The organism is Kribbella monticola, assembly GCF_003261635.1.
Classification (GTDB): Bacteria; Actinomycetota; Actinomycetes; order Propionibacteriales; family Kribbellaceae; genus Kribbella; species Kribbella monticola.
Genome location: NZ_QFXK01000036.1, coordinates 110,999 through 162,451, shown reverse-complemented (window position 1 = coordinate 162,451; position 51,453 = coordinate 110,999). Strand labels below are relative to the sequence as shown.

At 68.5% G+C, this 51,453-nt stretch carries 48 protein-coding genes (1 of these 48 running past the window's edge); 26 read left to right on the top strand and 22 right to left on the bottom strand.

What is annotated here, in order from left to right:
• Window positions 1-223 precede the first annotated feature (223 nt).
• From DIZ26_RS29645 to DIZ26_RS29620, 6 genes are all read left to right on the top strand, one after another.
• Window positions 224-1,702 carry a glutamate--cysteine ligase gene (locus DIZ26_RS29645; protein ID WP_112247500.1) on the top strand — a complete coding sequence of 493 codons (1,479 nt, stop codon included), beginning with the start codon at window positions 224-226 and terminating at the stop codon, window positions 1,700-1,702.
• Between the two features lie 261 nt (window positions 1,703-1,963).
• A complete protein-coding gene (locus DIZ26_RS29640; protein WP_112247498.1) occupies window positions 1,964-2,392 on the top strand; it encodes a universal stress protein in 429 nt (142 codons plus the stop codon).
• Between the two features lies 1 nt (window position 2,393).
• The gene (locus DIZ26_RS29635) at window positions 2,394-3,011 is read left to right on the top strand and encodes an HhH-GPD-type base excision DNA repair protein (RefSeq protein WP_198676345.1); all 618 of its coding nucleotides are present in this window, start codon (window positions 2,394-2,396) and stop codon (window positions 3,009-3,011) included.
• A gap of 257 nt (window positions 3,012-3,268) precedes the next feature.
• On the top strand, window positions 3,269-4,600 hold the full coding sequence (locus DIZ26_RS29630) for an RNA polymerase sigma factor (RefSeq protein WP_112247494.1): 1,332 nt from the start codon (window positions 3,269-3,271) through the stop codon (window positions 4,598-4,600).
• Between the two features lie 10 nt (window positions 4,601-4,610).
• A complete protein-coding gene (locus DIZ26_RS29625) occupies window positions 4,611-4,877 on the top strand; it encodes a DUF6412 domain-containing protein (protein ID WP_112247492.1) in 267 nt (88 codons plus the stop codon).
• Window positions 4,878-4,926: 49 nt separating this feature from the next.
• Window positions 4,927-5,601: a YidC/Oxa1 family membrane protein insertase gene (locus DIZ26_RS29620; protein ID WP_112247490.1), complete on the top strand. Its 675-nt coding sequence runs from the start codon at window positions 4,927-4,929 to the stop codon at window positions 5,599-5,601.
• Here DIZ26_RS29620 and DIZ26_RS29615 read toward each other — a convergent pair.
• The 4 genes from DIZ26_RS29615 to DIZ26_RS29600 form a co-directional block, all read right to left on the bottom strand.
• Window positions 5,598-7,121, bottom strand: a complete 1,524-nt coding sequence (locus DIZ26_RS29615; protein ID WP_112247488.1) for a sensor histidine kinase — start codon at window positions 7,119-7,121, stop codon at window positions 5,598-5,600. The two genes, DIZ26_RS29620 and DIZ26_RS29615, sit on opposite strands and share 4 nt — an antisense overlap.
• Entirely contained in the window at window positions 7,121-7,822 is a 702-nt protein-coding gene (locus DIZ26_RS29610; protein ID WP_112247486.1) for a response regulator transcription factor, read from the bottom strand. Before DIZ26_RS29610 ends, DIZ26_RS29615 begins: the two co-directional genes overlap by 1 nt.
• Window positions 7,823-7,897: 75 nt before the next feature.
• Window positions 7,898-8,431 (bottom strand): hypothetical protein, encoded by a 534-nt coding sequence (locus DIZ26_RS29605; RefSeq protein WP_232828683.1) that lies wholly within the window; start codon window positions 8,429-8,431, stop codon window positions 7,898-7,900.
• A gap of 132 nt (window positions 8,432-8,563) precedes the next feature.
• Complete coding sequence (locus tag DIZ26_RS29600) at window positions 8,564-9,049, bottom strand: DUF456 domain-containing protein (protein WP_112247524.1); 486 nt, start codon at window positions 9,047-9,049, stop codon at window positions 8,564-8,566.
• 41 nt (window positions 9,050-9,090) lie between these two features.
• Here DIZ26_RS29600 and DIZ26_RS29595 point away from each other — a divergent pair, with 41 nt between their 5' ends.
• Window positions 9,091-11,115, top strand: coding sequence for an amylo-alpha-1,6-glucosidase (locus DIZ26_RS29595; protein ID WP_112247482.1), 2,025 nt, complete (start codon window positions 9,091-9,093; stop codon window positions 11,113-11,115).
• On the opposite strand, the gene DIZ26_RS29590 is transcribed toward DIZ26_RS29595, so the two are convergent.
• Complete coding sequence (locus DIZ26_RS29590) at window positions 11,058-11,699, bottom strand: LysE family translocator (RefSeq protein WP_112247480.1); 642 nt, start codon at window positions 11,697-11,699, stop codon at window positions 11,058-11,060. The two genes, DIZ26_RS29595 and DIZ26_RS29590, sit on opposite strands and share 58 nt — an antisense overlap.
• 89 nt (window positions 11,700-11,788) lie before the next feature.
• Between DIZ26_RS29590 and DIZ26_RS29585 the strand changes: the two genes are divergently transcribed.
• On the top strand, window positions 11,789-13,261 hold the full coding sequence (locus DIZ26_RS29585) for an aminotransferase-like domain-containing protein (RefSeq protein ID WP_198676344.1): 1,473 nt from the start codon (window positions 11,789-11,791) through the stop codon (window positions 13,259-13,261).
• A 110-nt stretch (window positions 13,262-13,371) separates the two neighbouring features.
• Here the strand turns inward: DIZ26_RS29585 and DIZ26_RS29580 are convergent, their stop codons facing one another.
• The gene (locus tag DIZ26_RS29580) at window positions 13,372-13,620 is read right to left on the bottom strand and encodes a DUF7455 domain-containing protein (RefSeq protein ID WP_232828682.1); all 249 of its coding nucleotides are present in this window, start codon (window positions 13,618-13,620) and stop codon (window positions 13,372-13,374) included.
• Between the two features lie 444 nt (window positions 13,621-14,064).
• Here DIZ26_RS29580 and DIZ26_RS29575 point away from each other — a divergent pair, with 444 nt between their 5' ends.
• The 3 genes from DIZ26_RS29575 to DIZ26_RS38435 all read left to right on the top strand — a co-directional run bounded on the left by DIZ26_RS29575 (window position 14,065) and on the right by DIZ26_RS38435 (window position 17,416).
• Window positions 14,065-16,149, top strand: a complete 2,085-nt coding sequence (locus DIZ26_RS29575; RefSeq protein WP_112247475.1) for a DNA gyrase/topoisomerase IV subunit B — start codon at window positions 14,065-14,067, stop codon at window positions 16,147-16,149.
• A gap of 183 nt (window positions 16,150-16,332) precedes the next feature.
• Entirely contained in the window at window positions 16,333-16,755 is a 423-nt protein-coding gene (locus DIZ26_RS29570) for a VOC family protein (protein WP_112247473.1), read from the top strand.
• Between the two features lie 406 nt (window positions 16,756-17,161).
• A complete protein-coding gene (locus DIZ26_RS38435) occupies window positions 17,162-17,416 on the top strand; it encodes an HAD family hydrolase (protein ID WP_232828681.1) in 255 nt (84 codons plus the stop codon).
• A gap of 30 nt (window positions 17,417-17,446) precedes the next feature.
• Here the strand turns inward: DIZ26_RS38435 and DIZ26_RS29560 are convergent, their stop codons facing one another.
• On the bottom strand, window positions 17,447-18,670 hold the full coding sequence (locus tag DIZ26_RS29560) for an MFS transporter (protein WP_112247471.1): 1,224 nt from the start codon (window positions 18,668-18,670) through the stop codon (window positions 17,447-17,449).
• A gap of 107 nt (window positions 18,671-18,777) precedes the next feature.
• On the opposite strand from DIZ26_RS29560, the gene DIZ26_RS29555 reads away from it, so the two are divergent.
• Together DIZ26_RS29555 and DIZ26_RS29550 are read left to right on the top strand one after the other, a co-directional pair.
• Complete coding sequence (locus tag DIZ26_RS29555; RefSeq protein WP_112247469.1) at window positions 18,778-19,248, top strand: winged helix-turn-helix transcriptional regulator; 471 nt, start codon at window positions 18,778-18,780, stop codon at window positions 19,246-19,248.
• An 85-nt stretch (window positions 19,249-19,333) separates the two neighbouring features.
• The gene (locus DIZ26_RS29550) at window positions 19,334-19,801 is read left to right on the top strand and encodes a VOC family protein (RefSeq protein ID WP_157979844.1); all 468 of its coding nucleotides are present in this window, start codon (window positions 19,334-19,336) and stop codon (window positions 19,799-19,801) included.
• Between the two features lie 43 nt (window positions 19,802-19,844).
• Here DIZ26_RS29550 and DIZ26_RS29545 read toward each other — a convergent pair whose 3' ends face one another.
• From DIZ26_RS29545 to DIZ26_RS29510, 8 genes are all read right to left on the bottom strand, one after another.
• Window positions 19,845-21,140: a hypothetical protein gene (locus tag DIZ26_RS29545; RefSeq protein ID WP_112247465.1), complete on the bottom strand. Its 1,296-nt coding sequence runs from the start codon at window positions 21,138-21,140 to the stop codon at window positions 19,845-19,847.
• A 46-nt stretch (window positions 21,141-21,186) separates the two neighbouring features.
• The gene (locus DIZ26_RS29540; protein ID WP_112247463.1) at window positions 21,187-21,699 is read right to left on the bottom strand and encodes a beta-class carbonic anhydrase; all 513 of its coding nucleotides are present in this window, start codon (window positions 21,697-21,699) and stop codon (window positions 21,187-21,189) included.
• On the bottom strand, window positions 21,696-22,637 hold the full coding sequence (locus tag DIZ26_RS29535) for a sucrase ferredoxin (RefSeq protein WP_232828680.1): 942 nt from the start codon (window positions 22,635-22,637) through the stop codon (window positions 21,696-21,698). The genes DIZ26_RS29540 and DIZ26_RS29535 overlap by 4 nt, the downstream gene beginning before the upstream one ends.
• Before the next feature lie 68 nt (window positions 22,638-22,705).
• Complete coding sequence (locus DIZ26_RS29530; RefSeq protein ID WP_112247459.1) at window positions 22,706-24,379, bottom strand: MFS transporter; 1,674 nt, start codon at window positions 24,377-24,379, stop codon at window positions 22,706-22,708.
• On the bottom strand, window positions 24,376-25,077 hold the full coding sequence (locus DIZ26_RS29525; RefSeq protein WP_112247457.1) for an LppX_LprAFG lipoprotein: 702 nt from the start codon (window positions 25,075-25,077) through the stop codon (window positions 24,376-24,378). Before DIZ26_RS29525 ends, DIZ26_RS29530 begins: the two co-directional genes overlap by 4 nt.
• A gap of 5 nt (window positions 25,078-25,082) precedes the next feature.
• The gene (locus DIZ26_RS29520) at window positions 25,083-27,533 is read right to left on the bottom strand and encodes a DNA gyrase/topoisomerase IV subunit A (RefSeq protein ID WP_112247455.1); all 2,451 of its coding nucleotides are present in this window, start codon (window positions 27,531-27,533) and stop codon (window positions 25,083-25,085) included.
• Window positions 27,534-27,644: 111 nt separating this feature from the next.
• A complete protein-coding gene (locus DIZ26_RS29515) occupies window positions 27,645-29,651 on the bottom strand; it encodes an FtsX-like permease family protein (protein WP_112247453.1) in 2,007 nt (668 codons plus the stop codon).
• Entirely contained in the window at window positions 29,651-30,418 is a 768-nt protein-coding gene (locus DIZ26_RS29510) for an ABC transporter ATP-binding protein (RefSeq protein WP_112247451.1), read from the bottom strand. The genes DIZ26_RS29515 and DIZ26_RS29510 overlap by 1 nt, the downstream gene beginning before the upstream one ends.
• A 109-nt stretch (window positions 30,419-30,527) precedes the next feature.
• On the opposite strand from DIZ26_RS29510, the gene DIZ26_RS29505 reads away from it, so the two are divergent.
• Genes DIZ26_RS29505 through DIZ26_RS29490 form a run of 4 tightly spaced genes read left to right on the top strand, consistent with a single transcriptional unit; the run spans window position 30,528 to window position 33,315 of the window.
• Window positions 30,528-31,793 carry a sensor histidine kinase gene (locus tag DIZ26_RS29505; RefSeq protein WP_112247449.1) on the top strand — a complete coding sequence of 422 codons (1,266 nt, stop codon included), beginning with the start codon at window positions 30,528-30,530 and terminating at the stop codon, window positions 31,791-31,793.
• Window positions 31,775-32,428 carry a response regulator transcription factor gene (locus DIZ26_RS29500; protein WP_112247447.1) on the top strand — a complete coding sequence of 218 codons (654 nt, stop codon included), beginning with the start codon at window positions 31,775-31,777 and terminating at the stop codon, window positions 32,426-32,428. The genes DIZ26_RS29505 and DIZ26_RS29500 overlap by 19 nt, the downstream gene beginning before the upstream one ends.
• A gap of 26 nt (window positions 32,429-32,454) precedes the next feature.
• Window positions 32,455-32,868, top strand: a complete 414-nt coding sequence (locus DIZ26_RS29495; protein ID WP_112247445.1) for a CoA-binding protein — start codon at window positions 32,455-32,457, stop codon at window positions 32,866-32,868.
• A 24-nt stretch (window positions 32,869-32,892) separates the two neighbouring features.
• Window positions 32,893-33,315: a TIGR03667 family PPOX class F420-dependent oxidoreductase gene (locus DIZ26_RS29490; protein ID WP_112247443.1), complete on the top strand. Its 423-nt coding sequence runs from the start codon at window positions 32,893-32,895 to the stop codon at window positions 33,313-33,315.
• A gap of 3 nt (window positions 33,316-33,318) precedes the next feature.
• Here DIZ26_RS29490 and DIZ26_RS29485 read toward each other — a convergent pair whose 3' ends face one another.
• The 5 genes from DIZ26_RS29485 to DIZ26_RS29465 form a co-directional block, all read right to left on the bottom strand.
• Window positions 33,319-33,774, bottom strand: coding sequence for a VOC family protein (locus DIZ26_RS29485; protein ID WP_112247441.1), 456 nt, complete (start codon window positions 33,772-33,774; stop codon window positions 33,319-33,321).
• A 131-nt stretch (window positions 33,775-33,905) separates the two neighbouring features.
• Window positions 33,906-34,154 carry a DUF2630 family protein gene (locus DIZ26_RS29480; RefSeq protein ID WP_112247439.1) on the bottom strand — a complete coding sequence of 83 codons (249 nt, stop codon included), beginning with the start codon at window positions 34,152-34,154 and terminating at the stop codon, window positions 33,906-33,908.
• A complete protein-coding gene (locus DIZ26_RS29475; protein ID WP_112247437.1) occupies window positions 34,151-34,918 on the bottom strand; it encodes an ABC transporter permease in 768 nt (255 codons plus the stop codon). The genes DIZ26_RS29480 and DIZ26_RS29475 overlap by 4 nt, the downstream gene beginning before the upstream one ends.
• 43 nt (window positions 34,919-34,961) lie before the next feature.
• Window positions 34,962-36,671: an AMP-binding protein gene (locus DIZ26_RS29470; RefSeq protein ID WP_112247522.1), complete on the bottom strand. Its 1,710-nt coding sequence runs from the start codon at window positions 36,669-36,671 to the stop codon at window positions 34,962-34,964.
• A 174-nt stretch (window positions 36,672-36,845) separates the two neighbouring features.
• A complete protein-coding gene (locus DIZ26_RS29465) occupies window positions 36,846-37,994 on the bottom strand; it encodes an ArsB/NhaD family transporter (protein WP_112247435.1) in 1,149 nt (382 codons plus the stop codon).
• A 43-nt stretch (window positions 37,995-38,037) separates the two neighbouring features.
• On the opposite strand from DIZ26_RS29465, the gene DIZ26_RS29460 reads away from it, so the two are divergent.
• Window positions 38,038-40,773, top strand: a complete 2,736-nt coding sequence (locus tag DIZ26_RS29460) for a bifunctional acetate--CoA ligase family protein/GNAT family N-acetyltransferase (RefSeq protein ID WP_112247433.1) — start codon at window positions 38,038-38,040, stop codon at window positions 40,771-40,773.
• Here the strand turns inward: DIZ26_RS29460 and DIZ26_RS39245 are convergent.
• On the bottom strand, window positions 40,681-41,379 hold the full coding sequence (locus DIZ26_RS39245) for a DUF2087 domain-containing protein (protein ID WP_456298637.1): 699 nt from the start codon (window positions 41,377-41,379) through the stop codon (window positions 40,681-40,683). The genes DIZ26_RS29460 and DIZ26_RS39245 overlap by 93 nt on opposite strands.
• 50 nt (window positions 41,380-41,429) lie before the next feature.
• Between DIZ26_RS39245 and DIZ26_RS29450 the strand changes: the two genes are divergently transcribed.
• The 5 genes from DIZ26_RS29450 to DIZ26_RS29430 all read left to right on the top strand — a co-directional run bounded on the left by DIZ26_RS29450 (window position 41,430) and on the right by DIZ26_RS29430 (window position 47,065).
• Entirely contained in the window at window positions 41,430-42,476 is a 1,047-nt protein-coding gene (locus DIZ26_RS29450) for a P1 family peptidase (protein WP_112247431.1), read from the top strand.
• Between the two features lie 96 nt (window positions 42,477-42,572).
• A complete protein-coding gene (locus DIZ26_RS29445) occupies window positions 42,573-43,331 on the top strand; it encodes an ABC transporter ATP-binding protein (protein ID WP_232828679.1) in 759 nt (252 codons plus the stop codon).
• A complete protein-coding gene (locus tag DIZ26_RS29440) occupies window positions 43,328-45,250 on the top strand; it encodes an FtsX-like permease family protein (protein WP_112247429.1) in 1,923 nt (640 codons plus the stop codon). Before DIZ26_RS29445 ends, DIZ26_RS29440 begins: the two co-directional genes overlap by 4 nt.
• Window positions 45,251-45,322: 72 nt before the next feature.
• Window positions 45,323-45,937 (top strand): DUF5998 family protein, encoded by a 615-nt coding sequence (locus DIZ26_RS29435; protein WP_112247427.1) that lies wholly within the window; start codon window positions 45,323-45,325, stop codon window positions 45,935-45,937.
• A 3-nt stretch (window positions 45,938-45,940) separates the two neighbouring features.
• Window positions 45,941-47,065: an alkaline phosphatase family protein gene (locus DIZ26_RS29430; RefSeq protein WP_112247425.1), complete on the top strand. Its 1,125-nt coding sequence runs from the start codon at window positions 45,941-45,943 to the stop codon at window positions 47,063-47,065.
• On the opposite strand, the gene DIZ26_RS29425 is transcribed toward DIZ26_RS29430, so the two are convergent.
• Window positions 47,062-48,651 (bottom strand): S8 family peptidase, encoded by a 1,590-nt coding sequence (locus DIZ26_RS29425; RefSeq protein WP_232828678.1) that lies wholly within the window; start codon window positions 48,649-48,651, stop codon window positions 47,062-47,064. The genes DIZ26_RS29430 and DIZ26_RS29425 overlap by 4 nt on opposite strands.
• A gap of 146 nt (window positions 48,652-48,797) precedes the next feature.
• Here DIZ26_RS29425 and DIZ26_RS29420 point away from each other — a divergent pair, with 146 nt between their 5' ends.
• From DIZ26_RS29420 to DIZ26_RS29410, 3 genes are all read left to right on the top strand, one after another.
• Entirely contained in the window at window positions 48,798-49,454 is a 657-nt protein-coding gene (locus tag DIZ26_RS29420) for a thymidine kinase (protein ID WP_112247421.1), read from the top strand.
• On the top strand, window positions 49,451-50,284 hold the full coding sequence (locus tag DIZ26_RS29415; RefSeq protein ID WP_112247419.1) for a sulfurtransferase: 834 nt from the start codon (window positions 49,451-49,453) through the stop codon (window positions 50,282-50,284). Before DIZ26_RS29420 ends, DIZ26_RS29415 begins: the two co-directional genes overlap by 4 nt.
• Before the next feature lie 302 nt (window positions 50,285-50,586).
• A protein-coding gene (locus tag DIZ26_RS29410; RefSeq protein WP_112247417.1) for a DUF4185 domain-containing protein crosses the window boundary here: on the top strand, window positions 50,587-51,453 show its 5' portion. The gene runs 216 nt beyond the window's last position; the window shows 867 of its 1,083 coding nt (coding positions 1-867); the start codon lies at window positions 50,587-50,589; the stop codon falls past the right edge of the window.

Sequence of the window (51,453 nt, the reverse complement as noted above, 5' to 3'; positions counted from 1 at the left end):
GTGAAGACGGCTATCTCCACCGCACTCCGGAGGTCTTCCCTACGTCAACCCACCAACCCCAACGTCACCAACGTCTCGGCCGGGTACATCTAGAACGCCCGCCCGCCGGCGGCCGGCGTACCACCTGGTGAACGGCGACGCGATCCAGGTCACACGAAAGGCACGGTTCAGGCAGACTGAGGCCAGGTACCGGGAGGCGCAGTAACCGACAGCGGAGGCGCAGATGGGCGAGGAAGTCGACCGGGTCGAATTCACCCGGGCGGATCGGACCGCGTTCCGCGACCAGGTCCATCGCAATCTGGACGCGTTCGCCCGGATGTTGCGGGAGGCGCGGTTCGACGCCGAGCGGCCGATGACCGGCATCGAGATCGAGCTGAACCTGATCGACGAGAACTGCGACCCGGCGTTCAAGAACGCGGAGGTGCTGAACGCGATCGAGGACGACGCGTTCCAGACCGAGCTCGGCCAGTTCAACGTCGAGATCAACGTCCCGCCGGGCCAGATCGACGGTACCGGCCTGGACGTGATGGAGAAGTCGATCCGCGACAGCCTCAATGCCGCCGAGGAGAAGGCCGCCCGCACCGGGTCGAAGATGGTGGTCGTCGGGATCCTGCCGACGCTGATGCTGCAGCACATCTCGCGCGAGGCGATCAGCGCCAACCCGCGGTACACGCTGCTCAACGACCAGGTCTTCCAGGCCCGCGGCGAGGACGTGCAGATCGCGATCGACGGGATCGAGCGGCTGCAGGTGACCGCGGACAGCATCCTGCCCGAAGCCGCGTGTACGTCGACGCAGTTCCACCTCCAGGTGACGCCCGAGGCCTTCCCGCGGTACTGGAACGCCGCTCAGGCGATCTCCGGCGTGCAACTCGCGGTCGGCGCGAACTCGCCGTTCCTGTTCGGCAAGGAACTGATGCGGGAGACCCGGATCGCCTTGTTCGAGCAGGCTGCCGACACCCGGACGCACGAGCTGAAGACGCAGGGGGTCCGGCCGCGGGTGTGGTTCGGCGAACGCTGGATCACCTCGATCTTCGACCTGTTCGAGGAGAACTCGCGGTACTACCCGGCACTGTTGCCGGTGACCTCGGACGAGGACCCGATCGCCGTGCTGGATCGCGGCGACACCCCGGCTCTTTCGGAGCTTCGCCTGCACAACGGGACGATCTACCGCTGGAACCGCCCGGTGTACGACGTTGTCCGGGAGAAGCCGCATCTGCGAGTGGAGAACCGCGTGCTGCCGGCTGGGCCGACCGTGGTCGACACGATGGCCAACGGCGCCTTCTACTTCGGCCTGGTTCGCGCGCTCGCCGACGACGAACGCCCGATCTGGTCGCAGATGTCTTTCAGCGCCGCGGAGGAGAACTTCCACGAGGCGGCCCGGCAAGGCATCGACGCCGAGGTCTTCTGGCCGGGCGTCGGTACGGCGCGCGCGACCGAACTCGTACTGCGGCGCCTGCTGCCGTTGGCTTCCCAGGGTCTCGACTCCTGGGGCGTCGACGCGGCCGTCCGGGATCGCCTGCTCGGCATCATCGAACAGCGCTGCCTGACCAACCGGAACGGGGCTTCCTGGCAGGCCGATGAGTTCCACCGCTTGTACACCAAGGGATCCCACGGCCGGCGCGACGCTTTGCGCGGGATGCTCAGCCGCTATCGCGAGCACATGCACGAGAACACGCCTGTGCACGAATGGCCGATCGACTGAACCGGTTAGCCCGGCAGACAACGTAGGACAGCGCGCAGCCGAAGCAATTTGCCTTCGGCAACGGGGTTAGATCCCGGCGACGGGGGTAAGCAGGGGTGAACCAGACGGCGTGCTGCGCCGGGTGTTTCGGGCACAACTGCCGGAGGGTCACGGATGCGACACAGGTGGTGCATTTCCACAGATGCCGACGCGGGTTCAGGGCAGTATCGTTCGGAACGGGTCGACCGTGTGGTGGAAGACACCCGGAGGTGAGGCAAGTCGATGACGACCATCGTCGTGGGGTATGTCCCGAAGTCCGAGGGGCGCGCCGCGCTCAGACGGGCGGCGGAGGAGGCGAAGCTACGCGACGCCAAGCTGGTGGTGGTGAACTCGCACCGGGGCGGACGCAGCTTCGACAGCGACGAGGCCGCGGCGAGTGACGCCGCGTTGACGGAGGTAAGGGAGCAGCTCGACTCGACCGGTGTGCCCTACGAGGTACGGCAACTGGTGCGTGGACTCGACCCGGCGGAGGACCTGGTGGCCGTCGCCGAGCAGGTGCACGCGGAGTTCATCGTGATCGGCCTTCGGCGCCGGTCCCCGGTCGGCAAGCTCATCCTCGGCAGCAACGCCCAACGGGTGCTGCTCGACGCTCCGTGTCCGGTGCTGGCCGTCAAGGCCGAGCCTGAGTTGTCTGATGGGGAGGAGGACTGAGGTGACTTCGACACGGAGCAAGAAGCTGTGCCTCGCGCAGCAGCCGGACGCCGACGAGATGTTGAGCAGAGACCCTTTCGCGCTGCTGGTTGGGATGCTGCTGGACCAGCAGATCCCGATGGAGCGTGCGTTCGCCGGCCCGGTCGCGATCGCCCAGCGGATGGAGGGCCCGTTCGACCCGTCCACGGTCGCCGCCTACGACCCGGACGGTTTCGTCGAGGTGGTGGCCGGTCCGCCGGCCGTGCACCGGTTCCCGACCGCGATGGCGGCTCGGATCCAGACGCTGGCCAAGCACCTGGACGAGGAGTACGGCGGTAACGCGTCGGCCGTCTGGGCCGATGTGAAGTCCGGCGACGACCTGCTCGCCCGGCTGTCCGCGCTGCCCGGCTTCGGCGCGCAGAAGGCGAAGATCTTCGTCGCGCTGCTCGGCAAACAACTGAAGGTGCGGCCGCGGGGCTGGCGGGAGGCGTCCGAACCGTACGGCGAGGACGGCGCCTACAAGTCCGTCGCGGACGTCATCGACGTGGCCTCCCTGGTGAAGGTGCGTCAGTTCAAGATGGAGCAGAAGGTCGAGAAGCGGGTGGTGGCGCGACCGATGCGGCAGACCCGGAACAGTTGAACGCTGGATTATGACGGGCTGGGGCCGGCGCCGCAAGGCGTCGGTTCTATAACGGATCTCGTGGCCGGAGGCGGTTTCGCAGCGTGATGACGCGCCAGCACGGGGGGTCGCGGAACGGTTGGGCTTGGCTCGCGGATTACAATGGAGTGTTGCTGCCGCCTGACCAGCGAGCCGCCACCAAAATCATGGCATGACAACGCTGTATGAGTAGTACCAGTAACCCTGCAGACTGCACATCGTCAGACGAGAGGTAATTCGTGTCGTCCAGCTCGTCCGAGAACCTTCCCGCCGAGTCCGGCCGGGCCGTGGCCGCCACCGCCCGCAGCACGGCTCCGAGGACCAGCGCCAGAGTAACCGAACCTGCCGCCAAGAAGGCCCCCGTGAAGAAGGCCGCTGCCGCGGCCACCAAGGCTGCTGTGTCCACCAAGGAGGACGGTATTCCCGCCGCGAAGAAGGCCGCCGCCAAGAAGGCGCCGGCGAAGAAGGCCGTGTCCGAGGCGGGTCTGGCTGTCGACCCGAAGACCGGTAAGCCGCGTGCGCTCGACGAGGTCGACGAGTCGGACTTCTCCCCGGAGGCTGTGAAGCCGCTGGAGAAGGAGCTCAGCGAGAGCGAGGGCTTCGTCGTCTCCGAGGCCGACGAGACCGACGAGCCCGAGCAGCAGGTGATGGTCGCCGGTGCGACCGCCGACCCGGTCAAGGACTACCTGAAGCAGATCGGCAAGGTCCCGCTGCTGAACGCCGAGCAGGAGGTCGAGCTCGCCAAGCGGATCGAGGCCGGCCTGTTCGCCGAGGAGCAGATCAGCGACGAGGCCACCAAGCTCAAGGACAAGGTCAAGGACGAGTACGAGTGGATCTCGGAGGACGGCCGCCGGGCGAAGAACCACCTGCTCGAGGCCAACCTGCGACTGGTCGTCTCGCTGGCCAAGCGCTACACCGGCCGCGGCATGCTGTTCCTGGACCTGATCCAGGAGGGCAACCTCGGTCTGATCCGCGCGGTCGAGAAGTTCGACTACACCAAGGGCTACAAGTTCTCCACCTACGCGACCTGGTGGATCCGGCAGGCGATCACCCGCGCGATGGCCGACCAGGCCCGCACCATCCGGATCCCGGTGCACATGGTCGAGGTCATCAACAAGCTGGCCCGGGTGCAGCGCCAGATGCTGCAGGACCTCGGTCGCGAACCCACTCCGGAAGAGCTCGCCAAGGAGCTCGACATGACCCCGGAGAAGGTCATCGAGGTGCAGAAGTACGGTCGCGAGCCGATCTCGCTGCACACCCCGCTCGGCGAGGACGGCGACTCCGAGTTCGGTGACCTGATCGAGGACTCCGAGGCGATCGTGCCGGCCGAGGCCGTCTCGTTCACCTTGCTCCAGGAGCAGCTGCACGCCGTACTGGACACGCTGTCCGAGCGTGAGGCCGGCGTCGTCTCGATGCGCTTCGGTCTGACCGACGGCCAGCCGAAGACGCTGGACGAGATCGGCAAGGTGTACGGCGTGACGCGCGAGCGGATCCGCCAGATCGAGTCCAAGACGATGTCGAAGCTGCGGCACCCGTCGCGCTCGCAGGTGCTGCGGGACTACCTCGACTGATGAAGCTCTGATGGGCAGGGCACTCGCCGGCATCTGGACGCTGGCGATCCCTGCCCTCGGCCCGGACTCGGGTCTGCTGGCCGCCGCCGTGCTCACGGCGGCGGCCGCTTTGTTCGCCGTACTGTTGGTCTCCCGCGCCGCCGCGAGCCGCCCGACCGCCGCACCGCTGCTTGCCCGCGCCACCGCTTTGCGTGAATCCACCCGCAAGGCCGCGTACCTCCCGCTCCGCGACCCCGGCGCCGCCGGCCGCCCACGCCCACGAGCACCGGGACAGTAGCGAGTTTCCTCGCTACCTCATCCCTTTCTCACTCTCGTGGAGCTTTGTCATGCCTGCTTTCCTCGACGTGCCGGTCAGCGGCGCGTACCACCTGGTCCTCTGGATCGCCCAGACCTTCGAACCCGTCACCGGCCCGTACGCCGCCGCGCTGGCGATCGTGGTCTGCACAGTGGCCGTCCGACTCGCCCTCCTCCCACTCAGCATCCGCGCTGCCCGCGGAACGAAGTCCCGCACTGCGCTCCTTCCGCAACTGAAGGAACTCTCCGAGCGGCACAAGGGCGATCCCGAACGGCTGAACCGGGAGATCGCCGCACTGCAGGCGGAGTCCGGCTCGTTGTTCGCGGGGTGCCTGCCGCTGCTTGCCCAACTGCCGTTCTTCTGGCTGATGTACCGCTTGTTCTCCACTGCGGTAGTTGCTGGGCAGTCGAACCAGTTGCTCACCGGCACCTTGTTCGGCGCACCGCTAGGCCTGCACTGGCCGCTGCTCACGTCGACGCCGGTCTACCTCGGCCTCGCAGTACTGCTTGCGGTAGTCGCCTACTTCTCGTCGCGCTGGCAGCGTCGTACTGCCGACACTCAGCCGGCCGGCCTCGCAGGTCACCTGACTCGCGTCCTGCCTTACGGCACGCTCGCCACCGCGGCCTTCATCCCCCTCGCCGCAGGCCTCTACCTACTCACAACAACCACCTGGACCGTGGCAGAACGCATGTTGCTGCAGCGCTAGGTGTTCTGCAGCGATACGGGTAGGTGGACGGTGAAGGTGGCGCCGCCGCCAGGGGTGTCGGTGACGGTCACGTGGCCGTTGTGGGCGGCGACGAGGGCGGCCACGATCGAAAGGCCGAGGCCTGAGCCACCGGTGGCTCGGGTGCGCGCTGAGTCGGCGCGGTAGAAGCGCTCGAAGACCTTCGCCTTCTGTTGCTCGTCGAGGCCCGGGCCGGTGTCCGCGACTTCGAGGATGGCCTCGTTGTCGCGGGTACCGACCGAGACCGTGATCGGTGCCTCGACCGGGGTGTGGTGGAGTGCGTTGCTGACCAGGTTTCCGAGCACCTGCCGCAACCGCGCCTCGTCACCATCCACCACGGGCGCGTCCGAACCAGGCAGGATCTGGAACTTGACCGATCGCTCCGGCTGCAGAGCCTGTACGTCGTGCACCGAGTCGCCGGCCAGCGTGAGCAGATCCACCGGCTGGTGCTGGAGCGGCCGCTGCTGATCGAGTCGTGCCAGCAGCAACAAGTCGTCGACGAGCAGACCCATCCGCTTCGCCTCGTCCTCGATCCGCTTCATCGTGGCCGGATCGATGCTGCCGCGCTGCCTGGTCAGCTCGGCGAATCCGCGGATCGAGGTCAGCGGCGTCCGCAACTCGTGCGAGGCGTCGGCGATGAACCGCCGCATCCGTTCCTCCGACTGCCGCGCGTTGTCCTCGGACTCCCGCGCCACCTCGGCCGAGCGGCGAGCGGCGTCCTCGGATCTGCGGGCCGCGAACTCCGAGGCGGTCCGCTGGGCGAACGCGGTCTCGATCTGCCCGAGCATCTGATTCAGCGCGAGCGACAACCGCCCGACCTCGGTCCGCGGATCCCGCTGCGGCACCCGGCGGCTCAGGTCCCCACCCGCGATCGCCACCGCGGTGTGCTCGACATCCTCCAGCCCGCGCAGACTACGCCGTACGACGTAGGTCCCGACGCCAGCCAGCAGAACGAGCAGGATGATGCCCGCGGCCACCTGGACGCCGACGAGCCGCTGGATCGTCTGGTCCATGTCTTCGAGGCTCTGGGAGATCGCCACCCACCCGCCCGGGATGTTCCTGGTCGGCACCACCAGCACCCGCCAGGTTGCGCCGCCGCTGACGGCCTTCACATCGAACGGGCCAGTCAGCGAGGCCGCCTTCGCCGAGGTCAGCGCCGGAATGTCCGGCTCCGGTTTGCTGGACACCGGTCCCCGGTCGAGGGTGTTGAGGACCGTGCCGTCGGCTGCGTAGTAGCGAACGAGGAATGGACTCGGTGGTGGCCGGTTGCCGCCGGGGCCTTGGCCTGGTCGCTCGCCGTTCCCGTTGCGGATGAGGATGCGCCCGGCGAGCGGGGGAGCGGCTTCGGCGAGCTGGCTGTCCACCCGATCGATGAGGTAGCCGCGCATGATGGTGGTGGCGATGACGCCGGAGGCCAGCAGGGCGGCGGTGACCAGCGCCAGTAGCACCAAGACGATGGTGATGCGGAGCGGGTAGCGGTCGGCCAGCCGCCGGTGGGGCATCAGTTTGCGCCTCGGGGGGTGCGCAGCACGTAGCCGACCCCGCGGACGGTGTGCAGCAGCTTCTGGTCGCCGGTGTCGACCTTGCGGCGCAGGTAGGACATGTACGACTCGACCACGCCGGCGTCGCCCGCGAAGTCGTAGTTCCAGACCGCCGAGAGGATCTGGCCCTTCGACATCACCCGCTCGGCGTTCTCCAGCAGGCAACGCAGAAGCTTGAACTCGGTGAGCGAGAGCTGCACCGCTTGACCGGCCTTGAACACCTCGTAGCTGTCCTCGTTCAGCTCCAGGTCGGCGTACCGCAGGATGGCTGCCTCGGTGGTGGCCTGCTCGCGATGCCCGGACCGGCGCAGCAGCGCGCGGACCCGGGCGACCAGTTCGTCCAGGCTGAACGGTTTGGTGACGTAGTCGTCGGCGCCGGTGTGCAGACCGAGCACCTTGTCCTCGACGGCGTCGCGCGCGGTGAGGAACAGCACCGGTACGTGCCGGTCCTCACCGCGCAGCCGGCGGACCACTTCGAAACCGTCCAGGCCGGGCATCATCACGTCCAGCACGACCAGGTCCGGTTCGACCTCGCGCGCCTTGCGGAGGGCCTCGGCGCCGTGCGTCGCCGTCGACACGTCGTACCCGGCGAAGCGCAGACTCGCGGACAGCAGTTCGACGATGTTCGGCTCGTCGTCGACCACCAGCAGATGCGGGCTCATGATCACAGTCTTACGCCCGCACCCGTGCTGTTGCTGGAAGGTTCCTGGCAATCGGCTGTGAGTGTCAGCCCGTGATCACCGAGGTCCGTGCTTGAAGCCCCACTTCTGACCGGCCGCGTCGCGGACCGTGCCGTCGTTCACGCTGACCGCGGTGGCCTTGCCATCGGCGACGATCGCGCTGACAGCGACCTGGTTCCCGTTCTTCACGCTGTCGATGCCGTCGCGGGTCGCGTTGACCAGCGTGTCGGCCGTCAGCGTGTAGGTCTTGCTGTATCCGTCGGCGCTCTTGACGGTGATCGAGTCCTTGCTGACCGCAGTCACCTCGCCGCGCTGGGTGGCGACGGTCTGATAGCCGCCGCCCTGCTTCTCGACGACGAACTCGCCGTGCAGCGCACCCATCATCCCGAACTCGCCGTGCCGGCCCATGCCGCCCGGGCCCTTGCCGGGCTTGGGATCGGCCGGTGCCGTCGGTGAGGTGGACGGCGAGGGAGTCGGGTCCGCGTTGGTGGTGGCCCAGGCGACTCCGCCGGCTGCCGTGGTGACCGCGACCGCGGCGGCCGTGCCGGCTACCCGCCAGCGCTTCTCGGTGAGCTTCTGGAACGACGCCATGCTGAATTGCCTCCCGGTACTACGCACCAGGCAGTGCACCTGATGCTGGTCGTCCCACCTTGCGTCGCGTTCCTGAGACCAACCTCCGGCGAACCTGGCAACAGCCTGGCAATCGCAACAGCGTGGCAGTCGTCAGACCAGGAACAGCACGGCGACCAGCCAGACGGCCGCGGCCAGCGAAGTACCGATGAACTCGATCAGGATCGACAGACCGGTCGCGCGCAGCGCGTGTTTCGTCGAGACCCAGGCCTGGTCGTGCGTGCCGAGCCGCTGCCGCTCGGACAGGTAGACGCCCAGCGGGAACCCGACGAACAGACCAACCACCGGGATCAGGAAGAACCCGACGATGCCGAGCAGGATCCCGATCAGCATCGATCTTCGGGGTACGCCGGACTCGCGCAGCCGCCGCTCGGGCACGATGTACTTGACCACCTGGCTGGCCCCGATCAGCACCACCGCGGCCGACAGCACGACCCAGCCGGTGGCGCTCTGCTCCTCCAGGGCCCAGATCAGGATCGCGGCGAGACTCAGGATCGCGCCGGGCAGCACAGGGATCACGATGCCGATGATGCCGACGAAGATCGCTACTCCGACCAGGAATGTCGCGACGCTGTTCACACCGCCACTGTGCCGCAAATCGCCCGGCTTAGGGTGGAGACATGGCTCAGCTCCACGAACTCGTGACCGCGATCGCCGCTCCCTGGGTGGTGTTGTCCCCGGCCTCCGGGCAGCTCACCGGCGGGTCCGACGAGGGCGAGGGCCTCTATGCGCGCGACCGGCGGATCCTGTCGCGCCTGGCCGTCACGGTCGACGGCCGGCCACCGGTACCGCTCCACGTCGACGAGCAGAACGCCTGCACCCACCAGTTCGTCGCTGTCCTCGACGGTCTCGGCGACCCCGGCCACGACCCGACCGTCACCTTGCGGCGCACCCGGTCGGTCGACGGCGACGGCCTGACCGAGCAGTTCACCGTCGTCAACCGCTCCCGCACCGAGATCACGCCCCGGCTGGAAGTTGCCCTGGGCACCGATCTCGCCGGGATCGCCGCCATCCGCAGCGGCGCCGCGGCCGATCTCTCCGCTGTCCCCGCCGTTGATGCAGTAGGTGGGCTGACCTGGGAGTCGGACGGCATTCAAGTCAGCGCACACTTCGAGCCCAGTGCCTCTGAAGGTTTGACCTGGGAACCGAAGATCGCCGCCGGCGGAGAGTTCACCCTCGTACTGCGGGTCTCCGCGACCTTCCCGGCGACGGACGGGTTCAGCATCGATCCGCCCGCCGACCGGCCGGCGTACGAGCACGTGTCTGTCGACTGTGACGACAACCGGGTCGCCCGCTGGGTCCGCAGGTCGCTCGACGACGTCGCCGGACTGCAGCTCGAGGCGAACGGGGGAGAGCGCTATCTCGGCGCCGGCCCACCGTGGTACCTGACGCTCTTCGGGCGGGACTCGCTGATCTCGTCGGGCATGCTGATCCCGGTCGACCCGGGTCTCGCCGCGGGGACCTTGCGCGCGCTCGCCGCTTGGCAGGGCACCAAGGTGGACCCGGACTCGGCGGAGCAGCCGGGCAAGATCCCGCACGAACTCCGCACCAGCGTCACCGATCACGGCGGCGGTCTCGTGCTCCCTGCGACGTACTACGGAACGCACGACGCCACCCAGCTCTGGGTCATCACCCTGCACAAGGCGTGGCGGTGGGGGATGCCGATCGACGAGGTCCGCGAACTGCTTCCTGCGCTACGCAAGGCGCTCACCTGGATGAGCGAGTACGCCGACCCGGACGGCGACGGCTTCCTCGAGTACATCGACGAGTCGGGCCACGGCCTCGCGAACCAAGGCTGGAAGGACTCTTCGGACTCGGTGCAATGGCCCGACGGCACCATCGCGACCGCACCGATCGCGCTCTGCGAAGTCCAGGCGTACGCGTACTCGGCCGCCATGAAGGGCGCGGAACTCCTCGACGCACTCGGTGAGGACGGCGCGCCCCAGTGGCGCGAGTGGGCGGCAACGCTGAAGGCGAGGTTCCGCAGCAGCTTCTGGGTCGACGGTTACCCGGCGATCGCTCTCGACGGCGCGAAGAAGCCCGTCGCCGGCCCGCACTCCAACCTCGGCCACCTCCTCGGCACCGGCCTGCTCGACGCCGAGGAAGAGCAGCGCGTCGTCGAGGTTCTCTCGTCCGACGACCTGAACAGCGGCTTCGGCCTGAGAACGTTGTCCAAGGCAATGACTCGCTTCAACCCCCTCGGCTACCACACCGGCAGCGTCTGGCCGCACGACACCGCGATGGCGATCGAAGGCCTGTACGCCGCCGCCCGCTCAGCTGGTACGCCGACCGCCCCCGCCACCTTGTACGTCGAAGGGCTCCTCCGCGCAGCCGAGTCGTTCGACTACCGCCTTCCCGAGCTCTACGGCGGTCGCGGCCTCACCGAGGAGACCACTCCCACGCCGTACCCCCTCTCTTGCCGCCCGCAAGCCTGGGCAGCCGCCTCCGCGATCGCCGTCCTGATCGCGGCCTTCGGCATCACCCCGGACCTCGAGAACGGCACAGTGAGCGTGACACCCGCTGAGCAACTGCCGTGGCGGCAACTCACGTTGAAGGGACTGACCGTGGGTGGTGGATCCCTGTCGGTTCAGTGGAAGGACGGCGCGATCGCGGTGGTCAAGGCGAACAGCGCGAGCAGTAGGTAGACGGCGGCCACGCAGCGGTTGCGGGCTCGGCTAGTTGTGCGGAGGGAGCGGAAACGGCGGCCGAGAGCGTCGGCGCCTAGGGCATAGGAGAGGTCGAGCGCGAGGCCGATCAGCATCACGGCGAGGCCGAGGGCGAGCATCTCTGTGCGCAGGCGGTCCGGTGCGGCGCCGCGGGTCGTGAACTGGGGGAGGAAGGCAAGGAAGAACAGTGCCGCCTTCGGGTTGAGCAGGTTCACCAGGACACCTTCGCGAAAGACGCGGCCTAGTGGAGCGATCCGGATGCTGCCGGGGCCGTCGGTAATCGGTGCCCTGAGCAACTTGATTCCGAGGAACGCCAGATAGAGCGCGCCGGCAACGGTGATCGCCGTGAAGAGGGTCGGTGAGGCCTGGACCAGCGCGACGAGGCCGAGGGCCGTGACCACGACGTACACCAGTGAGCCGGTCTCGATCGCGAGGGCGGACACGACTCCTGCCCGGCGGCCCTGGGTGAGACTGCGGAGCGAGATGTAGATGTTGTTGGGCCCTGGCATTCCGACCAGCACCACCGTCGCTCCGACGAACCCGAGCGCCTGCCCGATCCCCATCCAATTCCTCACTCTCACAGCCGTGGTGGACTTGCCGGGTCTAGCCTGGCTGGGTCCGAAGCAGTCCGCCCGAGCCAATCCGAGGAGAAGTGGACCGTTCTGGTGACGCCGCCGCTCTCGGCGAACTGATCGGCCGGCATCTGCCCGGACCAGGTGGGCTGTACCGACGGCTCGCCGACGCGATCACCGCACTGATCGGCTCCGACGAACTCCCCGTCGGCGCCCGGCTGCCGGCCGAACGACCGCTCGCGGAGGCCTTGGCGATCAGCCGGTCGACGGTCGTCGCGGCGTACGACGAACTGCGTGCCCGCGGTCTGGTCGAGAGCCGGCGCGGCAGCGGGACGACGGTGGCCGCGTCGGCCGGGCGAGGCCGATCGGGCGCGGACAAGCGGATCCCGACCGGGTACGGCGAGTCGTTGTTCCACCGGATCACGGTCGACCCCGGCGAAGTGATCGCGATGACTTACGCGGTCGATCCTGGAATGCCGGAGTTGGCCCGGGAGTTGGAGGATCTCGCGCGCACCGATCTGTCAGTGTTGTTGCAGGGCGTCGGCTACCACCCCCGCGGCTTGCCGGAACTGCGGGAACGGATCGCTGATCACTTCAGCGCGTCGGGGCTTCCGACGACCGCCGACGAGATCGTGGTGACGAGTGGCGCACACCAGGCGATAGCGCTCGCGACCCAGATGTATCTGCGAACCGGCGCGACTGTGGTGATCGAGCAACCGAGTTGGCCGGGGTGCTTCGACTTGTTCGGCGCAGCCGGCGGCCGCGTGGTCGGCGTACCGCTCGATGACGCCGGCATCAAGCCGGATCTGCTGGCAGCCGCGCTGGCCGAGCACCAGCCGGCGATGCTGTTCGTGATGCCGACGTTCCACAATCCGACCGGCCGGTTGATGTCGGCCAACCGGCGACGGCAAGTGGCCGAGCTGGCAGCGCAGTACGGCGTGGTCGTTGTCGAGGACAACGCATACTCGGCATGGGATCCCGCCGGTCCGGAGATTCCGCCGCCGCTGGCCGCCTTCGCGCCGAAGAAGGCGGAGGTGTTCACGATCGGGTCGGTGTCGAAGGCGGTGTGGGGTGGCCTGCGGATCGGCTGGATCCGGGCGCCGAAGCCGCTGGCCGAACGGCTCGCCCGGCACAAGGCGCTGGCCGATCTGGGCAGTCCGGTGATCGACCAGGCACTCACCGCGAGATTGTTGCCGCGGCTGCACGAGATGACCGCTGCGCGGGCGCGGCTGGCAACGGTACGGCGGAAGCTGATGGGGCAGTTGGTGACCGAGCGACTACCGGAGTGGAGGTGGGACGAACCCGACGGCGGTTCCGCGCTGTGGATCCGGCTGCCTGATACCGACGCGCGAATGTTCGCGCAGGTGGCGTTGCGGCACGGTGTCGAGGTGGTGGCCGGGCGGGCGATGGATCCGACCGGGGAGCACGACGATCATCTCCGGGTGCCGTTCAGCTATCCGGCCGAGGTGATGAGCGACGCGGTGGACCGGCTGGCCGGGGCCTGGCGGGAACTTCGCCGCCACGGGCCGGCGCCCGGCGTACCGATGATCTAGCCGGCGCCGATTTCGTTGCCCGGGGGCAGATTGACGGATGGTGGCCACCCGCAAGGGTGGCCACCATCGATGAAATCAGCGGGGAAGCGCCTTGGGCGCTGTGAGGCCGGTTACCGCTCGTCCTCCGTGGAGGAGACGGTCGCGGGCTCAGCGTCGAGCCGTCCCGTCTCGTCGTGAATGGTGATCGCGATGTTGCGCAGCTTCTCCGAGTGCTCCCGGCCGTGGTGGGCGCAGAACAGAAGCTCCCCACCGCTGGTCAGGGTGACACGGACGTAGGCCTGCGCGCCGCAGCGGTCACAACGGTCCGCAGCCGACAGGGTCGAGCTCGGGGCGAGTGCTGTAGTCACTTGAGGCCTCATCTCATCTAGTTCCGTACTCACCAGATAGCAACATCCTGACATGCGGATCGCTTCCCGGTTGGTGCAGCGTGTCCGTATGTGAGACGAACCACCTGTTCCGTTATGACGCATATTGACGGGGAATCGTTTCGGATACGGGCGAATTGCTGTTTCCGGCGAGTGTCGGGCGTGTCTTCTCTCACTGTGCGCGATGAGACGGCTACGGCGCGCTGATCTCCGGAGTGTCGAATACCACTCGCGATCGAGTCCGGATCGATACCTGTCAAAGCACCTTTCCTTGCTGTGATTGCCTGTTCCCGTTCGGTACCCCCTGCTCTCGGCGGTTACACCGGCGCCACCCAGCCGGGCCTGCCGGAAATTGGGGGAGGGGCTGCGTAGGCTGTCAGCGTGCGAAGGCCGCGGGCCGGAGCACGTTGTCTGTTGGTGAACCAGTGAAGGAGCCCAGTGGCCGCCCCGACGCCTCGCAGTGCCGAGCTCGACCCGACGTACAACGCACGTAACCTGCTGGTCCTGGAGGGCCTGGAGGCCGTGCGCAAGCGGCCGGGTATGTACATCGGCTCGACCGACAGCCGCGGGCTGATGCACTGCCTGTGGGAGATCATCGACAACGCCGTCGACGAGGCCCTGGCCGGGCACGGTGACCGGATCGACATCGTCTTGTACAAGGACGGCTCGGTCGAGGTGCGGGACCGCGCCCGCGGTATCCCGGTCGACATCGAGCCGAAGACCAAGCTCAGCGGTGTCGAGGTCGTCTTCACCAAGCTGCACGCCGGCGGCAAGTTCGGCGGCGGGTCGTACAACGCCTCCGGTGGTCTGCACGGCGTCGGTGCCTCCGTCGTGAACGCGCTGTCCGCGCGGCTCGACGTCGAGGTCGACCGCGGTGGCGTGATCTGGACGACGTCCTTCCGTCGTGGGGTGGCCGGCGAGTTCGACGGTGAGGGCGCTTCGGCGGGCTTCACGGCGGCCAAGGGACTGCGTAAGGCCGGCCGGGCCAAGAAGGGCATGACCGGTACCCGGATCCGGTACTGGGCGGATCGGCAGATCTTCACCCGCGACGCGGCGTTCAACTACGACGAGCTGGTCACCCGCGCGCGGCAGACCTCGTTCCTGGTGCCGGGCCTCGAGCTCGTCGTACGGGACGAGCGCGGTGACGAGCCGACCGAGGAGTCGTTCAAGCACGACGGCGGGATCAGCGAGTTCTGCGAGTTCCTGGCCACCGACCAGAAGGTCACCGACGTCATCCGGCTGACCGGCACCGGTCACTTCACCGAGACCGTGCCGATGCTGGACGACGCCGGGCACATGACGCCGACCGATGTGGAGCGCGATCTCGACGTCGACATCGCGATCCGCTGGGGCGACGGCTATGAGACCGAGCTGCGCTCGTTCGTGAACATCGTGGCGACGCCGAAGGGCGGCACCCATGTGGCCGGCTTCGAGCGGGCCCTGCCGAAGGTGTTCACCAGCGCGCTGAACGGCACCCGCCTGCTGAAGAGCGGCGAGGAGCTGATCAAGGACGACGTACTGGAAGGCATGACCGCGGTCGTCACGGTCCGGCTGTCGGAGCCGCAGTTCGACGGTCAGACCAAGGAGGTGCTCGGTACGCCGGCCGCTTCGCGGATCGTCGCCAAGGTGGTGCAGACCGAGCTGGAGGCGTTCCTCACCTCCACCAAGGGGGTCGCCAAGGCGCAGGCCCGCGCTGTGCTGGAGAAGGTCGTCGCGGCGTCGCGGACGAGGGTCGCTGCCCGGCAGCACCGCGAGTTGCAGCGGCGGAAGACGGCGCTGGAGTCGTCGGCGTTGCCGGCCAAGCTCGCGGACTGCCGCAGCAACGACGTGGACCGCTCCGAGCTGTTCATCGTCGAGGGTGATTCGGCACTCGGCACGGCGAAGCTGGCACGGAGTTCGGAGTTCCAGGCGCTGCTGCCGATCCGGGGCAAGATCCTGAACGTGCAGAAGGCGTCCGTCGCCGACATGCTGAAGAACGCCGAGTGCGCCTCGATCATCCAGGTGGTCGGCGCCGGGTCGGGGCGCAGCTTCGACATCGAGCAGGCGCGCTACGGCAAGATCATCTTCATGGCCGACGCCGACTCCGACGGCGCGCACATCCGCTGCCTGCTGGCGACGCTGTTCTTCCGCTACATGCGGCCCCTGGTCGACGCCGGTCGCGTCTACACCGCCGTACCGCCGCTGCACCGCTTCGAGCTGACCAACCCGAAAAAGGGTCAGGACAAGTACATCTACACCTACAGCGACGCGGAGTACCAGCGGAAGACGGCCGAGCTGATGAAGAAGGGCGTCAAGTGGAAAGAGCCCCCGCAGCGCTACAAGGGTCTCGGTGAGATGGACGCGGACCAGCTGGCGGAGACCACGATGGACCCCCGCCACCGCACCCTCCGCCGCATCACCGTCGACGACGGCGAGGCAGCCGCCAACGTCTTCGACCTCCTGATGGGCAACGACGTCGCCCCCCGCAAGGAGTTCCTCGTCCAAGGCGCCTACGAACTCGACGAAACCCGCATCGACGTGTAGGTACTCCGGCCGGAGGGTCTCGGTGCGCCGCCCGAAGGTCGGCGTGATCGGGCCGGAAGATCTAGGTCATTCGGCCAGGAGGTCCTGTTTTCGGCCGGAATGTCGAGTTGTGTCGAGGCGTCCCGATGTCCTCTCCGAAGACCCACGGCCGGCCATCGGCCCTGACGTAACAGGAGAAACATCGTGACCAACCACAACGCGACGACGCCCGGACAGCAGTCGGTCAACGGTCTCGACGAGCTCGAGGTCATCACGTTGCTCGTCGACGACGTGGCGGCCTGCCGGGAGTTCTACACCGCCGTGTTCGGGCTCGAGATCATCTTCGAGGATGACAACTCGGCGCTGCTGAAGATGCGCAACCTGATGCTCAACCTCGTCACGATCGACGAGGAGCCGATGTTGATCGGCGCGGGCGCGGCACCGACCGCGGGTGGGCGCGTGCTGTACACGATCAGGGTCGATGACGTGGACGCGACAGCCGCTGAGTTGCAGGGACACGGCGTCACGCTTCTCAACGGCCCGATCGACCGCCCGTGGGGCCGCCGCACCGCAGCCTTCGCCGACCCGGCCGGCAACCTCTGGGAGATCGCCCAAACGCTCGACTGACGCCCGACCAGTCGGCACCTGTCCGCCCCGCGTCGGCGACGGACAGGTGCCCACCCGCCACCTCCGAAAGACCACCCGATGACACCCATCGCCTGCTTCGACCTGGACAACACCTTGATCGACCGGGACGCGGCGTTCGCGGCCTGGGCAGCTTGGTGGGCCGGAAACGAGCGACTTGAGGCGGACGCTGTCTCATGGTTGCTGGCGAATGACGAGGGCGGCTTTCGCCCACGTGCTGAGCTGTTCGCCGGGGTCAAGGAACGCTTCGGGTTGAGTGCGTCCGTAGAAGCGCTCGTGGCTGACTACGACCGGGAGCATCCACTGTTCACCTCGGTCGATCAGGAGGTGCTGGACGGTCTCGCCTCACTCCGTACTGCGGGATGGCGGGTCGCCGTGGTCACGAACGGTGGCACTGTCGGAAGAAGCCGGGGTACGGAAACCCGACCCGGCGATCTTCGAGCTCGCGGCCGCACGATGCGGCGCGACGCTGGTGGGCGGGTGGATGGTGGGGGACCATCCGGCGTACGACATCGCGGGTGGGAACGCGGCCGGGTTGCGAACGATCCTCGTCGGTGATCACCACTGCGACGAGAACGCGGCTGTGGCGACGTGTCGAGTTCGGTCAGTGGTTGAGGCGTTTCGGGTGATTGTGGCGGGATGAGGTCCCCGGTGACTTCGGGGATTGAGTGGGCTAGGCGGTGGCTGTTGCTGGGGCGCGGGTCTCGGTGGGGGCTTTGCGGAGGGATCTGCTGACGATCAAGGCGCCGATCAGTGAGGCGGCGAAGACGGCGGTGAAGGCGATGGCTCCAGTGCAGAGGCCGGTCATCAGGCCGTGGGCCGTGACGATGGCGCCCAGCGCTGGAGCGCCGATGCCTTGGGAGAGGTAGCCCGCCAGGTAGCCGCCGGAGACCATGCTCGCGCGGTGGTGCGGGGCGGCGTACCGGTTCAGGATCGTCAGGCCGCTGGCGAAGTCGAAGGAGTAGCCGATGCCGCCGCAGGCCGAGGCGAGGAAGAAGACCACGATGGAGTGCGTCGTCCCGGTGAGGACGAACAGCCAGACCGCGCCGGTGGAGAAGACGGCACCGAGCATCACGGTGGTCCAGGTGTCCAGCCGCCTGGCCAGCAAGGCGGTGACCGCGATCGAGATCGCGAAGACCGACAACAGTGCACCGGTGACGAGGGCGTTGTCCGAGCCCGCGAGTTGGTGAGCGATCTTGGCGCCGAGCGGCAGGACCAGTGAGCCGAGCACGAACGACGAGGCGAACGCGATCGCTCCGGCCGCGAAGATCCCGCGGTTCCCACGCGGGATGATGATCGCGCGAACCCGCCACCGCGACTTGGTCTCGTCGGGCGTGTGCCGCGGCAACCCCAGAGCGAAGAAGCCGACCACTGCGATCACCGCCGCCAGCACCACGAAGGTGAGCCGCAACGGATACGGCGCGTACTGCGACAGTCCGCCGCCGACCAGCATCGCCAGCGCGATACCGAACGCGGAGACCGCGGTGCCGATCGCACCGGCCCGCTTCTCGGTCCCAGCGGCACTGAACTCGACCATCGCCACACTTGCCGGGCTGAGCGACAGGCCGACGCCGAGTCCCATGAAGGCACGGCCGACCAGGAGCCAGGCGACGTCGCGGGCGAGGACGAACAGCAGTACGCCGACGAGCTCGGCGCTCAGGCCCAGCAGCATCGCTGCCCGCCGGCCGATGTGGTCGGACAGGTTGCCGAAGACGACGAGGACCGGGATCAAGGCGATCGGGTAGGCGGCGAAGATCCAGGCCACGGTCGTCGAGGTCACGCTCCAGTGGGCCTGGTAGAGCGGATAGATCATCGTCGGGCAAGCACTGGTCCACAGCGCCAGCGCGACCACCGCGCCGGCTGTCCAGAAACTGGCGCGCTCACTGAGCGATCGCAAAAGTCCTCCAAGAGAAAGTGCGACCGAGGCCGCACCGAGCTGAGTAGATAATATGAACTTAGCACCTGTTGGGTATAGTTAATCAACTCAGCCCGAAGGACGGACGGATGCCCAAATCGCTCGGCAAGGACTCGACCTGCTCGATCGCGCGCAGCCTGGAAGTGCTCGGCGACCGCTGGACGCTGCTCATCGTGCGGGAGGCGTTGATCGCGGGATCGACGCGGTTCCAGGAGTTCCGGGAGGCTCTCGGCATCGCGCCGAACCTGCTGACCCAGCGGCTGACCTTCCTGATCGAGGAGGGCCTACTCACCCGCCGTACCTACCAGGAGGCGGGCACGCGGTCGCGCCACGAGTACGTGCTGACCGAAGCCGGCCGCAGCCTGAATCTCGTGATCGCGGCACTCAGCGACTGGGGCAGAACGCGCCGGGCGCGTCCCGACGGGACCTCACCGGCCTTCACCGTCGAGGACTCCGATACGCCGGTCCGCCTGGCGTTCGTCACCGACGACGGCGACCAGGTGGGCGCCGGCCAGCTGGTCGCCCGCCGCACCCCCGACCGTGAACTCGTCGGCCGCTGAAGGCACCTGGCTGGGTTTGGCCGGTTGATTGTCCCCTGCGGGGTGCAAGATGTCCTCACGCCTAATCGAGTGTGGGGGAGTCAGCGTGACCGACAAGTCTTATGTGCCGCCGATCGGGCGGGTGTTGACGCCGTATCTGTGTTGCCGCGATGCGGCCAAGGCGATCGAGTGGTACGGCGAGGTGTTCGGGGCCAAGTTGGTGTGGGATCCGTTCGTGGGTGCTGACGGACGGATCGGGCACGCCGAGCTGGAGGTGGACGGCGCGGTGTTCATGGTTTCCGACGCCTACCCCGAGCAAGGCGTGCATGCGCCCCCGGTGGACCAGCCGCCGACGTACGGGATGAATCTCTACGTTCCTGATGTGGATGCGACGACCGCTGCCGCCGAGCAAGCCGGCGCGACGGTGGAGAAGCCGCCGGTGGACATGTTCCACGGCTCGCGGCAGTCGACGGTGCTGGATCCGTTCGGGATCCGGTGGGTACTCGCGACGCATCTGCGTGAGGTCGGCATGGAGACGTTCGACGCCGCGCGAGCCGGTTTCGCCGGGAAGTGAGAGCCGCGGGGGTGCACCCGTGCACCCCCGCGGAGCAGACGGTTCAGCCGAGGGCGGCCCGGAGTACGGCGTGGGCGCCCTGGACGATCTGGTCGCGGTTGGTCTCGTACGTCGGGTCGGTGATCGCCGTCTTGTTCGCAGGATCGAACTGGAGCACCGGGACGTGCAGGTGCCCGGCCGGCATCGACGGGTCGAGCAGGTCGCGCTGCAACGTGTTGCGGTAGGCCACCTCGTTGGACAGGTAGCCTCCGCCGGTGCCTTCAGAGGCGATCGATCCGGGAGTCGGACCGTCGGGTCGGCGTACCGGGAGTGTCTCGCCGGCGGGGATCTCCAGCACCGAGGTGTTCACCCGGGTGCGGAACTGCGCGGGGACGGTCGCGCCGGACATCCGGGCCAGCGGCAGGCTCGAAGTGAGCCACTCGGGCCCGGGCGGCATGCTCGGCGAGACGACGGGCGCGTAGATCGTGCCGCCGCCCCACAGGTTGTTGTTGTCGCCGATCGAGCTGACCGAGCGGCGCCGGCCGTTGAAGACCTCGAGATCGAAGATGCCGACCCGGCCCTGGCTGGCGGTCATCACCAGATCGGCGTGCTGCGGACCGCCGCGATAGTGCGGGGCGAGCGCGTTCTCGACCATGTTCTCGTCGAAGTCGGTGTAGCGGACCGGGAACATCACGGTCTGGATCTCGTAGGTCTTCCCGTTCACCGTCCAGCGCTGCCCGTCGAGGGTCAGCGCGTTGGCGCCGGACGGGTTCCCGATCCGGATGTCCGCATCGAGCGTGAACGGGTCGAAGCCGGTCACCAGGAGCTTGCGGACACCGGGGGAGAACCGGCTGCTGGTGATGCCGCGGGAGGAGTACTCGAAGGAGCGGATGAGTTCGGCGCGGTCCGCCGTACCGAGGGCGAAGTGTGGTTGCCATTGGCGGAGCGCGAGGGCCATCGAGATCCGGGCCCAGTAGAGACCGCGGTCGTCGGTCGACGGCAGAGCGGGCGCGGTCTGCGGATGCTGGGCCCGGTACGTCGCCGTACGCCAAAGCAGCTCGCCTTGGACGCGGACCAGCGTCGTCGCCACAGCGCGGTTCGGCACGGCGCAGAGTAGGTGGCTGAACAAGCGGACCTGGCGGTCGAAGCCGGAGCGGGCCAGGATCTCGGCCGGCACGGACGGGCCGCCGGCGACACCGTTGTCGAGGCGCTGCTCCTCGACGGTGCCGGTGACGCTCTGGTCGAAGCAACTGGTGGACGGCGGGGCAGCGGTCGCTGCGGGGACCGTGGTGAGGGCGGAGGTCAGCGCGAGGGCGCCTGCCAGTACGGCGGGGAGAAGAGAGCTTGGGCGGAGTCTCATGAGGTTTGTCTATCAGATGACTCCGCCCGAGACCGAGGCGATCTGATCAGCTGATCTGGGTCAGCTCGCCGGTGTCCACGTCGTACATGAAGCCGCCGACCAGGATGTCGTCGCCGATCAGCGGGTGTTCGCGGACGGCGGAGACGTCGTGGCGCAGGGCTTCGAGCTGGTCGGGGATGACGTTGAGCGGCAGGTATCCGGCCGGCTTGCCGGCGGCGAGTTCGACCTTGGCGCGCATGGCGTCCTCGGTCATCGAGGCCATCGCGCACCGGGTGTGCGGGATGATCATGATCCGGCGTACGCCGAGCAACTGGACGCCGAGGACCAGGCCGGTCAGGGTCAGCTCGGTGACCCGGGCGCCGGCGCTGCGCAGGACCTTCGCGTCGCCGGGCTTCAGGCCGAGCATCTCCAGCGGGGGGATGCGCGAGTCCATGCAGGTGACCACGCCGATGCCGGCATGGGCGATACCGTCGAACCCGCTGTAGGCGAAGTTCGCGGCGTACTCGGCGTTGGCCGCGAGCAGGTCCTCGAAGCCGCTGGGGACCACTGGGTTCGTCATCGCAGCTCTCCCCCGATGATGGTTCCGGCACGCAGGATCGACATGGTGAACGGCTCCTTTCCACAGGACTCAGGGCGGGGAGGGTCGACGGATTCGCTGGTGACGGGGACCGTCCAGGTCCGGCCGTCGGCATGGCTGACCGTGACGGTCTCCAGGTCTTCCGCGATGACGCCGAGACTGTCCAGGCCGACCTCGCCGATGAGGTGGCGGACAGCGATCTCGGCGACCTGGCCGCGCTTGGACCAGGTGGTCCGGCCGCGCAGCTTGGTCACTATCGTCTCACCACGGTCGGACGCGGCGAGCACAGCGGTGGCTGTTTCCAGATCGAGCCGCCCGTGCATGGTTCCGGACGGCAGCAGGGTGGCAGTCGGTGCGAACCGGTGACCGCCGAGGTGGTCGGCCTCCCAGACTCGGCCGGGCGCCAGGGCGGAGAGTGCGTTGACGATCGGGCGGCCGAGCAGCGCGCAGCATTCGTCGCGCTTGCCGTTCGTACAGACCAGCAGGACGCTGTGGGTCACCGGAGCCAGGCCAGGGAGGGAGGCCAGTACGGCGTCGGCGTCACCTCGGCGTACGGCGTCCAGGTTCAGCGAGGACAGCTCTACTGGGTCGGCGACGCAGCCGCCGAGCAGCCAACTGCGGCCGGGGATGGTGCAGGCCACGTAAACCTGGTGAGCGCGAGGCGTCGCGTCGGCATGCTTGCCGGGGGAGCGGATCAGTCCGAACCGCAGGTCGGCCTTCTTGCACGCATCATCGAAACCGCCGCCGAACTCCGGGTCGAGATGGCTCTGAGTGGCCGCCTTGGCGCCCCACGGACCGGGCTGCTCGACGACGACCCACCCGGTGGCGACGACCGCCGTACCGGGGAGTGGTTCGTTCAGCTGCCGGCAGATCGTCGAGCATAGGCCCGGCCGACCGGTCGCGTCGGTTGTCGCACTCACGGGCTTCACGGTACGCGAGCCGTCCATACGATCGCATGACTGTCGTCACCCGTGGACAGTTGGCTGCCTCACCCCGCCGTACTGCGTACTTCGACCGGCCGCCGTCCGAGCAGCAGGACAGCCAGTACTGCGGCCGCGAACGCGCAGACCGCTGCTCCGGCAAAGATCGTGTGCACTTGTGAAATCGCGGCTTCGCGGAGAGCGTCGACGTACTGGTGACAGGAGCCCGGTGCGGTAGGGCAGAGCTCGTTCGGGGACGGTACGTCGTCCACCAGCGTGTAGTAGCGGCGCAGGCCGATCGCGGTGAGGACTGAGACACCGACGAGCATTCCGACCATGCGGGCGACCACCACGAGCGCGCTGACCAGTCCGTGGCTGTCGGCGCGGGTGGCTGCAAGCATGGCGGTGTTGACCGGAGACAGGGCGAGGCCGAAGCCGAAACCGCAGGCGAGCAGCACGATGGTGGCCGGCGCGTGCTTGAGCGCGCCGCGCTCCCAGAAGGTCATCAGTACGAACATCACTCCCGCCAGGCCGAGCCCGATGCCGGTGATCAGGCCGAGGCCGTACCGCCGGGTCAGCCAGCCGCCGATGACAGCACCCAACGGCAGGGCGATGAGGAAACGCAGCAGCACGAGTGCGGCGGCCAACTGTCCGCCGCTCTGCGTGGTGCGGGCGAAGACCGGTACGTCGACCAGTGCCGCGATCAGGGCGGCGCCGACGAGGAAGCTGACGAGCAGGGATCCCCAAGCAGGCTTCGCGTTGAGCAATCCGGTCGGGACGATCGCGGTAGGACTGCGGCGTTGCCAGAGCGCGAAGGCCACCGCGAAGACCGCCGCACCGGTCAGCAACCAGGGCCCTGCGGGAGCCATCACCTCCCGCTCGGGGTCGGCCGTCGCGAACGTCAGCACCACGCCGGCGAGCGCAAGAGCCAGCAGTAGCGCGCCGATAGCGTCCACCTGGCCCGCCACGTCGGCGAGTGTCCTGCGGCTCTTCAGGAGAACCACTGCGAGCCACAGCACGGCCAGAACGAGAGTGGCTACGCCGATGGGAGTCAGGAGGCGCGAGTCGCCTGACAACGGTACGAACGGGAGACCGAGGGTCACACCGGTGGCTAGTCGCTTTGGCGCAGTCAAGGTGAGGCCTAGGGCGACACAAGCCAGCACGCCGACCGCGGCCGACAGGGGCGGTCTCTGTCGGCCGCGCAGCAACAGGGCGAGCACGACCGCGACAGTGAGGTTCAGCCAGAAGATGTAGCGCCAGTCGGCGATCGCCAGCACCGCAGCCCCGAGCAGCGGACCGAGCACCGAGCCGAGCTCCTGTACCGCGCCGACCACGCCGAGCGGCAGTCCACGTTTGTCAGCTGGCCAGAGATCGGCCACGAGAGCGAGTGTGGCCGGTACCAGTCCGCCTCCGCCCACACCCTGCAGGAACCGCCCGACGACGATAAGGGACAGGTCGTAAGCCCCTGCAGTGATCAGTGAGCCCACTGCGAACAACAGCAGCGCGCCCACGAGCACCGGCGTCCTGCCGACCAGGTCGGCGATCCGGCCGATCAGTGGCAGTACGGCGATGTAGCCCAGCAGGAAGCCGGACAGGATCGGCGCAGCCCGCTGTAGTTGGTCCGCGGACAGCCCGACACCGGACATCATGTCGGGCAACGCCAGTACGACGACGTAGGTGTCCGCGGCAGCGAAGGCGACAGCAACCGAGGCGAGGCTCAACCGCGCCCTGGGACTGCTCACGGCTTGGTGATCTCCACCTGTTCGCCGTACTTGTCCAAGGTGATGTCGTAGCTGCTGGTGGCGCCGTCGTAGAACGGGCCGCTGATCGTCGCCGACACCAGTTGCTTGGTGTCCTTGTCGATCTTGAAGCTGCTCGGGAAGTCCTGGTCGGCCGGTGCCTTCGGGAAGATGCCCTGCAGCGACTTGCCGGTCACCTTGCCGGTCACCTCGGTGAGCACCTTCGAGCCGTCCCGGGTGTCGCCCTTGACGGCCGCGTCCTTCAGACCAGGCAGTACTGCGGTCAGGCCCTTGTTCGGGTCCAGCAAGATCGACGGGTCCGGTGCACCGAGACCGGCCAGCTGCGAGGGCGGCAACTCGATGAACTTCGGCGTGAACGACAGCTTCGCGTACACCTTGCTGCCCACGGCAACGACCTGGGCGTCGATGGGCGAACCGGCCGCGCGAACGGTCAGCTTCCCCTTGAACGCCGGGGCGTGGGTCGCCACACCGTCGCCACTGGCCAGTGTCTGCGAGGAGTCCGGCAGATCCTTGCCGGTCAGCACGATGTGCACGCTCGCCGCGTCGTCGATGGTCTTCTTGGCCGCGGTCAGCAGCGCGACCGGATCGTCGCCGGACTTGCCGCCGCCGTTGTCCTTCTTGCCACTGCAACCGGTGACGACGAGCAACAGCACCGCGCCGAGCGCGACGAGTCTCTTCATGGGGCTCAGCCTGCCAGGTCCGAGGCGCAGGCGGCGATCGGCTGCGCCACCGCCACGCCGGAACCGTCGCGACGCGGGTCGATCGGCGGCAGGTCGACCGGTGCACCGCTGTTCGCGCTGGCCCGGACCGGCGCCGTACCGGCGAAGGCCAGCAGCAGGCCGTCCTCGCCCTTGAGCAGCCGGTGGCAGCGGACACCGCCTGTCCCACGGCCCTTGCCCGGGTACTCGCTGAACGGCGTCACCTTGACCGCGCCGACCTCCGTCCCCGGCAGGGCCGAGGAGGAGCCGGAGATGGTGACGACGTGCGCCTCCTTGTCCGGAGTGAGCGCGCCGAAGAACACCACCTTCGCCCCGCTGCTCAGACGGACACCGGCCATGCCACCCGCAGTACGGCCTTGTGGACGGACGACCGAGGCTCCGAAGTGCAGAAGTTGTGCGTCGGAGGTGATGAAGCAGAGTTCCTCTTCACCCGTGGTGAGTTCGACCGCGCCGACGACCTGGTCGCCGTCGTTGAGCCGGATGATCTCCCACGAGTCGCGGTTGCTGAGGTGGTCGGGCACGACGCGCTTCACCACGCCACCCGCAGTACCGAGGGCTACGCCGACCGAGTCGGGGTCCATCGTGGTCAGCGCGAGAGCCTTCTCGCCCGGTTCGAGCGAGACGAACTCGGCGACCGGAGCGCCACCCTGCAGGTTCGGCGCGTTCGCGGTGGTCGGTACGGCGGGCAGGTCGAGCGACTCGAGCCGGATCAGCCGGCCGGTGCTGGTGATCAGGCCGTACTGCCCACGGGCCGTGCTCTTGATGGCGGACACGATCGCGTCGTGCTTGGCCCGGCCGTCACCCTCGCCGAACGGCTCGATGCCGTTGGTGCGGGCCAGCAAGCCGGTCGAGCTCATCAGGACCCAGCACGGGTCGTCGGTGACCTCGAGCGGTACGGCCGCGGTCTTGGTGGCGCCGGAGGATTCCAGCAGCACCGTCCGGCGCGGCGTGCCGTACGTCTTGGCGACGTCGGCGAGCTCCTCGGAGACGATCTTCTTCAGCAGCGTCTCGTCGTCCAGGATCGCGGTCAGCTTCTCGATCTCGCGCTCGAGCTCGGCCTTCTCGGTCTCCAGTTCGAGCTTGGAGAACTTGGTCAGCCGGCGCAGCGGCATGTCCAGGATGTAGTTGGTCTGGGTCTCGGTCAGGTCGTAGATGTCCATCAACCGCACCCGGGCCGCGGCGGCGTCGTCGCTGGTCCGGATGATCTGGATGACCTCGTCGATGTCCAGGATCGCGATCAGCAGGCCGTCGACGATGTGCAGCCGGTCCTGCGCCTTCTTCCGGCGGAACTCGCTGCGCCGCCGCGTCACGTCGTACCGGTGCTGCAGGTAAACGTCGAGCAGTTCGCGCAGGCCGAGGGTGCGGGGCTGGCCGTCGACGAGGCAGACGGCGTTGATGGAGAACGAGTCCTCCAGCGGGGTCAGCTTGTAGAGCTGCTCCAGCAGGGCTTCGGGGACGAAACCGTTCTTGACCTCGATCACCAGCTGCGTGCCGTGCGCGCGGTCGGTCAGGTCCTTGACGTCGGAGATGCCCTGCAGCTTCTTCGCCTGGACCAGGGTCTTGATCTTCTCGATCACCTTCTCCGGGCCGACCGTGTACGGCAGCTCGGTGACCACGATGCCCTTGCGGCGCGGGGTGATGTTCTCGATCCGGGCGGTGGCGCGCATCTTGAAGCTGCCCCGGCCGGTCAGGTAGGCGTCCTTGATACCTTCCAGGCCGACGATCTTGCCACCGGTCGGCAGGTCCGGGCCGGGGATGAACCGCATCAGGTCGTCGAGGTCCGCGTTCGGCGTCTTGATCAGGTGCCGCAGCGCCTGGATCACCTCGACGAGGTTGTGCGGGGCCATGTTGGTGGCCATACCGACCGCAATGCCGGCGGCGCCGTTGACCAGCAGGTTCGGGAAGGCGGCCGGCAGTACCGACGGCTCTTCCTCGCGGCCGTCGTAGTTGGGCTTGAAGTCGACGACGTTCTCGTCCAGCCCGTTCGTCATCGCCAGCGACGACGGGGCCATCCGGCACTCCGTGTACCGCATGGCGGCCGGGCCGTCGTCGAGCGAGCCGAAGTTTCCGTGCCCGTCGATCAGCGGCAGCCGCATCGACCAGGGCTGCGCGGTCCGGACCAGGGCGTCGTAGATCGCGCCGTCACCGTGCGGGTGGTACTTACCCATCACTTCACCGACGACGCGGGCGCTCTTCACATGGCCGCGGTCGGGGCGGATGTTGTTCTCCGCCATCGAGAACAGGATCCGCCGCTGGACCGGTTTCAGCCCGTCGCGGGCGTCCGGCAGCGCCCGGGAGTAGATCACCGAGTAGGCGTACTCCAGGAAGCTGCTGCGCATCTCGTCGGAGACGTCGACGTCGAGGATGCGCTCCTCGAAGTCTTCCGGTTCGGCGGTGGTGTTGGTACGGCGTGCCATGCGGTTCTGAGAACTCCTCGATGCCAGCAACTCTTACGAGACGCGCCGCGGCGGTCCGGCGGCAGCGCCATTGTCGCTGCTGCCTCGTCCGGAGCCCAGCACCGACCCACCCTAGTCGCCAACAGCGTCCGCGGGGCTGGTCCTGCGGAGGATGAAGGAGGTGGGTGCGGTCGCCGCGCCGGTGGCCAGAAGTAGGCACAGAGCGCCGATTCCGAGCAGTAGTGCCCACGGAATCGTGGTCGGAACGTCTCGGAGCCCCTCGGTCATCGCGTGCCGGAGCAGGATCCCGACCGTCGCGGTGATCACCGTGCCGAGCGTCAGGGCAGCCGCACCCACCAGGGACGACTCCCACAGGACCATCCGGCGGATCTGGGCCGGGGTCGCGCCGAGCAACCGGGAGGTGACGAACTCGTGGCGGCGCTGGAGGCTGCCCATCAACAGAGTGTTCGCGATCGCGATCCCGCTGTAGAGCCCGGCCGGCCCCATCAGCAGGACCAGCCCCAACTGGTTTCCCTTCCGGAGACCGTCCGCCTGCTCTTGCTCCCACTGCTCAGCCCGTACTACGTGCGCTCCGGTGCCGCTCAGTTGCCGATCCAGCGCGCCGATGAGCTGAGCAGGATCGACGCCGCCGGCAGGTTGCACGAACCACCGTTCCGGGACGGCCGCGGGTGCGTGCTGCCTGGCGAGGGCGAGCGGGACCAGCATCGAGCCGTTGACGCCGGGCGCGTCCGGCAGGACGGCAACGACCCGAAGCGTGCCCTTGGCTCGGTCGCCGAAGACGACGCTGATCTCGCTGCCCACCTTGTAGTGCTCGAGGCCGGCCATCTCTTTGCCCACAGCAACGGTTTGGCCGGTGAGGTTCGCCAGTTCCCCGCTGATCGGCGTCAGGATTCGGGTCGTCGCGGCGACGGCCGGGTCGATGCCCTCGCCGTCCTCGAGTTCTGCGGAGTCGCCGTCGGCGCGGATGATCCCGACGCTGATCCCGCCATCGGCAGCAGCAACGTCCGGCGTCGTGAGAATGCGCTCTCTCAGCTCTCCCGAGTTCTCCGGCGCGGCTGCCGAGTTCTCCGGCGCCGTGACGACGATCGGCGCGGTCAAGGTGTCGCGAATGGTCGCGGCAGCCGCGTCGGCGGCGAAACTGAGGCTCAGCACCATCGAACCGGCGATGGCCGAGATCGCCAGGATCGGCGCAGCCAGCGAAGCGCTCCGGCGAGGTGCCGCGACCACGTTGCTGCGAGCCAGCCGGCCGGACACCTGGGTCCAGCGGACCAGCGGCAGCGCCCAGAGCCGGCCGATCCACGGCACCACGAGCGGAGCGAGCAAGGTGAGCGAGACGACAAGCACCATCGGCGTGAACATGGCCAGCGGCACCACTCCCTCTCCGGTCCCCGGCTGGATCAGGGCCAGCATCGCGATCGCCCCGGCCAGGAACACGAGCCCGAACACGACCCGGACCACCCCGATCTGCGGCGGCTCGAGGGCCGCCTCGCGCAGTGCCTCGACCGGTCCGACCCGACCGGCCCGGCGCGCGGCCGAGCGTGCGCCCAGCAGCGCCACCACCAGTCCCACGGCGATCGCGATGCCGAGCGGAATCCACGGGCTGGCCGGTTCGAGCTTCACCGGTGCGAGTTCGGTGTACGACGCTTTCGCCAACAGGAACGGGGTCGCCAACTGGGCCAGCACCGCTCCCGTCACCGACGCGGCCAGGGCAACCACCAGCGCCTCGCCGAACACCATCCTGCGAACCTGCCGAGGGGTGGCACCGATCAGCCGGAGCAGCCCGACTTCCCGGCGGCGCGATGCCACCGCGAACGCGAAGGTGCTGGCGATGACGAAGATCGTGATGAACCCGCTGATCACTCCGACCATCGAGAGAACCACCTGCAGGCCGGAGGCGTCGGCGCCCGACAACACGACCCGCTCGGAATGTGGCCCGGCACCGTCCGTGCCAGGAAGCTGCACGAGGATGCTGTCGGCCTCCGGCCCGTGGTACGCGATGGTGGCTGCTGTTGCGGTCGCGGCGAGGCCGAGCATGAACACTCCGACGGCGAGCGCGACGAACGAACCGGCGTACAGGGGGAGGTGCCGGCGTACGGTTTGACGGCTGAGGGAGAACATCAGCGCTCCAGGTCGCTCATCGCGGCCGCGATCTGGGCCGGGCTGCCGTTGTCGAGAGAGCCTGCGACCAGTCCGTCGGACAGGAACAGCACGCGCGACGCGTACGCCGCGGCGACCGGGTCGTGGGTGACCATGACTACCGTCTGTCCCGCGCGATCGGTTGCCTCGCGCAACAAGCTGAGGATCTGCCGGCTGGTCTTGCTGTCCAGCGCACCGGTCGGCTCGTCGGCGAAGAACACCGCCGGCCTGGTGATCAGTGCACGCGCGATGGCGACCCGCTGCTGCTGGCCACCGGACAGTTCGGCGGGGCGCCGTTTGGCTTTGTCCGCCAGGCCGACCTGGTCCAGGACTGCCAGGACATCCTGGCGGCGAGGCCGGATTCCGGTCAGCCGTAGGGGGAGTGCGACATTGTCGAAGACGGTCAGCGAAGGCAACAGGTTGTATGCCTGGAAGACGAAACCCATCTGCTTGCGGCGCAACTTGGTCAGCTCGACCTCGCCGAGTCCCTGCAGCCTGGTGCCGCCGAGCAGTACCGTTCCGGCGGTCGGCTGATCCAGCCCTGCCGCGCACTGCAGCAAGGTGGATTTCCCCGAGCCCGACGGTCCCATCACGGCGGTGAACGATCCCTGCTGGAAGTGATACGTCACGCCCCGCAGGGCTTGGACAGCCCCAGCCTTGGACTCGTAGGTCTTGGTGATCCCGTCGAGCAGCAGGGCAGGCGGGTCACTAGGTACGACGGGATGGCGCGTCGGCGCGGTGCTGGTCATGGTTCCAGCCAACCGCCCAGCACGTGGTTTCACCCTGGTCTACAGAGGAGTACCGCGGTAGCGCGCACGCTACCGCGCTGAAGCCCGTTGCGGCCCTAGGGTTGGGGAAATGAACACGGCCTGGGCAGCGCTCACTTCGAGGCGGTACCTCGTCTCCTCCTGGCCCTGGCGCAGCTATGCCTACTTGCTGAGCTCGGTCCCGGCGGGTGCTGCCACGATCTGCGTGCTGATCGGTGCCGCGGCAGTCAGTGCATTACTGAGCCCGATTCTGGTCGGCGTACTGCTGCTGACGGCGTTCCCGCTCCTCGGAGTGCTGATCGGCATCATGGAGCGCTATCGAGCCCGGTTGATGATGCCGGCCGGGATCAGTACCCCGCATGCGCAGGTGCCCCAGTCGACGGGACTGCGCGAGCGGCTGCGGTTCCGGCGCCGCGAGCAGGCCTCGGTCCGGGCTCTCGGCTACGGGTTCCTGTTCGGCGTTTTCCTCTGGCCGCTGAACGCACTGTTCGCCGGTGTGAGCCTGGCGGTGCTGGCCATCACCTTGGTGGCGCCGTTCATCGCGGACGACGACGAGATCGGCATGGGCCCGTGGACGCTGACCACCTTCTGGGAGGGGCTGCTGTTCCTGGTCCTGTTCGGACCGATCTGGTACACGGTCAGCTCGTATCTGCTCGGCTGGCTCGCCGCAGGGCAGGCCGAACTCGCCAAGGTGATGCTCGGCCCGCGCGAGGACGAACTCCGTCGCAACCTCGCCGATCTGCGTCGGTCCCGGCTGGATCTCGTCGACGCGTTCGAGACCGAGCGGGCCAGGATCGAGCGGCACCTGCATGACGGCGTACAGCAGCGGCTGGTCGGTCTGACGATGACGCTCGGCCTGGCCGAACTCGACCTGCCCGAGGGGGAGGGGCGCCGGTTGGTGGTGAAGGCGCATGGCGAGGCCGAGGCCGCGCTGGCTGATCTGCGGGAGGCGGTGCGGGGCATTCATCCGCGGGTACTCATCGACCACGGGCTGGAGGCCGCGGTACGGGAGGTTGCCGATCGCAGTCCGATGCCGGTGACCGTTCGGATGGAACTGCCGCGGCGATTGCCCCCGCCGATCGAAGCCGCGGCGTACTTCGTCGTCAGTGAGGCACTCGGCAATGTGGCGAAACATGCGCAGGCGAGCCGGTGTGAGGTGGACGGCTGGATCGTGGACGACCAACTGGTCGTCACGATCGCCGACGACGGCATCGGCGGCGCGGATCCCACGGGTGGGACCGGACTCACGGGGCTGGTGACCAGGCTGGACGCGTTGGGAGGCACACTCGACCTGACCAGCCCACCCGGTGGGCCGACCCGATTGAGGATGGAGACCCCGTGCCGGCTCGACGACTGAGCATCGTCCTGGCTGAGGATTCGCTGCTGTTGCGGGAGGGGCTGGCGAGCATCCTGGATCGCGCCGGCCACGAAGTACGGGATGCGGTGGGTGACGCGGACACCTTGCTGGCCGTGGTCCGCAAGGAGCCGCCCGACCTGGTGATCACCGACGTACGGATGCCGCCCGGGCACAGCGACGAGGGTCTGCGCGCGGCCGCGGCGATCCGGGCCGAGCTGCCCGGCATCGGGATCCTGGTGCTTTCGCAGTACGTCGCGGACGCGTACCTGTCGTCGTTGCTGGAGTCGACGACCGGCGGGATCGGGTACCTGCTGAAGGACCGGGTCGGTCATGTGACCGAGTTCCTGGCCTCGCTGGATCGGGTCGCCGACGGCGGCACTGTGGTCGATCCCGAGGTGGTTCGCCAGTTGCTCGCGCGGCGACGGGACGACGGGCCGCTGGCGGCGCTGACGCCGCGTGAGCTGGAGGTGCTCGCGTTGATGGCGGAGGGGCGGGTGAACTCGTCGATCGCCGAGCAGTTGGTGGTGAGCGAGGCGGCGGTCCGCAAACACGTCGGCAACATCTTCGCCAAGCTGCACCTGGACGACGGCCGCGATCGCCGGGTGTCGGCTGTGCTCACCTATCTGCGCGGCTGATTTGGCTGCTGAGGGAGGATGGCCGCATGGCATGGGCCGATGAGAGTGACATCCGCAAGATCCTCGCCGACTGCCAGACGTGGGCCGTGGTGGGGCTGTCGAACAACACCAGCCGGGCGGCGTACGGCGTGGCGCGGTTCCTGCAGGGACACGGGAAACGCATCGTGCCGGTGCATCCGTCGGCCGAGACGGTGCACGGCGAGCCGGGGTACGCGTCGCTGGCGGAGATCCCGTTCGAGGTGGACTGTGTCGACGTGTTCGTCCGGTCCGAGCTGGCCGGCGCGATCGCGGACGAGGCGGTCGGAATCAACGCGCGGGCGGTGTGGTTCCAGTTGGGTGTCATGGATCCGGACGCCTACACCCGAACGACGGCAGCAGGTTTGACGATGGTGATGGACCGCTGCCCGGCGATCGAGTGGGGACGCCTGGGTCCGTCCTGAGCCGCTGACGGAAGGTCATCTCCGATGTTCTCGATCGACACCAGCACCCCTTTCGGCGCACGCGTCGCTCGTCAGCTCGACGACGAGTTGGTGATCTGGCTGACCACGGTCGCCCCGTCCGGTACGCCGGCGCCCACGCCGGTGTGGTTCCTGTGGACCGGCGGCCAACTGCTGATCGCCAGCCAGCCGAGGACGGCGAAGCTCCGCAACCTCGGCCGCGGCGACCGCGTCTCCACGAACTTCAACGCCACCTTCCACGGCGGCGAGGTCGGCGTACTCACCGGCTCGGCGGCGATCGACGAAGCCGGCTTCACGGATGAGGAACGAGCCGCCTACACCACGAAGTACGCCGAACACATCGCCGGCCTCGGCATGTCAGCGGACGAGTTCCACAAGAGCTATTCGGTCCTCATCCGCATCACCCCGGACAAACTCCGCGGCTTCTGACGATCAGCTTCCTGCGACAAGCTCGGCGAGCCGCTGCTCGATCTCCTCGGTCGGCACGTCGCGCAACTGCTGATCGAACGCCCACCGATGCCCGGACGGGTCGAGCACCTCGCCGGTACGAACACCCCAGAACGCGTCCTGGATCTCAGCACTGACCGTCGCCCCGGCGGCAACGGCCTGCCGCATCGCCTCGTCGGCATCCGCAACCACCAGCCGATAAGCGGCCACCGACGTACCGGACGCCGACGGAGTGCTGAGCTTGGTGCCAGGCACAGGCGCCGCCATGGCGACGGCCAGCCCGTGCACGTCCAGCTCGGCGGTGGCGATCGCACCGCCAGGCATCCGAAGAACCCGCGTCACGGTCGCCCCCAGCGCCTCCCGATACCAGCCGATGCTGCCTTCCACATCATCAACAACAAGGTGCAACGCAAAGCCACGCACAATCGCGGACGATTCCATCTGCTTCCTCCAGCCACTCGGACAACGTCACCGCTACGACGGCACAGCAGACGAGAATGTGAGCACCGTGCGCCCGAACGTTGTCCGAGCCGTGACCGAGGAGACGCGAAAGGGTGCGTCGTACGGTCAGGTCAGTTCAGATAACCCTCGACGACATCCGCCGAGCGGGGCTGTGCCGTCTCGGGGTCGTCGCCGAACTCGCGCTTGGCGCGGCGCTGGCGGAGGAGGTCCCAGCACTGGTCGAGTTCGACCTCGAGCTTTTGCAGGCGCGCCTTCTCTTCGTCGTCGGCGACCTGGCCGGCGGCGTGCTTGGTACGGAGTTCGTGCTCTTCGGCAACGAGTTCGTCGATTCGGCTGAAGAGGCTCTTGTCGTCGCTCATGAGGAAACGGTACGCCCGTCGGGCAACGACGAGCGCGCCAGGAGCTCCGTGGTCACCAGGATGGCGATCGACCCCGCGGCGAGCAGACCGATCAGTACGACGAGTTGCAGCGCAGCCGCCGCCGTCGGGGACGCTCCACCGAGCACCATGCCGACAAAGGCTCCCGGCAACGTCACGAGCCCGACCGTCCGCGTCTGGTCGAGCGCCGGCAGCAGCGCATCCCCAGCCACCGGCCCCGCGACCAGCTTGAACGCATCCGGCTGCAAAAGCCCGATCGACAACCCAGCCTCGAACTCGCCGAACCGCCCGCCGTACTCCGCCAACAGCCGTCGCCCGGCGAGCGTGGTCGCGTTCATCGCACCACCGACGACGATGCCGCCCATCGGCAGGATGCTCCCCGGGTTGCGCGGCACCACGCCAGGCAGCACCAGGAGCAGCAGCACCACAGCCGCCCCGCCGCCGATCGCGGCCGCGCAGTACGCGTACTGACCCGGCACCACCGCGACATGCCGGATGCGGCGCGCGCTGGTGATGGTTGCGATGGTCATCATCATCAGGATGAAGGCGAGCGTGCCCCAGATCGACTTCAGCGCGAAGCCGACCAGCGCCCCGACGAGGGCCAGTTGAACCAGGGCGCGCAGGGCCGCGGTGACGATGCCCTTGTCGTGCCGCAGCGAAGCCAGCCGCGATCCCACGACAGCGATGGCGACCAGCAGTGGCAGTACTACGACCGCCGCGATTCCCAGTCCGGTGTCGTGCGACATCCGCCTATTGCAGCACGCTCACCGCGTCCGGCAGCGGATCTCCTCAGGCGTCGCGGAAGTCGGCTTCGTCAAAGGCGTACTGGGTGGACTCGCCGCTGTCGACCTTGGCCGCCTCGTCCGCGCGCAGTTCGACGCGGCGGATCTTGCCCGAGATCGTCTTCGGCAACTCGGCGAACTCGATCCGCCGGATCCGCTTGTACGGCGCGAGGTGGTCGCGGCAGTACTGCAGAATCTCCGCCGCCAGCTCCCGCGACGGCTCGCGCCCGGCAACCAGTACGACGTACGCCTTCGGCACCGCGAGTCGCACGGGATCAGGCGACGGGACGACCGCTGCTTCGGCGACGGCCGGGTGCTCGATCAGCACGGACTCCAGCTCGAACGGCGAGATCCGGTAGTCGCTGGCCTTGAACACGTCGTCCGACCGCCCGACGTACGTGATGTAGCCGTCCTCGTCCCGGCTCGCGACGTCACCGGTGTGGTAGTAGCCACCGCGCATCGCCTCGTCGGTCAGGTCCTTGGCGTCGCGGTAGCCGCGCATCAGCGGCACCGGCGGGGGAGCGAGTTCGATACAGATCTCGCCGTCGTCGCCGACCTCGTCGGTGGCCGGGTCGACCAGCGCGATCGAGTACCCCGGCAGCGGGCGTCCCATCGAGCCGGGCTTCACCGGCTGGCCGGGCGGGTTGCCGATCTGGGCGGTGGTCTCGGTCTGGCCGTAGCCGTCGCGGATGGTAATGCCCCAGGCAGCGCGGACCTGTTCGATCACCTCGGGATTGAGCGGCTCGCCCGCCGAGATGCACTCACGGATCTGGACCTCGACCGCGGACAGTTCGGCCTGGATGAGCATCCGCCACACCGTCGGCGGCGCACAGAACGTCGTCACCCCGTAGGTCTGCAGGACCTGGAGCATCTTCTCGGCGTCGAAGCGCGTGTAGTTGTAGAGGAAGACGGTCGCGCCGGCGTTCCACGGCGCGAACACGTTGCTCCACGAGTGCTTGGCCCAGCCCGGCGAGGACACGTTGAGGTGGACGTCGCCCGGCTGCAGGCCGATCCAGTACATGGTCGACAGGTGGCCGACCGGGTAGCTCACCTGGGTGTGCTCGACCAGCTTCGGCTGACTCGTCGTACCGGAGGTGAAGTAGAGCAGCAGGGAGTCGTCGGCGGCTGTGTCCACGTCGGGCACCGGCCCGTCGTACCCACGTGAGTCGTCGTAGTCGAGCCAGTTGTCCACAGGACCGCCGACGGCGACGCGGATGCAGTGATCGGCGATACCTTGATAGCGAGGAGCATCGGACGCGGCAGTGACAACGGCCCGTACGCCGCCGCGGCTGATCCGGTCGGCCAGGTCGGCGTCGGTGAGCAGCGTGGTCGCCGGGATCATCACCGCGCCGGCCCGGATGCAGCCGAGCATGACCTCCCACAGCGGCACGGTGTTGCCGAGCACGATCAGCACCCGGTCTCCCGGCAGCAGGCCGGCCTGGGTGAGCCACCCGGCGACTTGCCGCGATCGCTCGGCCATTTCGCCGTACGTCAGGGAGTTCACCTCGCCGTCCTCCTCGACGATGGTGAGGGCCGCAACGTCCGGCTGCTCGACCGCGAGCGCGTCGAACCAGTCGCGGGCCCAGTTGAACCGGTCGAAGGACGGCCACTTGAAGTCGCGGTAGGCGACCTCGTAGTCCTCGCGGTGCGCGATCAGGAAGTCCCGCGCGTCGCGAAAGGCCCGGGTGTTGTCCGAGGTGCTCTGTTCCTCGCTCATGGACGGCACTATTACCCAGTCGCATGCAGGAGGCAATCATCCTCGCGGGTTGGACACCGGGGGATCGATCGGACTACAGTCGAACGCATGTTCGATCACTGGTCCATTCCGTGGGTCCGCTGGCCTCGCCGCCGGCGGGCTGCCTCGACCTCGGCCGACGGTCCGCCTTCCCCGTCAGCCGAGGTTGAGCGCCAGGACCGTCCCGACGAGGACGACCGGAGTCAGCACGAGACCACGCCAGAGGAACGACCACCAGGAGATGCGCACCCCCGCGGCGAGGCAGCGGTCCCGCCAGAGCAGGGTGGCCAGCGACCCCCAGAGGGTGAGCAGGCAGCCGCAGTTCACCCCGATCAGCAGCAGCATCATCCGGTTGCCGTTCGCCGCGGCCACCGGTTCCATCGCCAGGTACGCCGGCAGGTTGTCGACCGCGTTCGCGCCGAAGGCCGCTGTGCCGGCCAGTCGCAGCTCGGCGGCCAGGCTCTGGCCGTGGGTGCCCGCGATGGTCCCGAGTAGGCCCTCCAGTCCGTGCGCGGTCAGTGCGCCGACCACGAGGAACAGGCCGACCACGGTGAGCACCAGTTGCCACGGGATGAGCGCCCAGGTGAGTTCGCCACGTCGGCGTACGGCGAAGAGGACGACGAGCGCAACCGCGCCGATACTCGCCGGGATCGCGACCTGGATACCGGTGACGAACGCCGGTCCGAGCGCGATACAGACTCCGGCTGACCCCCAGAACAGCACCTTGTCGTCGAGCCCGGGCGTCTCCGGTACGACGTACGTCCGGCGCAGGTCGCGGTGGAAGAGCAGCGCCAGCACGACCACGGTGATGACGATGGCGGCGATCGCCGGTCGCCAGCTCAGACCGAGGTAGTCGCGGAGCCCGAGGCCCAGTTGGTCGAAGCGGTGCAGGGCGAGCAGATTCGTGAGATTCGACACCGGGAGGAGGAGAGACGCCGTGCCGGCCAGCCAGACAGTGGTGAAGGCGAACAGCTTGGGCGGGATGTCGAGCTGCCGCGCCATCGCCAGGACCACCGGAGTGAGCAGGACGGCGCAGGTGTCGAGCGAGAGCACGATGGTCAGCGCGGTGGCCAAGGCCACCACCAGCAGCCAAAGTCGCCAGGTCCTGCCCCGGCCGAGGTGGGCCGCTTCGCGGGCCGCGACCTCGAACACCTTGGCGGCGTCGGCCAGCCCGGCGATCACCGTGACGGCGACCAGGAAGACCAGCACGGGAGCGATCCGCTCGATCACGTCCAGTGCGTCGCCGGGGCTCAGCAATCCGGTGGCGACCGCGATCAGCCCCCCGAGTGCACTCAACCACCACATGAAATTGCGTCCTCCGAATCCGTTGCTTGAGTACGCTGGCCGAGTGACGACGCCGGAGCAGCAGCCGCAGCGACCGGCCCAGTATGGCCCGAGCCGCCCAGTCGACCTGCCGCCCGGCTATCCGGCGGAGTACGAGGCCGACGTGGTACTGCGGGACGGGGCGACCGCCCATCTGCGGCCGATCACGCCGGACGACGCGGACCTGCTGGTGGCGTTCTACGCCCGGGTCTCCGAGCAATCGAAGTACTACCGCTTCTTCGCGCCGTATCCGGAACTGTCCGCTCGCGACGTGGCCAGGTTCACCCAGGTGGACTACTCCGATCGGCTCGCGCTGATCGTCACGGTCGGTGACGCGATGATCGGCGTCGGCCGGTACGAGCGGACGGGCCGGCGGACCGCGGAGGTCGCGTTCCTGATCGAGGACGCGCACCAGGGCCGGGGCCTGGGGCAACTGTTGCTCGAGCACCTGGCGCAGGCGGCCCGCGAGCACGGCATCGCCCGGTTCGTCGCCGAGGTGCTGCCGGACAACCGCAAGATGATCACCGTCTTCACCGAGGCCGGCTACAAGGTGGCCCGCGAGTTCGAGGACGGCGTGATCGTGGTCGAGTTCGACATCGCGCCGACCGACACCTCGTTCGGGGTCATGCAGGCTCGCGAGCAGCGGTCCGAGGCGCTCTCGATCGCCCGGTTGCTGACGCCGACGAGCGTCGCGGTGATCGGAGCGAGCCGGCGGGAGGGCACGATCGGCAACGCGCTGCTGCGCAACATGCGCGACAGCGGCTTCCCCGGCCGGCTGTACGCGGTGAACGCGGAGACCACCGAGGACGAGATCGAGGGCGTACCGGCGTACCGGACGATCCGGGAGGTCAGCGAGAAGGTGGACCTCGCCGTCGTGGCCGTCCGGGCCGAGATGGCGGTCGATGTCGTGCTGGACTGCGCCGCCAAGGGCGTTCGCGGGCTGGTGGTGGTGTCGAGCGGGTTCGCCGAGATCGGCGACGAAGGCCGCAAGCGCCAGCGGCAACTGGTCGGCCTGGCCCGGTCGTACGGGATGCGCGTGATCGGGCCGAACGCGCTGGGCGTCATCAACACCGCGCCTGGGGTGAGCCTGAACGCGACCCTCTCGCCGGTGATGCCGAGCCGCGGCCGCGTCGCCTTCTTCTGCCAGTCGGGCGCGTTGGGAGTCTCGATCCTCGCGGACATGACCGGTCGTGGTCTCGGCCTGTCCAGCTTCGTCTCCGCCGGCAACCGGGCAGATGTCTCCGGCAACGACCTGATGCAGTACTGGTACTCCGACGAGGCGACCGAGGTCGTCCTGCTCTACCTGGAGTCCCTTGGCAACCCCCGCAAGTTCAGCCGGGTCGCCCGTCGGCTGGCCGGGCGCAAGCCGGTGATCGCGCTGAAGTCCGGCCGGGCCACCCAGGGCGTCCCGCTCGGGCACACGGTCCGCCGCAGTTCGTTGCCGCCAGCAACTGTCGACTCGCTGTTCCGGCAGAGCGGGCTGATCGGCGTGGACACCAATGGCGAGTTGTTCGACGTCGCCCAGTTGATGGCCCACCAGCCGCTGCCGAAGGGTCGCCGGGTCGCGATCGTGAGCAACTCCGACGCGCTGACACTGCTCGCTCTCGACACGGTCGCCAGCACCGGCCTCGACGTAGCGGGGGAGCCGCGCACACTCAGTGCGGAGGCGACCGCGGCTGACTTCGGCGCTGCGCTCAGCGAGGTGTTCGCCGACGACCGCGTGCACTCGGTCGTCGTCATCTTCACGCCGCCGGTGCAGTCGAACGGAGCCGAAGTCGCTCAGGTCCTGGCAGCAGCAGCCGCCGGCTCGGACAAACCGGTCGTCTCCACCTTCCTCGCCTCCCGCAGCGTCCCCGAGCAACTCCGCGTCCCTGACGAGTACGGCGGTGCCGCTCGCGGCTCGATCCCGTCGTACTCCTCACCCCAGTACGCCGTGGGCGCGCTCGCGAAGGTCACGCAGTACGCCGAGTGGCGGCGCCGCGCCGACAGCAGCATCCCTGACCTGCCGGATATCGACACGTCCGCCGCGGAAGCGTTCGTGACCGAGTTCCTGCAGCGGTATCCGAGCGGGGCCGAGCTGGGTGATGAGGATCGGCAGCGGCTGCTCAGTTTCTACGGCATCAGCGTGCTGCCGGCGTTTCCGGTGCTGTCGGCGGACGAAGCCGTGGCGCGGGCCGCGGATCTCGGCTTCGAGGTGATCTTGAAGGCGACCGCCGATCAGTGGCGGATGCGACCCGACCTCGCCGACATCTGGCGGCACATCCACGACGAGGACGACATGCGGAAGGCGTGGGCGGAGATGACGAGCACCTTCGGGGTCGCGTCGGATCCGGGGCGGGCGCAGTTCGTCGTACAGAAGATGGCGCCGCCGGGGGTGCCGGTGGTGATCTCGGCGCAGGAGGACGTGTCGTTCGGGCCCGTGGTGTCGTTCGGGTTGTCGGGGGTGGCGACGGATCTGCTCGGCGATCGCGCGTACCGGATGCCGCCGTTGACGACGGCCGACGCGGCGGAGATGGTCCGCGAAGTACGTGCCGCGCCGCTGCTGTACGGCTACCGCGGCTCCGACCCCGTCGACATCGCCGCGATCGAGAACCTCCTGCACCGCGTCGCCCGCCTCACCCTCGAACTCGAAGAGGTGGTCCGCCTCGACCTGCGCTCGGTCCTCGTCTCAGCTGACTCGGCCACCGTCCTCGACACCTCCATCCGCATCGCCCCCAACGAAAAACCAAGACAAGACACCCCAGCTCGCCGCCTGACCTGACCCAGCACTCACCAGCCCACCTCTTGGCAGGTGAACGGCGGCGGAGGAGAAGCAAGTGCCTCCGTCCACCGCCTGTGCTTGACCAGCTAGGGCGTTTGAGGGCGGGTGTAGTGGTTGGTGGTGCGGGTGAGGAGGCCGGCGTCGACGAGTTGGCGGCGGAGGGTGGCGTGATCGGGGGTGGAAGGTGTTGAGGATCGTGTTGACCTCGGGTTCGGCGTACGTGCGGTCCGGTTCGAACGACTGGACGAGGTACTCGAGCACGATCAGCGTCTTGCTGTAGACGGTCGGCAGGTTCGTCAGCCGACCGTCGCGGAAGAAGGCACGGAGTACGGCGTCGCGCCCGGGGTCGGCGTCGAGCGGTTCGCGCTCCGGCCGGTTCGACCGGACGGCGTCCTTGAAGGCGGTCTCGTCGGCAACCAGTCCGTTCGCGGAAGCACTGAGCAATCCGTTCTTGCTCAACCGCTGCACCGACCTGAGCACAACAGGCAACGGCAGACCGGTCGATCCCGCGATCTCCTCCGGTCCGCGCGCGCCGAGGACCACCGCGGAGTACGTCCGCAGCCTCGACGGTTCGGCCAGCAACCCACAGAGCACATCGGCATCCATGCCTTCCAAACTAATCTCGCCCGCAACCGGGTTTCTGCTAGACAGGACCCATGCCAAAACCCGGTCCCCACAACGCGATCACCGATGTCCCCGGCGTGCGGGTCGGTCAGGTCGAGCGCACCGATGCGCCGTACCTGACCGGTACGACGGTGCTCCACTTCCCCGGTACGGCGATCGCCGGCGTCGACGTGCGCGGGGGAGCGCCGGGCACCCGGGAGACCGACCTCCTCGACCCGGTCAACTCCAACCCCGGCGTCAACGCGATCGTCCTCACCGGCGGCAGCGCGTACGGCCTCGACACGGCCGGTGGCGTCATGGGCTGGCTGGAAGAACAAGGCCAAGGCATCCGAGTCGGCGCCGGCGAGCACGATGTCGTACCGATCGTCCCCACCGCGGTGCTCTTCGACCTCGGAAGAGGCGGCGGGTTCCAGGCCAGGCCGACAGCCGACTGGGGACGACGGGCGATCGAAGCCGCCACTGACGGAGAAGTTGCGCAGGGCAACCATGGCGCCGGTGCCGGGGCCCGCACCGGTCGGCTCAAGGGCGGTGTCGGATCGGCAAGCATCCGGTTCGACGACGGGACCACCGTCGGCGCACTCGTCGTCGTGAACGCTGTCGGCTCGACCGTCGACAGCCAGGGCCGCCTGTACGGCGAACGCTTTGCCCTCGACAACGAATTCGGCCAGCTCCGGACCCCGACCGAGCCGCCCCCGGAAGGCCCAGCCGGCCCGCTGCCCGGCATGAACACGGTCATTGCCGTCATCGCCACCGACGTCCCGCTCGACAAGGCGGCCGCGAAGCGGATGGCCATGGTCGCCCACGACGGACTGGCCCGCGCCATCGATCCCATCCACACTCTCGTCGACGGCGATGCGATCTTCGCCGTCTCGACGACGACTGGCGTACCCCGGCTGTCCGTCACCGATCCGGCGGCGCTGATCCAGCTCGAGACCGTCTTCGCCGCCGGCGCCCAGGCGCTCTCGCGCGCCATCGTCCACGGGGTACTCGCGGCCGAGTCGGTGGAGACACCGGCCGGCCGGTTGCTCAGCTATCGCGACGCCTACCCCTCGGCTTTCGGCGACGGACGTACGACCTGAGTACTACGCGTCCTCGCCACAAGACAACTGAAAGACGGTAGGAGGACCGGACCGCGGGCCGACGATCCGAAGCGCGATCCGCGAAAGCCTTCGGGTATGAGCCACCCGAGTCCCCACCCCACGTACCACCAGCCCGTCCAGCACCCGGTCCAGCCGCCTGTCCAGCAGTCGCTCCAGCAGTTCCCCGGCGAGGGCACGGTCCTCGCCGGTCGCGGGCTGGTCAAGTTCTACGGCGAGGTCGTCGGCCTGGCCGGTGTCGACGTCGCGGTCCGAGCCGGCGAAGCCCTTGCCGTGATGGGGCCGAGCGGCAACGGCAAAACCACCCTGCTGCACGTCCTGGCCGGCATCCTCAGTCCGGATCAGGGCGAGGTCTGGCTCGGCGGCGATCGCGTCGACCAGCTGAACGACGCGGCCAGGACCGTACTGCGACGTCGCCGCCTCGGCTTCGTCTTCCAGGACAACCAGTTGCTCGCCGAGCTCCCCGCGGACGAGAACGTCGCCCTGCCGCTGATGGTCGACGGTGTGTCCCGCCGCGACGCGATCGGCCGAGCCCGCGCAGTACTGGCTCAGGTCGGCCTGGCGAACGAGGTCAACCGGCGACCCGGTGAACTGTCCGGCGGCCAGGCGCAGCGCGTCGCCATTGCCCGGGCGCTCGTCGGCGAACCGCAGGCCGTGTTCGCGGACGAGCCGACCGGTGCACTCGACGCGGCGACCGGAGCGCAGGTCATCGATCTCCTCGTCGGCGCGGCCACACACCGAGGCGCGGCCGTGGTCGTCGTCACCCACGACGACGCCGTGGCGGCCCGCTGCCACCGCGTCGTGCGGATCGTGGACGGCCGGGTGAGCGACCGATGAATCCGATGACAGACCTCGGGCTGCGCTTCGTGCGCCGCCCAGGTCCCGGCGGCCGCGCGGCGAACCTCGCAGCGCTCGGAGCGACCGCCGTGGTCGCCCTGCTGCTCACCTTCCTGATCGCCGGGACGCTCGGCCTGACCCATCGGGCCGACCGGATCGGCTGGCGTACGACGGACGACGCGGACCCGAAGACGGCGGTCGGCGTCACCCATGAGGTGAAGGACATGGTGGCCGGCAAGCCCGTACTGCGGTACGACCTCGCCATCACCGACGAGCAGCGCAACGCCAAGCTCGCGCCCCCACCCGGTCTGCCGCATGCTCCGAAACCAGGCGAAATCTTCGTCTCGCCGGCCGTCGCCACGCTGTGGTCTGGCAGTGCCGGCAACGACCTGAGCAAACGATTCGGCATCGCGAAGCCGACCGGTGTCATCTCGGCGGCCGGGTTGTCCTCCAAGGACGAACTGGTGATCATCCGGGGAGCCACCCCGGACCTCCCAGGCCTGAGCGACAAGTACCACCCGAAGTACCTGGCGAGCTGGCAGGGCACCGCGTTCCCGCAACGGATCGCGATCCTGCTGGCCCTTGTCGCCTTCGGCGTCGCACTCGTCCTCTTCCCACTGCTCAGCCTCGTCGGCCAAGCCGCCGGCGTGGCGGCCAAGCGCCGCGAACGGCGACTCGCCGCGCTCCGCCTGGCAGGCGCGACCAGAAGCCAAGTACTTCGATTGAGCGCTGTCGAGCAGGCAGTGATCGGATTCGCCGGAGCGGTCGCCGGTCTGGTCGGCTACACCGTGCTCAGTCCGCTGATCGCCCGCATTCCGATCGGCGGAGGCCAGTGGTATTTACACGACCTGACCGCGAGTTGGTGGGTCGTCCTGATCGTGCTGGCCGCAGTCCCTCTGCTCTCGGTGATCAGCGCGCTCATCGGTCTGGGCCGGGTCAGCATCACGCCGCTCGGCGTCGTCCGCGGGCAGACGCGCAAGGCGACCAGCGCGCTGCGCCTCGGGCTGTTGGTGATCGGCCCCGTGATGCTGGGCATCGTCGGCACCGGGGGAGCCCTACTGCCGATCGTGATCGCGGTCGGAATGGCTGCGCTCGCCGTGCGGATCGTCGGCCCGTGGGCGGTTCAGGTGATCGGCAGGATTCTGGCCCGTACGGCGAACGGCCCCGTGGGTCTGCTGGCCGGCCGTCGACTCGTCGACGACCCGAAGGGAGCATTCCGGCCGGTTGCCGCGCTGGTGCTGAGCGGGTTCGTGACCGGCTTCCTCGCGTTGTTCATGCCGTACGGCCTCTCCGGCGACGGGACCGACACGGCGTTCAAGCTCTATCCGGACCAGGGCCAGACGGTTGCCGTGGTCAAGGATGCGCGGGCGAAGCTCGATGCGGCCGGGATCAAGGGCCAGGTGACCTCGCAGGATCAGGCGGTGACCATCGTCGTACCGGGTGCTGCGGATCGGGAGAAGGTTCGCACGGTTCTCTACAGCGTGGTGCCGGATGTGGTGCCGCTGACGGACTCCGAGAAGGACGAGCACGAGGCGGGAATGCTGCTCGACCTGCGGCTCGGCGTCGCGTTGCTGCTCGGCCTGGTCTTCATCACCGGTGCTGCCTCCACCGCAGCCGGTGCAGTCGGGACAGCGCTCGATCAGGCCGGCCCTGCCAAGGCGCTGCGGCGGTCCGGCGTACCGCTGAAGGTCATCGAGCGCTCTGCCCGCCTTGCGGCCGTCGTACCGGTGGTCGGAGTCGGGCTGCCGGTGGTCGGCTTCGGTGCCTTCTGCGGACTCGTCTTCAGCGGGGGCCATCCACTCACGCAAGGCAGCTCGGGATTGCTGCTGCTTGTCGGTCAGGTGATCGTCGGAGTGGTCCTGGTCGCCGTGGCCGGTGCCGCCGGCGCGCCCGTACTGCGGAAGGCCAGCGTCGGCTGAAAGGCCAGCCCTGGCTCCGGTTCGTCCACAGGGCGGTCCGGGGCCAGGGCGTCGTCGTGCAAGGATGAGCCCATGCGTGACCTGAATGCGCCGGTCCCGGAGCTCGCGGACGCCTCGCCTGAACTGCGCGACGCGATCGACCGGTGCGGCTACTACCCAGATGTCGTGGCGGACTCCCTCGCGGTGGCGATCGCCGGCGAGCCGATCCGGGCGTTCGTGCTGCAACACGAGCCGACGTTCGACCGCGACGAGGTCCGGCGGCACATCACGATCCTGGCGCTGACGCCGAGCCGGCTGATCGTCGGGCACACCGATGAGCACGCCGCCGACGACCTGATCCAGGCGCCGTACGCGTCCACCTCGACCGAGGCGATCCCGCTGGACCGGGTGAATGCGGTCGTGGTCAACCGGGTGGTGCCGAATCCGGCCGGCTATGCCTCGGTCCGCAAGGACCCGGGATCAGCCGGTGGTGAGGTCGTGCTGACGATCGGCTGGGGCATGGTGAACCGGATCGATCTCGAGCCGGCCGTCTGCGCCGACCCGAACTGCGAGGCCGACCACGGTTACACCGGGTCGGTGGCCGCCGATGACATCTCGCTGCGGATCAGCGCCGCGGCCGACGGCCCGGCCGGGATCCAGCAGGTGCTCGACTTCGCGGCGGCCCTCTCGTCCGCGACCAGCAGGTAGGCCGTGTCCGACCCGACCCCGGTGCTGCCGGCGTACGGCGGCGGCTCCCTGGCGGATGTGCTCCCGTCGGTAGCGGGCGCGCTGTCGCTCCCCAACGAGCAGAACCTGCTCGGCCTGCCACCCGCACCCCGGTACGCCGTACTGCTGCTCGACGGCCTCGGCTGGAACCTTCTCCAGCGCAACGCCGACGTCGCTCCCTACCTGTCTTCGCTAGCCGGCCGAAGCCTGACCGCGGGCGTCCCGTCCACCACCGGTGTCAGCCTGAGCAGCTTCGGGACCGGTCTGCCGCCGGGCGCGCACGGCATCGTCGGCTACACCTCGATCGTCCCCGAGACGGGCGCGCTGCTGAACGCGCTGTCGTGGGACGCCCCGGTCGATCCACGCCGCTGGCAACCACATCAGACGGTTTTCGAACGGGTCGCGGCCGCTGGTGTCGCCACCCGCAACGTCAGCAAGGCACGCTTCGACAACTCCGGTCTCACAGCGGCCGCGTTCCGGGGAAGCGCTCACCGCGGCGCCGACACGGTCGAGGACCGGCTGGACGCGACCAGGTTCGCCAGCCGGGAAGGAAAGTCGTCGCTGGTCTACGTGTACGACTCGCAGCTCGACTACACCGGTCACGGCCAGGGCAGCGTGTCCTGGCAATGGCGCAAGGAACTCGCGGCGGCCGACACCTTTGCCTCGCAGGTGCGCGCTGCCCTTCCGCGTGATGCCGTACTGCTGGTCGTCGCCGACCACGGCATGGTCGACGTCGCGCCGGAGAATCGGGTCGACCTCGACGCGGAGCCCGAGCTCACCGACGGCATCCAGCTGATCGGCGGCGAATCGCGCTTCCGCCACCTCTACTGCGTCGACGGTGCCGCCGCCGACGTCTTGTCGACGTACCGCGGACGGCTCGGCGACGATGCGCTCGTGCTGAGCCGCGAGGAAGCTGTTGACCGCGGCTGGTTCGGGGCGGTCGAGGATCGGGTCGCGCCCCGGATCGGCGATGTCGTGGTCGCCGCGCTCGGACCGGTCGCGCTGGTCGCCAGCCGGCGCTATCCGAACGAGGCCGGCCTGATCGGCCTGCACGGCTCGCTCACCGCCGACGAGATGCTGATCCCGCTCCTCGTCGACGAAGGCCGCTAGAAGCTCCAGACGTTCCAGTAGAAGACGGCCTGGGCGGTCTTCGCCTCGGCGTCGCGCGCTGTCACGGTCACCTTGTACCGGCCGGAGCCAGGCGCAAGTACGCCGGTGATCCAGCCGCGTTCGCTGTCGATGCTCAGGCCCGGCGGCAGACCGGTCGCGGTGTAGCTGATCTCGCCTTTGCTGCTCATGCCCTTCAGCAGCAGGGGAATCGCGGGGATGCCGCCGAAACCGAGTTGTTCGGTCGGCTTGGTGATGGTCACGCCTGCCGTGGGGGTGTCCGCGTTGGCGGCGCCGACCGCCTCGGCTGCGTCGACGAGCCCTTCGCCGTAGTACGAGTTGTCGTCGGTGGACCCGGTGCATTCGCCACCGTTCGAAGCGGGGCAGGGCAGGTCGTTGGCCTCGGCGCTGAGTTTGGCGCGCACCTGCTCAGGGGTGAGTTTGGGGTTCGCGCTGCGGATCAGCGCGACCACACCGGCGACGTGCGGCGAGGCCATCGACGTACCGTCCAGCGTTTGGTAGCCGCCGCCAGGAACTGTGGAGTACACGCCGACGCCGGGCGCGGCGACGGTGATCTTGTTCGGGCCGTAGTTGGAGAAGGTGGCCTTGAGGTTCTCCGAGTCGACGGCCGACGCCACGATGACGCCGGGCAGCTCGGTCGGCAGGCTGAGACAGTCGTTGACGACGGATCGCAGCTGGGGGGTCGAATCGTCGGGGCTGGAGTCGTCGCTGGCCTTCTCGGCCAGGTTGTAGTTGTCGTTGCCCGCGGCGGCCACGTTGACGACACCCTTCGAGTCGGCGAAGGCGACCGCGCGCCTGACCGCCTCGGCGATCGCGGCCTGGTCGGGATCCGACGGGCACGCGAACAGCCAGGGATCGACGTAATAGCTGTTGTTGGTGACCGAGACGCCCTTCTGCGCGGCGAAGACGAAGGCGCAGACCGTGTTCTCGGGGAAGAACAATTGGCTGCCCGCCTCGGCGACGCGGATGGACGACACCTTCACACCCGGTGCGACCCCGACCATGCCCTTGCCGTCCTTGGCCGCGGCGATGGTGCCCGCGACGTGCGTACCGTGCTCGCCGACCGGCCGCCAAGCGCCCGGCCGGGTGTCGAGCTTCCCGTAGGCGCAGGATGCCGACTTGCTCGCGTCGAAGTTGGCTTTCAGGTCCGGGTGCTGGTCGTCGACACCGGTGTCCAGTACGCCGACGGTGATGTTCTTCGACCCAGAATTCACCGCCCAGGCCTTGTCCGCGCCGATCTGGGTCATGTCCGGTCGCGCCACCTCGGGCGAGGTGTCGGGACTCTCCACCGGCGCGGGCGGGATCTGCGGATTCGCGGCGGCCGGCGGCAGGTCCGACGTACGGGTGGCGCCGACCTTCTCGACACCGGCGACCGTCCGCATCCGGCCGGCGAACTGCGCGTTCGCCGAGTGCACGACCAGAACCCCGATCCCGTCGTACGCCGCGTAGACGGTGCCGCCGTTCGCGCTCACCCCGCTGACCACCTTGGCGGTCTGCTTCGGCGCCGTGATCACGAAGTACGCCCGCAACCCCGCCGCAACCCGCCCCGGCGCCGCGACAGCCGGCACCACACCACCTACGACCGCAAGCAGCCACACCAGACCGACAACCCCACCTTTGCGCACGACCAAGTAGAACCCGCCGACAGCTCAGAACGAAAGCCGACGCACCCCGGAGTTACTGATGGTTGAGGGACTTGGCAGGATGGGGGCCTGTGGCTGACCTGCTTTATTTCACCGGGACGATGGACTGCGGCAAGTCGACGCTCGCCCTGCAGATGGATCACAACCACAAGGCGCGGGGGCGGTTGGGCCGGATCTTCACCAGTCACGACCGGGCCGGGGAGTCGCGGTTGTCGTCGCGGCTCGGGCTGGAGGCGGCTGCGATCGAGGTCCGGCCGGACTTCGACTTCTGGCAGTACGTCGTCGGCGAGCTGACCCACGGCGGCCGGATCGACTACGTGGTCTGTGACGAGGCGCAGTTCTACCAGCCCGAGCAGGTCGAGCAGCTCGCCCGGCTCGTCGACGAGTTGCAGATCGACGTGTTCTGCTTCGGCATCCTCACCGACTTCCGCGCGATGCTGTTCCCCGGCTCGGCGCGGCTGGTCGAACTGGCCGACCGGATGGAACTGCTGCAGGTCGAGGCGCTGTGCTGGTGCGGCGAACGCGCCACCCACAACGCCCGCACGGTGGCCGGTGAGATGGTGACCGAGGGCGAACAGCTCGTCGTCGGCGACATGGAGAATCCGGACAACGTGGTCGAGACCGCGTACGAAGTACTGTGCCGTCGCCATCACCGTCGTCGGCTCACTGCCGCTCGTGCACGTGCCACGCTGTCACCCGAGGTCCTGCCGTTCGGAGGCGCCGTATGAACCCGCTGATCACCGCCGAATCGTTGCGCTCGGCCACCGACTCGGCCACCGGCCGCCCGGTCGTCATCGACGTCACCTGGAACCTGGTGGGCCCGCCCGGCCGGGACGCGTACGACGCCGGCCACATCCCCGGCGCCCACTTCGTCGACCTCGACGCCGAGCTCGCCGGCCCACCCGGCGCCGACGGCCGTCACCCGTTGCCTGAGGCAACCGTCGTACAGGCGGCACTGCGCCGCGCCGGCGTCGGACCGGACACCCCGGTCGTCGTCTACGACGCCGCGAACTCCACCGCGGCGGCCCGCGCCTGGTGGATCTTCCGGTACTTCGGAGTGCGCGACGTCCGCGTCCTCGACGGCGGCTTCGCGGCCTGGCAGGCAGCCGGGGGAGAGGTCAGTACGGCGGCCCCCGCCGATGCGGCCGGGACCTTCGTCGCCTCGGCCGGCCACGTCCCGATGCTGGACGCCGAAGGGGCCGCCGCACTCGCGGCGACCGGAGTGCTGCTCGACGCACGGGCGCCCGAGCGGTTCGCCGGTGAGGTCGAGCCGATGGACAAGGTGGCCGGTCACATCCCTGGTGCCGTCAACGCGCCGACGACCGCGAACGTCACGAGCGACGGTCACTTCCTGTCCGCCGATGAACTCCGCAAGCGGTTCGCGGGCCTCGGTGTGGACGGCTCGAGCGAGGTCGGCGTGTACTGCGGGTCTGGGGTGACCGCTGCGCACGAGGCGCTCGCGCTGCAGATCGCCGGCATCGAAGCACCGGTCTATGTCGGTTCCTGGTCGGAGTGGATCACCGACCCCACCCGCCCGATCGCCACCGGCAGCGGATGATGGTTGTCGCGGGCAATCTGGGGACGGATGCCCGCGACAACTGAATCACTGCTCCTTGCCGGCCATGAGCGCGCTCCTTTCGTCTCGCGGTCCGGACGATGACCTCACTGGTCCTTGCCCGCCACGGCGACTCCCTTCGTCGTCGGACTACAAGCCCGCGGGTAGTTTCGCCAGCGCGCGGGGGAGTCACAAGCCTTTTCAGGATCGGCGAAATGACTCCTTGACTTCGATCGGTGGCTGCGGGAAGGTCGATGGGCAATCGATTTCCCAGATCTGCTCCGCCCCGCTGCTGAGGAGTCACCATGCCGTCCGAACCGATGATCAAACGTTCCACCTTCCTGAAGGCCGCCGCGGCCGGTGCCGGAGCATTGCTCGCCGCACCCACGGTGGCGAGCGCGGCGACGCGCGCCGTACAAGCGGTGACGACCACCAAGGTCAAGGATCTGACCGGGCCTGGGCTGACCGACCGGTTCCGGATGCAGGCGACCGATCTCGGTATTCCGGCCCGGACGCCGGACGGGCGGCTGCTGTTCATGTTCGGCGACACCTTCGAGAACCCGACCGTCGGTGGTGGCTGGTGGCGATCACCGGTCGCGTTGTGGTCGACCACGACGGATCTCGCGTCCGGTGTCGCCTGGTCAGGAGCGGTCGGGGGAGCGGCGGCCCAGCAGCTGTGGGACTACCCGCACGACAACCCGACGTTCTCCACCGTGCTGCCGTCCGACGTGATCACCATCGGCGGATCGATGTACCTGCACGCCATGGTGAACAAAGGGCTCGGCAATGTCGTGTGGACAGAGATCTGGCGATCGGACAATTCCGGCGCGAGCTGGTACCACACCGGGGCGAAGTTCCCGGGCGATCTCGACGGCGGCCTGTTCCAGCTGCTCACCTGGGGGCTCGGAAACGACGGGTACGTGTACGTCTACTCGACCGGGTTCCAGCGCGACAAGCCGATCATCCTCAAACGGGTCCGCAGTGACCAGGTGGCGAACCCCGCGGCGTACGAGCCATGGGGGTATCGCGACGGCGCCTGGAACTGGGGGAATCCGGCGACGCCGATCCTGTCCGGGAGCTTCGGTGAGATGAGCCTGCGGCCGCTCGGCGGGAAGTGGGTGCTGACGTGGTTCAACGCCGGCGACTACCGGATCGACGGGATGATCATGGAC

Coding starts and splice junctions, on each gene's coding strand:
- DIZ26_RS29615 (WP_112247488.1), bottom strand. CDS start 7,121: ATGCCCCACCGGCGGCTGGCCGACCGCTACCCGCTCCGCATCACCATC.
- DIZ26_RS29480 (WP_112247439.1), bottom strand. CDS start 34,154: ATGAGCGACGACAAGAGCCTCTTCAGCCGAATCGACGAACTCGTTGCC.
- DIZ26_RS29415 (WP_112247419.1), top strand. CDS start 49,451: ATGAACCCGCTGATCACCGCCGAATCGTTGCGCTCGGCCACCGACTCG.
- DIZ26_RS29545 (WP_112247465.1), bottom strand. CDS start 21,140: ATGAGACTCCGCCCAAGCTCTCTTCTCCCCGCCGTACTGGCAGGCGCC.
- DIZ26_RS29510 (WP_112247451.1), bottom strand. CDS start 30,418: ATGACCAGCACCGCGCCGACGCGCCATCCCGTCGTACCTAGTGACCCG.
- DIZ26_RS29610 (WP_112247486.1), bottom strand. CDS start 7,822: ATGAGCCCGCATCTGCTGGTGGTCGACGACGAGCCGAACATCGTCGAA.
- DIZ26_RS29435 (WP_112247427.1), top strand. CDS start 45,323: ATGCGTGACCTGAATGCGCCGGTCCCGGAGCTCGCGGACGCCTCGCCT.
- DIZ26_RS29645 (WP_112247500.1), top strand. CDS start 224: ATGGGCGAGGAAGTCGACCGGGTCGAATTCACCCGGGCGGATCGGACC.
- DIZ26_RS29475 (WP_112247437.1), bottom strand. CDS start 34,918: ATGTCGCACGACACCGGACTGGGAATCGCGGCGGTCGTAGTACTGCCA.
- DIZ26_RS29580 (WP_232828682.1), bottom strand. CDS start 13,620: ATGAGGCCTCAAGTGACTACAGCACTCGCCCCGAGCTCGACCCTGTCG.
- DIZ26_RS29490 (WP_112247443.1), top strand. CDS start 32,893: ATGTTCTCGATCGACACCAGCACCCCTTTCGGCGCACGCGTCGCTCGT.
- DIZ26_RS29485 (WP_112247441.1), bottom strand. CDS start 33,774: ATGGAATCGTCCGCGATTGTGCGTGGCTTTGCGTTGCACCTTGTTGTT.
- DIZ26_RS29555 (WP_112247469.1), top strand. CDS start 18,778: ATGCCCAAATCGCTCGGCAAGGACTCGACCTGCTCGATCGCGCGCAGC.
- DIZ26_RS29445 (WP_232828679.1), top strand. CDS start 42,573: ATGAGCCACCCGAGTCCCCACCCCACGTACCACCAGCCCGTCCAGCAC.
- DIZ26_RS29595 (WP_112247482.1), top strand. CDS start 9,091: ATGGCTCAGCTCCACGAACTCGTGACCGCGATCGCCGCTCCCTGGGTG.
- DIZ26_RS29640 (WP_112247498.1), top strand. CDS start 1,964: ATGACGACCATCGTCGTGGGGTATGTCCCGAAGTCCGAGGGGCGCGCC.
- DIZ26_RS29465 (WP_112247435.1), bottom strand. CDS start 37,994: ATGTGGTGGTTGAGTGCACTCGGGGGGCTGATCGCGGTCGCCACCGGA.
- DIZ26_RS29495 (WP_112247445.1), top strand. CDS start 32,455: ATGGCATGGGCCGATGAGAGTGACATCCGCAAGATCCTCGCCGACTGC.
- DIZ26_RS29515 (WP_112247453.1), bottom strand. CDS start 29,651: ATGTTCTCCCTCAGCCGTCAAACCGTACGCCGGCACCTCCCCCTGTAC.
- DIZ26_RS29470 (WP_112247522.1), bottom strand. CDS start 36,671: ATGAGCGAGGAACAGAGCACCTCGGACAACACCCGGGCCTTTCGCGAC.
- DIZ26_RS29605 (WP_232828683.1), bottom strand. CDS start 8,431: ATGGCGTCGTTCCAGAAGCTCACCGAGAAGCGCTGGCGGGTAGCCGGC.
- DIZ26_RS29520 (WP_112247455.1), bottom strand. CDS start 27,533: ATGGCACGCCGTACCAACACCACCGCCGAACCGGAAGACTTCGAGGAG.
- DIZ26_RS29525 (WP_112247457.1), bottom strand. CDS start 25,077: ATGAAGAGACTCGTCGCGCTCGGCGCGGTGCTGTTGCTCGTCGTCACC.
- DIZ26_RS29505 (WP_112247449.1), top strand. CDS start 30,528: ATGAACACGGCCTGGGCAGCGCTCACTTCGAGGCGGTACCTCGTCTCC.
- DIZ26_RS29590 (WP_112247480.1), bottom strand. CDS start 11,699: ATGGGGATCGGGCAGGCGCTCGGGTTCGTCGGAGCGACGGTGGTGCTG.
- DIZ26_RS29625 (WP_112247492.1), top strand. CDS start 4,611: ATGGGCAGGGCACTCGCCGGCATCTGGACGCTGGCGATCCCTGCCCTC.
- DIZ26_RS39245 (WP_456298637.1), bottom strand. CDS start 41,379: ATGGATGCCGATGTGCTCTGTGGGTTGCTGGCCGAACCGTCGAGGCTG.
- DIZ26_RS29620 (WP_112247490.1), top strand. CDS start 4,927: ATGCCTGCTTTCCTCGACGTGCCGGTCAGCGGCGCGTACCACCTGGTC.
- DIZ26_RS29440 (WP_112247429.1), top strand. CDS start 43,328: ATGAATCCGATGACAGACCTCGGGCTGCGCTTCGTGCGCCGCCCAGGT.
- DIZ26_RS29540 (WP_112247463.1), bottom strand. CDS start 21,699: ATGACGAACCCAGTGGTCCCCAGCGGCTTCGAGGACCTGCTCGCGGCC.
- DIZ26_RS29450 (WP_112247431.1), top strand. CDS start 41,430: ATGCCAAAACCCGGTCCCCACAACGCGATCACCGATGTCCCCGGCGTG.